This is a genomic window from Methanobacterium sp. BAmetb5, assembly GCF_003491305.1.
Taxonomy (GTDB): domain Archaea; phylum Methanobacteriota; class Methanobacteria; order Methanobacteriales; family Methanobacteriaceae; genus Methanobacterium.
The window spans coordinates 72,501-130,171 of record NZ_CP022706.1 but is presented as its reverse complement, the minus strand read 5'-3'; the positions used below and the strand labels follow the sequence as shown (position 1 = coordinate 130,171).

At 39.3% G+C, this 57,671-nt stretch carries 53 protein-coding genes (1 of these 53 only partly in view); 10 read left to right on the top strand and 43 right to left on the bottom strand.

Going from position 1 to position 57,671, the window contains the following annotated elements; translation table 11 throughout:
• Nucleotides 1-133: 133 nt before the first annotated feature.
• Complete coding sequence (locus CIT02_RS00675; protein WP_292613057.1) at nt 134-1,048, top strand: SDR family oxidoreductase; 915 nt, start codon at nt 134-136, stop codon at nt 1,046-1,048.
• A gap of 240 nt (nt 1,049-1,288) precedes the next feature.
• Here CIT02_RS00675 and CIT02_RS00670 read toward each other — a convergent pair whose 3' ends face one another.
• The 18 genes from CIT02_RS00670 to CIT02_RS00585 form a co-directional block, all read right to left on the bottom strand.
• Complete coding sequence (locus tag CIT02_RS00670; protein ID WP_292613055.1) at nt 1,289-2,635, bottom strand: nucleotide sugar dehydrogenase; 1,347 nt, start codon at nt 2,633-2,635, stop codon at nt 1,289-1,291.
• A 108-nt stretch (nt 2,636-2,743) separates the two neighbouring features.
• Nucleotides 2,744-3,730: a UDP-N-acetylglucosamine 4,6-dehydratase family protein gene (locus tag CIT02_RS00665; RefSeq protein WP_292613053.1), complete on the bottom strand. Its 987-nt coding sequence runs from the start codon at nt 3,728-3,730 to the stop codon at nt 2,744-2,746.
• On the bottom strand, nt 3,720-4,118 hold the full coding sequence (locus CIT02_RS00660; protein WP_292613051.1) for a DapH/DapD/GlmU-related protein: 399 nt from the start codon (nt 4,116-4,118) through the stop codon (nt 3,720-3,722). The genes CIT02_RS00665 and CIT02_RS00660 overlap by 11 nt, the downstream gene beginning before the upstream one ends.
• A gap of 11 nt (nt 4,119-4,129) precedes the next feature.
• Nucleotides 4,130-4,801 (bottom strand): glycosyltransferase, encoded by a 672-nt coding sequence (locus tag CIT02_RS00655; protein WP_292613049.1) that lies wholly within the window; start codon nt 4,799-4,801, stop codon nt 4,130-4,132.
• Nucleotides 4,802-4,809: 8 nt separating this feature from the next.
• Nucleotides 4,810-5,544 carry a glycosyltransferase family protein gene (locus CIT02_RS00650; RefSeq protein WP_292613047.1) on the bottom strand — a complete coding sequence of 245 codons (735 nt, stop codon included), beginning with the start codon at nt 5,542-5,544 and terminating at the stop codon, nt 4,810-4,812.
• A complete protein-coding gene (locus CIT02_RS00645; RefSeq protein WP_292613045.1) occupies nt 5,541-6,542 on the bottom strand; it encodes an N-acetylneuraminate synthase family protein in 1,002 nt (333 codons plus the stop codon). The genes CIT02_RS00650 and CIT02_RS00645 overlap by 4 nt, the downstream gene beginning before the upstream one ends.
• A gap of 3 nt (nt 6,543-6,545) precedes the next feature.
• Nucleotides 6,546-7,739 carry a UDP-4-amino-4,6-dideoxy-N-acetyl-beta-L-altrosamine transaminase gene (pseC, locus tag CIT02_RS00640; protein ID WP_292613043.1) on the bottom strand — a complete coding sequence of 398 codons (1,194 nt, stop codon included), beginning with the start codon at nt 7,737-7,739 and terminating at the stop codon, nt 6,546-6,548.
• Nucleotides 7,740-8,144: 405 nt separating this feature from the next.
• Nucleotides 8,145-9,590, bottom strand: coding sequence for an oligosaccharide flippase family protein (locus CIT02_RS00635; protein WP_292613042.1), 1,446 nt, complete (start codon nt 9,588-9,590; stop codon nt 8,145-8,147).
• A gap of 57 nt (nt 9,591-9,647) precedes the next feature.
• Nucleotides 9,648-10,229, bottom strand: a complete 582-nt coding sequence (epsC, locus tag CIT02_RS00630; protein ID WP_292613040.1) for a serine O-acetyltransferase EpsC — start codon at nt 10,227-10,229, stop codon at nt 9,648-9,650.
• 19 nt (nt 10,230-10,248) lie between these two features.
• Nucleotides 10,249-11,706: a hypothetical protein gene (locus CIT02_RS00625; RefSeq protein ID WP_292613038.1), complete on the bottom strand. Its 1,458-nt coding sequence runs from the start codon at nt 11,704-11,706 to the stop codon at nt 10,249-10,251.
• Nucleotides 11,707-11,710: 4 nt separating this feature from the next.
• Nucleotides 11,711-13,522, bottom strand: coding sequence for a DUF6541 family protein (locus CIT02_RS00620; protein ID WP_292613036.1), 1,812 nt, complete (start codon nt 13,520-13,522; stop codon nt 11,711-11,713).
• A 29-nt stretch (nt 13,523-13,551) separates the two neighbouring features.
• Nucleotides 13,552-14,667 carry a glycosyltransferase family 4 protein gene (locus CIT02_RS00615; RefSeq protein WP_292613034.1) on the bottom strand — a complete coding sequence of 372 codons (1,116 nt, stop codon included), beginning with the start codon at nt 14,665-14,667 and terminating at the stop codon, nt 13,552-13,554.
• A gap of 231 nt (nt 14,668-14,898) precedes the next feature.
• The gene (locus CIT02_RS00610; protein WP_292613032.1) at nt 14,899-16,047 is read right to left on the bottom strand and encodes a glycosyltransferase; all 1,149 of its coding nucleotides are present in this window, start codon (nt 16,045-16,047) and stop codon (nt 14,899-14,901) included.
• On the bottom strand, nt 16,044-17,042 hold the full coding sequence (locus CIT02_RS00605; RefSeq protein WP_292613030.1) for a DUF362 domain-containing protein: 999 nt from the start codon (nt 17,040-17,042) through the stop codon (nt 16,044-16,046). Before CIT02_RS00605 ends, CIT02_RS00610 begins: the two co-directional genes overlap by 4 nt.
• A 1-nt stretch (nt 17,043) precedes the next feature.
• The gene (locus CIT02_RS00600) at nt 17,044-18,216 is read right to left on the bottom strand and encodes a glycosyltransferase (protein ID WP_292613028.1); all 1,173 of its coding nucleotides are present in this window, start codon (nt 18,214-18,216) and stop codon (nt 17,044-17,046) included.
• 5 nt (nt 18,217-18,221) lie between these two features.
• Nucleotides 18,222-19,211 (bottom strand): NAD-dependent epimerase/dehydratase family protein, encoded by a 990-nt coding sequence (locus CIT02_RS00595; RefSeq protein WP_292613026.1) that lies wholly within the window; start codon nt 19,209-19,211, stop codon nt 18,222-18,224.
• A 23-nt stretch (nt 19,212-19,234) separates the two neighbouring features.
• Nucleotides 19,235-20,176, bottom strand: a complete 942-nt coding sequence (locus CIT02_RS00590) for an NAD(P)-dependent oxidoreductase (RefSeq protein ID WP_292613024.1) — start codon at nt 20,174-20,176, stop codon at nt 19,235-19,237.
• 63 nt (nt 20,177-20,239) lie between these two features.
• A complete protein-coding gene (locus tag CIT02_RS00585; protein WP_292613022.1) occupies nt 20,240-21,403 on the bottom strand; it encodes a nucleotidyltransferase family protein in 1,164 nt (387 codons plus the stop codon).
• A gap of 78 nt (nt 21,404-21,481) precedes the next feature.
• Between CIT02_RS00585 and CIT02_RS00580 the strand changes: the two genes are divergently transcribed.
• The gene (locus CIT02_RS00580) at nt 21,482-21,898 is read left to right on the top strand and encodes a hypothetical protein (RefSeq protein ID WP_292613020.1); all 417 of its coding nucleotides are present in this window, start codon (nt 21,482-21,484) and stop codon (nt 21,896-21,898) included.
• A gap of 42 nt (nt 21,899-21,940) precedes the next feature.
• Here CIT02_RS00580 and CIT02_RS00575 read toward each other — a convergent pair whose 3' ends face one another.
• Nucleotides 21,941-23,680: an ABC transporter ATP-binding protein gene (locus CIT02_RS00575; RefSeq protein WP_292613018.1), complete on the bottom strand. Its 1,740-nt coding sequence runs from the start codon at nt 23,678-23,680 to the stop codon at nt 21,941-21,943.
• A gap of 16 nt (nt 23,681-23,696) precedes the next feature.
• The gene (locus CIT02_RS00570) at nt 23,697-24,122 is read right to left on the bottom strand and encodes a lasso peptide biosynthesis B2 protein (protein ID WP_292613016.1); all 426 of its coding nucleotides are present in this window, start codon (nt 24,120-24,122) and stop codon (nt 23,697-23,699) included.
• A gap of 540 nt (nt 24,123-24,662) precedes the next feature.
• Here CIT02_RS00570 and CIT02_RS00565 point away from each other — a divergent pair.
• The 3 genes from CIT02_RS00565 (at nt 24,663) to CIT02_RS00555 (ending at nt 29,301) form a co-directional block, all read left to right on the top strand.
• Complete coding sequence (locus CIT02_RS00565) at nt 24,663-28,118, top strand: Ig-like domain-containing protein (protein ID WP_292613014.1); 3,456 nt, start codon at nt 24,663-24,665, stop codon at nt 28,116-28,118.
• Nucleotides 28,119-28,224: 106 nt separating this feature from the next.
• Nucleotides 28,225-28,347, top strand: coding sequence for a hypothetical protein (locus CIT02_RS00560; protein ID WP_292613012.1), 123 nt, complete (start codon nt 28,225-28,227; stop codon nt 28,345-28,347).
• Nucleotides 28,348-28,386: 39 nt separating this feature from the next.
• Nucleotides 28,387-29,301, top strand: coding sequence for a hypothetical protein (locus CIT02_RS00555; protein WP_292613011.1), 915 nt, complete (start codon nt 28,387-28,389; stop codon nt 29,299-29,301).
• 43 nt (nt 29,302-29,344) lie between these two features.
• On the opposite strand, the gene CIT02_RS00550 is transcribed toward CIT02_RS00555, so the two are convergent.
• The 5 genes from CIT02_RS00550 to CIT02_RS00530 form a co-directional block, all read right to left on the bottom strand.
• The gene (locus tag CIT02_RS00550) at nt 29,345-31,240 is read right to left on the bottom strand and encodes a lasso peptide isopeptide bond-forming cyclase (protein ID WP_292613009.1); all 1,896 of its coding nucleotides are present in this window, start codon (nt 31,238-31,240) and stop codon (nt 29,345-29,347) included.
• Nucleotides 31,241-31,389: 149 nt separating this feature from the next.
• Nucleotides 31,390-31,677 carry a PqqD family protein gene (locus tag CIT02_RS00545; RefSeq protein WP_292613007.1) on the bottom strand — a complete coding sequence of 96 codons (288 nt, stop codon included), beginning with the start codon at nt 31,675-31,677 and terminating at the stop codon, nt 31,390-31,392.
• A 324-nt stretch (nt 31,678-32,001) separates the two neighbouring features.
• Entirely contained in the window at nt 32,002-32,760 is a 759-nt protein-coding gene (locus CIT02_RS00540; RefSeq protein WP_292613006.1) for a hypothetical protein, read from the bottom strand.
• Nucleotides 32,761-33,106: 346 nt separating this feature from the next.
• Complete coding sequence (locus CIT02_RS00535; protein WP_292613004.1) at nt 33,107-33,469, bottom strand: hypothetical protein; 363 nt, start codon at nt 33,467-33,469, stop codon at nt 33,107-33,109.
• The gene (locus CIT02_RS00530; protein WP_292613002.1) at nt 33,466-34,017 is read right to left on the bottom strand and encodes a hypothetical protein; all 552 of its coding nucleotides are present in this window, start codon (nt 34,015-34,017) and stop codon (nt 33,466-33,468) included. The genes CIT02_RS00535 and CIT02_RS00530 overlap by 4 nt, the downstream gene beginning before the upstream one ends.
• 191 nt (nt 34,018-34,208) lie before the next feature.
• Between CIT02_RS00530 and CIT02_RS00525 the strand changes: the two genes are divergently transcribed.
• From CIT02_RS00525 to CIT02_RS00510, 4 genes are all read left to right on the top strand, one after another.
• The gene (locus CIT02_RS00525; RefSeq protein ID WP_292613000.1) at nt 34,209-36,497 is read left to right on the top strand and encodes a DUF1616 domain-containing protein; all 2,289 of its coding nucleotides are present in this window, start codon (nt 34,209-34,211) and stop codon (nt 36,495-36,497) included.
• 354 nt (nt 36,498-36,851) lie between these two features.
• Complete coding sequence (locus CIT02_RS00520; RefSeq protein WP_048073785.1) at nt 36,852-37,133, top strand: hypothetical protein; 282 nt, start codon at nt 36,852-36,854, stop codon at nt 37,131-37,133.
• A 14-nt stretch (nt 37,134-37,147) separates the two neighbouring features.
• Complete coding sequence (locus tag CIT02_RS00515; RefSeq protein ID WP_292612997.1) at nt 37,148-37,813, top strand: hypothetical protein; 666 nt, start codon at nt 37,148-37,150, stop codon at nt 37,811-37,813.
• 144 nt (nt 37,814-37,957) lie between these two features.
• On the top strand, nt 37,958-38,575 hold the full coding sequence (locus CIT02_RS00510) for a hypothetical protein (RefSeq protein WP_292612995.1): 618 nt from the start codon (nt 37,958-37,960) through the stop codon (nt 38,573-38,575).
• Between the two features lie 155 nt (nt 38,576-38,730).
• On the opposite strand, the gene CIT02_RS00505 is transcribed toward CIT02_RS00510, so the two are convergent.
• Nucleotides 38,731-39,600 (bottom strand): glycosyltransferase family 2 protein, encoded by an 870-nt coding sequence (locus tag CIT02_RS00505; protein WP_394340423.1) that lies wholly within the window; start codon nt 39,598-39,600, stop codon nt 38,731-38,733.
• A gap of 464 nt (nt 39,601-40,064) precedes the next feature.
• Between CIT02_RS00505 and CIT02_RS00500 the strand changes: the two genes are divergently transcribed.
• Nucleotides 40,065-40,889, top strand: coding sequence for a CPBP family intramembrane glutamic endopeptidase (locus tag CIT02_RS00500; RefSeq protein ID WP_292612993.1), 825 nt, complete (start codon nt 40,065-40,067; stop codon nt 40,887-40,889).
• A 164-nt stretch (nt 40,890-41,053) separates the two neighbouring features.
• Here the strand turns inward: CIT02_RS00500 and cobM are convergent, their stop codons facing one another.
• From cobM to amrB, 17 genes are all read right to left on the bottom strand, one after another.
• Complete coding sequence (gene cobM / locus CIT02_RS00495) at nt 41,054-41,821, bottom strand: precorrin-4 C(11)-methyltransferase (protein ID WP_292612991.1); 768 nt, start codon at nt 41,819-41,821, stop codon at nt 41,054-41,056.
• A gap of 267 nt (nt 41,822-42,088) precedes the next feature.
• Complete coding sequence (locus CIT02_RS00490; RefSeq protein WP_292612989.1) at nt 42,089-42,979, bottom strand: DUF166 domain-containing protein; 891 nt, start codon at nt 42,977-42,979, stop codon at nt 42,089-42,091.
• A 353-nt stretch (nt 42,980-43,332) separates the two neighbouring features.
• Nucleotides 43,333-43,512, bottom strand: a complete 180-nt coding sequence (locus CIT02_RS00485; protein ID WP_048071955.1) for a MarR family transcriptional regulator — start codon at nt 43,510-43,512, stop codon at nt 43,333-43,335.
• A 119-nt stretch (nt 43,513-43,631) separates the two neighbouring features.
• Nucleotides 43,632-43,808 (bottom strand): hypothetical protein, encoded by a 177-nt coding sequence (locus CIT02_RS00480; RefSeq protein ID WP_292612986.1) that lies wholly within the window; start codon nt 43,806-43,808, stop codon nt 43,632-43,634.
• On the bottom strand, nt 43,805-44,155 hold the full coding sequence (locus CIT02_RS00475; RefSeq protein ID WP_292612984.1) for a ribbon-helix-helix domain-containing protein: 351 nt from the start codon (nt 44,153-44,155) through the stop codon (nt 43,805-43,807). The genes CIT02_RS00480 and CIT02_RS00475 overlap by 4 nt, the downstream gene beginning before the upstream one ends.
• Before the next feature lie 60 nt (nt 44,156-44,215).
• Nucleotides 44,216-45,124 (bottom strand): DUF166 domain-containing protein, encoded by a 909-nt coding sequence (locus CIT02_RS00470; RefSeq protein ID WP_292612982.1) that lies wholly within the window; start codon nt 45,122-45,124, stop codon nt 44,216-44,218.
• A 122-nt stretch (nt 45,125-45,246) separates the two neighbouring features.
• Nucleotides 45,247-45,549, bottom strand: a complete 303-nt coding sequence (locus CIT02_RS00465) for a TIGR04076 family protein (protein WP_292612980.1) — start codon at nt 45,547-45,549, stop codon at nt 45,247-45,249.
• 250 nt (nt 45,550-45,799) lie between these two features.
• Nucleotides 45,800-46,822 (bottom strand): adenylosuccinate synthetase, encoded by a 1,023-nt coding sequence (locus CIT02_RS00460; RefSeq protein ID WP_292612978.1) that lies wholly within the window; start codon nt 46,820-46,822, stop codon nt 45,800-45,802.
• 154 nt (nt 46,823-46,976) lie between these two features.
• Complete coding sequence (locus CIT02_RS00455) at nt 46,977-48,323, bottom strand: ATP-binding protein (RefSeq protein WP_292612976.1); 1,347 nt, start codon at nt 48,321-48,323, stop codon at nt 46,977-46,979.
• A 426-nt stretch (nt 48,324-48,749) separates the two neighbouring features.
• Entirely contained in the window at nt 48,750-49,232 is a 483-nt protein-coding gene (locus tag CIT02_RS00450; protein WP_292612974.1) for a hypothetical protein, read from the bottom strand.
• Between the two features lie 405 nt (nt 49,233-49,637).
• Entirely contained in the window at nt 49,638-51,317 is a 1,680-nt protein-coding gene (locus CIT02_RS00445) for a glutamate--tRNA ligase (protein WP_292612972.1), read from the bottom strand.
• 92 nt (nt 51,318-51,409) lie between these two features.
• A complete protein-coding gene (gene idsA, locus CIT02_RS00440) occupies nt 51,410-52,399 on the bottom strand; it encodes a short chain isoprenyl diphosphate synthase IdsA (protein WP_292612971.1) in 990 nt (329 codons plus the stop codon).
• A gap of 2 nt (nt 52,400-52,401) precedes the next feature.
• Nucleotides 52,402-53,751 (bottom strand): RNase J family beta-CASP ribonuclease, encoded by a 1,350-nt coding sequence (locus CIT02_RS00435; RefSeq protein WP_292612969.1) that lies wholly within the window; start codon nt 53,749-53,751, stop codon nt 52,402-52,404.
• Entirely contained in the window at nt 53,748-54,803 is a 1,056-nt protein-coding gene (gene fni / locus CIT02_RS00430; protein ID WP_292612967.1) for a type 2 isopentenyl-diphosphate Delta-isomerase, read from the bottom strand. The genes CIT02_RS00435 and fni overlap by 4 nt, the downstream gene beginning before the upstream one ends.
• 283 nt (nt 54,804-55,086) lie before the next feature.
• The gene (locus CIT02_RS00425; protein ID WP_292612965.1) at nt 55,087-55,881 is read right to left on the bottom strand and encodes an isopentenyl phosphate kinase; all 795 of its coding nucleotides are present in this window, start codon (nt 55,879-55,881) and stop codon (nt 55,087-55,089) included.
• Between the two features lie 90 nt (nt 55,882-55,971).
• Nucleotides 55,972-56,949 (bottom strand): mevalonate kinase, encoded by a 978-nt coding sequence (gene mvk / locus CIT02_RS00420; protein ID WP_292612963.1) that lies wholly within the window; start codon nt 56,947-56,949, stop codon nt 55,972-55,974.
• Between the two features lie 175 nt (nt 56,950-57,124).
• Nucleotides 57,125-57,671, bottom strand: partial view of an AmmeMemoRadiSam system protein B gene (gene amrB / locus CIT02_RS00415; RefSeq protein WP_292612961.1) — the 3' portion only. It continues 296 nt past the right edge of the window; the window shows 547 of its 843 coding nt (coding positions 297-843); the start codon falls outside the window, past its right edge; the stop codon is at nt 57,125-57,127.

Below are 57,671 nucleotides of genomic sequence, written 5' to 3'. Positions count from 1 at the left end.
TGTGACCTTATTTTTAGATCTCAAGTAGGGGGCTGCACATACCATGCCCCAATCACGAGAGTTTAAGAAGAGTAATTAACATAGGGAATATTAAGAAAAAAATAAGGGAGTTATAATCATTAGAAATAAAAAAGTGGTAGTAACTGGAGGACTGGGATTCATCGGATCCCACATTGTAGAGGAGTTATATCCAGATAATGAGGTTTTCATTGTGGATAATAAGGCCACAGGGAAACACGAAAACATACAGGACTTCGATCTTAACCAGATAAGTCTGGTACTGGGAGATATAACCACCATTGATCTTCATGAAATCTTTGAAGATGTAGATTATGTTTTGCACCAGGCAGCATTGCCCAGTGTTCCCCGGAGTGTGAAGGATCCCTTAAGGTCCCATGAAGCAAACATAACCGGGACATTGAAGGTGCTCATTGCTGCCCGTGATTGTGATGTTGAAAAGGTGGTCTGTGCATCCTCTTCCTCGGTGTACGGGGACACACCCGTACTTCCCAAGGTGGAAACCATGCCCCTGAATCCTAAATCACCATATGCAACTACTAAGGCTACTGGCGAGTTGTACTGTCAGAATTTCACTGATATTTATGGTTTGTCCACTGTTTCTCTGCGTTACTTTAATGTGTTCGGTCCCCGGCAGGACCCTAATTCCCAGTACGCAGCGGTGATCCCTAAATTCATAACATCAATTATGAATGGGGAGTCTCCCACTATCTTTGGTGATGGTGAACAGAGCCGGGACTTTACCTTTGTGAAGAACGTGGTTCAGGCTAATATCTTGGCCTGTGAGACGGATATGCAGGGGGTTTACAATGTGGCCTGTGGCCGGAGAACCACCCTCAATGAACTGGTTGGTATGATGGGAGAACTCATGGATGTGGAGGTTAACCCTAAATACACTGAACCACGGGTTGGAGATGTTAAACACTCGCTGGCAGATATTGATAAAATAAAGGCCCATGGATATCAGCCTACCGAAGATTTTAAAAAGGATCTGGAGCAGGTTGTTGAGTTTTTCACCTGTAAATGTTAATTGAACTTATCACACGGTTAATTAATCCCATTTAATTAACTATTATAGTTTTAATTAACTACCTATTTTTTTTAAGAAGTATTTTTTTAAAGAAAAAAAGTTTGGGCTTTTAAAGAAGAGAATTTTAGGTTTTTAAAGAGAGAATTTTTAGGAACCAATTTTAAAATGAAATATCTTATAATAGAATTAGTTAGCTATAAAAATTCAATCATTGAATGTTTAAAAATAGTAAATAAGGAGTTAATAGGAATTGTTTACCGCTCCCACTCCACTGTAATGGAATCCCATTTCCCTTAATTTTTCCGGGTCGTAGATACGCCGGGCATCGATAATAATGGGGATTTTCATTAACTCTTTTACCCTTGCAAAGTCCAGTTCTCGAAACTCCCTGTGGGCGGTCATGAGGACCAGGGCATCAGCATCCTCCAGTGCAGTATACACATCACTTACCAGTGTGCCGTAAACTCCGGTTTCTTCAATATAAGGGTCAACTATGGTCACCAGGGCCTGGTTATGTTCAAGTTCACTGATTAATTCCTTTGATGGTGACTCCCGGTCATCTCCCACGTTTTCCTTGTAGGATAACCCCAGCACCACTACTTTAGAGTTTTTAACTGGCCTTTCATTGTCGTTGAGGGCATCGTTGAGGAGTTCAAAGACATGTTTAGGCATGTAATCATTGATGGTGCGGCCTGCTGCTATTACTTTAGAGTGGTATCCCAGTTCTTTAGCTTTTTTAACCAGATAGTAGGGATCTACGGGTAGGCAGTGCCCTCCTACTCCTCCCCCCGGATAGTAGGCGTTGAAGTTCCATTTGGTGCTGGCACCGTCAATTACTTCCATGACATCGATGCCTATTTTTTCGAAGATCATGGCCAGTTCATTCATGAGGGCAATGTTAAGGTCGCGCTGGGTGTTTTCAATTACCTTGGCGGCCTCGGCAGTTTTTATATTCCTGAGAACCCGGATATCCTTTTTTATGATGAACTGGTAAAGTTCCCGGGTAATCTCTGCCCATTCCGGTGTTATACCCCCCACCACACGGGCTACTTTCTCCAGGGAATGGGCATCATCTCCAGGATTGTATCGCTCTGGACAGTAGGCCAGTCCAAAATCAACACCGGCTTTGAGTCCCGACGATTCCAGGATGGGCTGGAGGGTTTCTTCAGTCACTCCAGGATAGACTGTGGACTCCAGTACCACCAGTTTACCTTTTCCCAATCCTTTAGCCACATCTTCACCAGCGCGGATAATGTAGGAGAGATCAGGATCCTTGGAGGGGGTTACCGGTGTAGGTACGATGAGTAGAATAACATCAGAATCAGAAGTAGCACCGGGAAGGTCTGATTTGGCCACCAATCTTCCATCCTCAACCACTTTCTGAAGCCGTTCATCCAGACCGAGCTCTCCCAGGGGTGAAATCCCCTGGTTTATCAGGGTAAGTTTCTTTTCCTCAACATCCACCCCAATCACATTAAATCCATTTTCAGCAAAGAATATGGCTGTCGGGAGGCCCACGTAGCCCAGCCCAACTACACAAATGGTTGATTCCCTGTCTTTTATCCGCTGAAGTAATTGTTGATACACTTTAGCACCACTATCCATTATAAGTTTAATGATAATATTGATTGGAAATAGATTTTTCCTTAAGTTTTAAATGATTGGGGTATTTCAATTTGATTTATAGAGTTAATATTAAAGCAGACAGAATTCTTTAATAATCATTTTTATTTCATTCTTAGATAATTTATTTACTGAATTTGAATTATATTTATATTTATCAAGTTTTTTACCATTTTTGGAGTTTAAGATAATTAAATCACCATTATCAACAGCAAAAGGTAATTCTTCTACTGTCATTAATTCCTCAAACATCTTCTCCCCAGATCTTTTACCAATATACCTAATTTTAATATCCTCTTTTTGGTGACCATACAATTTTGACAATTCTTCGATCATAACTTCCGCCAAATCGATAATATTCAGTGAAGGCATTTTTAGGATAAATATTTCTCCACCTTCTGCTATTTCACCAGACTTAAGAATTAAATTTACAGCCTCTGGTATGCCCATTACAAAACGTGTCATACTAGGATCAGTGATAGTGACCGGTCCTCCATCTTCAATTTGTTTCTTGAAAATAGGAACAACTGAACCTCTAGAGTCCAAAACATTGCCAAATCTTACACAAGAGAAGACAGTTTTCCTTTCACCTTTATAATGATTTGCGGAGATGGTTAGTCTTTCAGCCAAGAGCTTTGTTGCACCCATAACATTAACCGGGTTCACTGACTTATCCGTGCTTATAACTATTACTTTCTCCACATTACGATCTAATGCGGCATTCAAAACATTTTGAGTTCCTATTACATTAGTCTTTACTGCATCAAATGGATTATATTCACACAAACCAACATGTTTTAGTGCCGCAGCATGAAAAACTATGTCAACATTCTCAAAAGCTCGTTCTAATCTTTCTGTATCCCTAACGTCACCAATTAATGTTCTGATTTTATCTGACTGTAATTCCTGTTCAAGATCAAAAAGAGCAGTTTCATTGTTATCTAAAACACGGATAGATTTTGGTTTGCATTTTAGTAACATTTTGACTATTTCTTTGCCTATAGATCCAACTCCTCCAGTAACAAGAATAGTTTTTTTATTGTAAAATTCATAGATCATTTGAATCAACCTTTTTAAGATATTTAGCAGGGCTACCTACCCACACCTCATTAGGTGGTACATCTTTATTCAGAAAACTATTTGCCCCAATGATAGAATTTTCACCAATTTCCACTCCTGGCATTATTACAGATCCACTACCAATTTTGCAATTCTTGCCCAGAATAGTTTTTCCACCTTTATTATCTATGGAAGAATAACTAAGAATCGTGCATCCAAAACCAATCTTAACATCATCTCCTATTTTAACCCCCTTGAATGCATCAATAACGGTAAATGAACCAATTTCAGTATTTTCACCCAGTTCTAGGTTTTTGTGGTGTAAAACTCTCCAGTACCATTGTGTTAATCCCATGTCATTAAATTGTGGTTTAGATCTTTTTTCCATGCTAAACACCATTAATATCTTCTTAAATTAGCTATATGACCATGTTTCTCATATAGTTGATTGAAACCATTTTCAACGGCTTTTTTATTTGATGTGAGGCTATCATCACGCCGGTAATATTTAAAAAGCGGTTTGGGGATGTGTTTATAAGTTGATCCTTTTTTTATTAACTTTAACAATAAATCATACTCCGGGAAAAAAAGTTGCTCATCATACTTTCCTACTTCTTCAACCGCAGATTTTTTAAATACTATTCCTCCTGCAACAGAATTGAAAATATTATTTTTAAGGGAAACTAACTTGATTTCATCTTTTTCGGTTAGTTCTAGGTAGTCTGAATAAACAAAATCAACTTTTTCATCTTCTATAACTTTTAAAAATATTTTTAAGGTTTCGGGAATGAATGTATCATCAGAATCAAGTAAAATGAAATAATCACCTCTAGCTTTATCAAGACCTATATTAATAGCGTTAATAGGACCATTACTCTCATAAGGAAACACTTTCAATTGATCTTCATAGCTATTCAGAACTTTAAGGGTATCATCTGTTGAACCATCATCAATGACGACAATTTCAAAACTTTGTGGGTTGATTGTTTGGTTTAATACACTTTGAATTGATTTTTTAATAAAATTAGATGAATTGTATGTTCGTATGATTACACTGATTTTTGGTTTCATTTAGTACCTTAAATTTGGTTGTTAATTAGATCTTGTTGCTCAACATTTGAATTTATCTTAATTATCTCAGGATTATCTTCAAGAAACAAGAATAAATCTTTATTTTTTAAATAAATTAGGTCTTTTAATCCGTCATATATTTCTTTAATAAATGAGATATCCTGCGGGGTGTCAACAGTGAACCTATAATTAAGTGGATATTCTAGGGCATATCTAAAATTTCTAATTTTAAAATCTGTAGGGTGATTCTTAATAAAAAGAGTGACGTGTTCTTTTTCTGAATTTGTCAAATATTCTGCATTTATTATCTCCAATGCTTTGCGACTAATAACTTCACAACCGAAACCCAACGGAGCATTCTGCGAATAGGTGTAATCATTCCCAGACATTAAATGGTCATGGATCATTTGATCCATTAGATCCGGATCGGTAAGTGGATTATCGCCTGTCACTCTTACAATGATATCCCCATTAAATATCTCTGAAGCTTGCAAATATCGGCTAAAAACGTCATTTTCGCTCCCCCTAAAAACTTCAGATCCAATTTTGTTACATAATTCTATAATTGCATCATCTTCAGCATTCAATGTTGTTGCAACAATCACTTCATTTATATATTTAGATCTTTTTACACGATTAATAATTATCTCAAGAAGTGAAGTGCCACCAATCTTTTCTAAAACTTTACCGGGTAGACGTTCCGAGCCCATTCGAGCTTGTATAATAACTATTACTCTTTTCATAGGTCATCCCATTGTAATTGTTGATCCTTATCAATATCATTTTTAACAGTTTTTCCAATAATTAAATCTCCAAATTTTGGTTCAATGCCAGTTCCTGGCCTTAAATATTTTATTTTATCTTCAGTTAAAATTTCTCCCTTTTTTATATATTTTTTGGCAGTAATGCTTCTTCTGGCTAGTGAACGAAGATTTTTCTCATCTTCAGTAATGGTTTTCATCTGAGATCCTGTTGAAGTTTCAGCTAATCTAATATTTTTAACCATTGATTTGAACTCACCGGGTTCAAGAGAAAGCTGATGATCAGGACCTGGCAAATTTTGATCCAATGTAAAATGTTTTTCAACCAAATCCGCACCCATAACAACCGCTAATGCAGGAATTAAAGTTCCAATGGTGTGATCCGAGAAACCTACAGGTACTTTAAACAATTTTTTAAGAGTTTTAATAAAATTTAAATTTGTATCCTCATAATTTGTAGGGTAATTAGAAACACAATGCATTAAAGCAATATTCTGATTACCCTCATTATAAACAACATTAAGAGCCTCCTCTATCTCACATATAGAAGACATACCCGTTGATAATACAATTGGCTTTTTTTTGCGAGCTATTTGACTTAATAATTGCAAATACGTCAAATCACCAGAAGCTACTTTGTATAATGGTGATTCTATCTCATCAAATAGATCTACACTATGTGTACCAAAAACACTGGCAGTGAATAAAATTCCGTTAGAATCAGCATATTCAGCTAGATCTATCCATTCCTCATCACTTAATTCTAATGATTTAAACAGATCATAATAATCTGATTGGGGACTAGAGATTTCTTCAGCTTTAAAAATTTGGAATTTGATTGAATCCGCACCGCTACTAGCTGCACTTTTTATTAACCTTTTTGCCTGGCTTAGATCACCATCGTGGTTCAAACCTGCTTCGGCAATTATAAAAGTTGGTTCTGTATCACCAATAACAAAGTTATCTATCGTAATTTTCATTAATTACACCCGATAATAATTAATAATTTTTTTAACAGCATTAACGACTTGATGAACATCTTCATCAGTCATTTTAGGGTATATTGGTAATGATATTTCCTTTTCATATATAGATTCTGCAACAGGAAAATCACCTTTCTTAAATCCATAGTTTTCGTTATAATACGGATGAAAATGCAAAGGTATGAAATGGACACTTGTACCAATATTTTCAGCTTTTAAAGCTTCGATAAAATCATTACGATTTATATTTAATAAATCGTTATTTACCAAGATAGGGTACAAATGCCATGCATGTTTAGCATAGTCTTTAACGGCAGGGGTTATTATTTCTAGAACCTCTTTAAACGATTTATTGTAAATAGTTGCTATTTCGTTCCTTCTTTTCTGCATGGAGTCCAACTTTTTTAGTTGATGGATCCCTATACTCGCTTCGATATCGCTCATGTTATATTTATACCCAGGATATAATATCTCATAATACCATGAGCCCTCTGAAGAGTATCGCTTCCAAGCATCTTTGCTTATTCCGTGAAGACTTAGAATTCTCATTTTTTCAGCTAATTCTTCATTATTGGTGGTTATCATACCACCTTCACCTGTAGCAAGATTTTTAGTGGCATAAAAACTGAAACATGTAGCATCCCCTATGGTTCCAATGTTTCTCCCTTTATATTTTGATCCAATAGCATGAGCTGCATCTTCTATAACATATAAATCGTAATCAGAAGCAATTCTCATTATTTCATCCATATCACAGGGATGACCAGCGTAATGAACTGGAATGATAGCCTTTGTGTTCTTTGAGATTTTTTCTTCAAGTTTAGATGGATCTATGTTATAAGTGTCTCTTTCAACATCCGCAAAAACAGGTTTAGCATTTTGATGAATAATTACTTCAGAAGTAGCAGCAAACGTTAAGGGGGTTGTAATGACTTCATCACCTTTACCAATATCTAATCCTGCTAAAACAAGATGTAATGCTGCGGTGCAAGAATTAACAGCTAATGAAAATTTTGAATCTACATATGATGAAAACATTTCTTCAAACTTAAATGTCTTTGGACCTCTTGTAATCCAATCAGAATTTAAAGTGCATAAAACTTCTGTAATTTCTTCTTTTCCAATAGAATGTCTCGAAAATGGAATGAACTCCTTAAATACAGGTTTACCGCCAAGTATTGCAAGTTTTGACATGTTTTCTCCCACATTATTACATAAAAATACTTTGTCGCCCTAATTAAGGCACTAAATCAAGGAATAATTGCTTAAATCGAATTTATTATAATATAATGTAATCTCTTTCATATATCATTTATATATTATATTAAATCCTTTTAACAATAATCTTATTTACCCCAAAAGTAATAATAATCTATTCCTAAATCTATGATAATTACTTTTGAATAAGGGTTCCCCAATATCTTGTATCATGATCAATTAATTATGAAATTATATTAGTTAGTGATTGATTGAATACTTTTTCGCGTCAAATTATGTTAACAATATTGAGTATATTTTGAAATAATATCATATATAATTAATTTGAGGACTATTCGACCCAATTAAGAGATTATTTTAAATAAATAGCCTTTTTTGTTATTAATCTCTAAATAACCTTCTAATGAATAGAATTTCATTGCTTTTTAACTCACCTAGTAGTTTAAGAGATATGAAATAAACAATAATACATAACATTACAACTAAAATAACATTAAAAATCCCTTCAGGAGCTAAAAATAGGGCTATTACTGAAAATATACACGATGCAATTATGCTTTTTATTATAAAAAGGATATTAAGTTCGAATTCGATAAATTTAAATGAATAAAATAAAGTTAACGCAAAAGCAGCCATGTATGCAACTAAAGTCATGATTCCCGCACCAATAATCCCTAAATATGGTAAAAAGACTAGATTAAGAATAAAATTGATGATGGCAGCAATCATCCAGATCACAGCTAAATATTTAGTTTTCTTTGTTAAAACTAAAGTTTGATTTATAATTCCACTCAAACCAAATAAAAGAGCACTAGCTGCTATAAATGGAGTGACAATGTACCCATTTAAAGCTATTTGTTCTGTAGTAAGTATTAATAACATCGGTTTAGCAAGAACGGAAATACCGAAAGCCGCAGGAATTGAAAACATTGAATAATATTTAAAAGAATTTCCCAATATATTTTTTACATTTTTAATATTATTATTATCATAATGTTTGGCCAATATGGATGGCAAAAGTATTGAAAACGGTGTTAAGAAAAAAACTAAGATATTTCCAAGTGAATAAGCAGGAGAATATAACCCCACAAATCCAATTCCTAAAATTATCCCAATTAAATATCGATCACTGGAATCTAAAATCCATATAGATAAATTGCTAGGGACTGTAGGAATACTAAAAGATAAGTACTCCTTAATGTTACTAAATTTTGGGAATGAAAACCCAATATTTTTGATAATAATTGAAATCATTATTGCTAAAACAATTGATAGAGAAATCAGATTTCCCAATATGGCATAATATATGGAAAACCCTAAAAAAACAACACATGAAACTACTAAAACACTGAAATAAGTCAAAGTAATTGAAAATAGTGAATAGAGTCTTATTTCATTAAATGTTCTAAAATAATTTGTCATTATCCCATTTAAGCCTGCTACAATTATAGTTAGGCCTGTAAGAATAACTATATTATCATTACCGCCAAAAATCGCATTAGAGATTGGTTCCGAAAATATGTATAATATCAAAAATGCAATTATGCCCATAAAAGCTACAAAGAAAACTGTTGAATAAAATCCTTCTTTTATTTTTTCTTTATTCTCTTCGGCTGCCAAGTAGCGTATCATAGCGTAAGGCAATCCTAATTCAGCTATTCCTCTTATTAAATTGATAGTAGTACTTACTTGTATCCATATAGCATATTCCTCAATACTATATGTTTTTGTAAGAATAGGTAATAAAATAAATGAGCTTAAAGCAATTAATATATTTGAGATACCTACTAATCCCACCCTTTGAAAAAAGATTTTTAATTCGTTCAATAAATCACCAAATTAATAACTCACTTAATAGTAGCTATGTCTCAATAATACGTCATTTTAAAGAGAATAATTTTTTTTTATTAAATCAGGATAGGGTTCATTTACTTGTTTTACAACCTTGGCTGGAATACCAACAGCAACAGAGTTTTTTGGTATATCTTTGATAACAACAGCATTCGCACCAATGATAGAATTTTCGCCTACCGTTACAGGACCTAAAATTTTTGCCCCTGCGCCAATCAATACATTATTTTCAATTATGGGACTTTCTCTTCCATTTTTTTCCTTAAAAATGTTTCCCCCAATAGTAACTCCTTGAGCTATTGTAACATTTTCACCTATTATACATCTTCGGTTAATAATAATGCATTTGGGATGGGGGATAAATAACCCACCGCCAACGTTAGATGTAGATGGAATTTCAATTTCTGTTAATAACCACCCAAATGCTGTGATAATCTTCCTTAAGACTTTGTTATTAACTAAGTTCAGACTTAATAATCTATGGAAAAACATAGATCTGAATGCTGAAGAAGTAATAAAATAGCGAAGTATTAATAAGTATATGTTTGTATCTACCTTTCTAAATCTACTAATATCCTTGACTAAAAGACTTGTAAAAATTTTTTTTTTATTCATAGTTAACCTACAAAAGTTGTTATATTGAACTTAACATTTTATCAAATCCATTAGCGATTTTAGTCCAATCTTCATCAGACGGTTCCTCATAATTACTAATAAATATGGTGTTGACATGTGTTGAACAAATAAATTTAGTGATATATTCTTTAGATTTTCCTTCACCATTTAATATTTTTAACAAGATCTCACTTAATTCATTTAAATCTCGAACAATGAAACACAAATCTTCCTTACAGTAAAAATCATGCCCAAATGAAATTACTGGTGTCTCCATTATTAAAGCTTCAAATCCACTAGTGGAATTTATGGTAATAACTCCAACAGCATTTTTAATTAGATTTTGTGGAGGAACTGATGGGTGGATAATCTTAATATTTGTAAATTTAGACAACCCATAAATTTCTTTAAAATTTGTATCTGAACCAAAATAATGTGGATGAGGTTTAATATATAAATTACAATTATTGGGCAATGCACGTGATATTTTTTTACATAAATCAATTTGATCTAACATTGGCTCTTTGAAGGTGATCTGAGCATCAGCAGTATAATGAAGTGGAAAAAAAAAGAAATTATCATTCAAGTTTGGATCTTTAATCACCAACTTAATCAACGAAATTCTAATTAATCCTATCAAATATTTATATATTATATCCATTATATTCTGATTATAAAAACAGTAGAATTCCTCCGGGTATTTCTTCAACAAATTCTTTTTGAATTTATTATATCTATAAAGATATCTAATTGAATCTAATCTTCTAGGAATTGATTTAAATTTCCAGTATTTAACATTTTCAGATAATACTTTTTCTCCAGTGATAGTTTTGGAAGAATATAATTGTCTAACTGTGTCAATATTTGTAGTTTTATCATTCCAAAACAAAACCTCATTGAAATTTTCGTTAAAGGAAAAACCAGGTTTAGGAAATCTACTTGGAAATATACTCACAACCTTAATACCTAATCGTCTAGCAGTAAAAAATGACACTACAGAAAAAGTTGTGTCTTCTAATGTATTTATCATTAAATCAACATCATTCTCGATAAAAAAATTTTTATAAAAACTTATTAATCCAACAATATAATCATTTAACTTATTTTGATTTCTAGAATCCTTATATTTAGATCTGTCGTAAAACAACCGTGAGAATGAAGATATATATCTAAAAGAGATACCTAACCACTTTTCCATATCTTCCTTTTCCTTCTCCGAATATTCATGAAGAAACTGAGAATCATAAAGAAAAGTCATTTTTGCATTTCTTGAAAGGTTATCAAAGGCTGAATTTATTTTATCAAATTCTTCATCTCCAATTAAAATTTTAAGGTCGTCATTTAAATGTGATTTTGGTTTGACTCTTGATGCAACAAAAACATGATGGTTACTATCTAATTTAGATACCCATGGGGCCTTACTTAAAATATCTTTTCCATAACTACTTGTTCCGATAATTAATGCAATATTAACCATAAAATCACTCCATCAGAAATATGTTAAGATCACCGTTGCTATAAATTCTATGAACCCCATTATCACTTTCTTTTAATTTTTGGAAGTCGCTAGGATTAAATCTCCATTTATCTTTATACTCCGAATATAATGAAGGATAAAGGATTTCTCCTCTTTTAGATAATATGAAATATGTAGATTGATTTACTACTTGACTAAAGGAAGAATTTTCAGAATATCCGAAATGATCAGGGGGAGTAACACCTTCATAGCTTATCATTTTTTTCTTAACATTTTTACCATATATTGCATCATATATTCGATAGGGTGAAATTCCCATGCTTAAGATTTGGAAGTTATCATTCCGGATATCAAAAAATGTAGCCATCCCATTAAATTCTGCTTTTCCCATTTGTTCATTTGAGGTTTTAACTATTGGAGAGAAATATAAATTAAAAGTGGAAAAATATACTACGAGTAAAAGAATTAGACCAAAGGATACTAATTTAAAAATGCCATATTTAGATAATTTTCCATTAATTACCTCCAATTTTATAGTTTTTAATTTTTTATTAACACATACTGGGATGAAAATGATAGCAAAGATAAATGCCAGTGGAATAAACCTAGCAAAATCAAAAATATAAGTTCCAACGAAAGTTGTGACTGAGAGTAATAAAAAAAGAATAAACATCATGGATGGTAAAATATAAGAAAACAAATAATTTTCTTTTATTTTATTATTCCTAATAATTTTAACTAAACAAATAACGCAAAAAATTCCAATTATACCCATTATAATATATTGCCCATATTTCGAAAAAGTCAAATTAACGAGATCGATGTAGTTAGGTTGTGCATATGAAATGGTGCTCGTATATGTACCTAAAGTAGACCCCGATCCTTCACCGATTAAACCTGCATAGAATTTTTTTATATCTTTTGTAACTAAATATAGATAAGCATTCCATGAAAAAAATATTACAGATATCAGTAAAATAAGATTCATACCAGATCTAAGATTTAATTTAAATTCTTTTTTAAACAGTTTATCCTGATTATAATAAATTAGGGTCATCACTATAAAAAGCAAAACATATATTTGTGAGATGAGTGGATGTAAAAAAACTATTGAAATCAACGAAATTAGTAGTAAAATTGTAAAAACCACACTTTTATCTGATTGAGATTTAAAATAAAGGAATATGATGAAAGGTAATAACAAAATTCCCATTACATATGGAGCAAATGTGGTATAAGTTAACGTAAAAAGTAATATGGGAGAAAAAATCAGAGCTAAGTAAAAAACATCTTTCTTATAAAAAGATCTTGCTATCAAATAAAACGATAATAAAAAAAATAAACTGGAAAATTGAGGGAAAAAGTTTATAACTGTTTTAACATCTAATCCAGTTAAAATAACTAGTGATGAAGCCAACACATGAATTAAAGGATACATGTTATTTGATCCAATAAAACCAGAATTAAAAATGACTTGTAAAAAACCGAGATGAGACATTACATCTCCCGTACCAAATAGGAAGTAACCACGGATAATTGGTAAAAATATCAAAACTAAATCGTTTAGTATAATTAGTAAGTAAGAATATATTCCAAATTTGTTTTTATCTGCCAAATAACCAAAAAGTAGACTCATTTGTGCAGATACTATTGAAAATATTATGGAAAACCAGAAAAATGGTGGATAAACATCATATATTGAAATCTCATAGCCTGCTGTTGGAGGAATTATAAGTAAAATTACGATAGAGAGAAAGAGGAATGTTAAACTAATAATTATAAATATCTTTTCAAAATGTTGTTTTAACATATTCATCCTTATCCTCTTTAAAAAACTATTCTGAACTATTCTAATATTTGATCCCACTTTTCCTCTACTTTGCTATATGTAAAATTATTCTCAATTAGATTATAAGCATTTGAAATAATGTTACCAATCTTTTCATATTCTAATACTCTATTTATATCCTTAGCTATACGATGAGGTACATTTTTTTCTATTATAAATCCTGTTTCTGCATCTTTTATTATATCTGGAATGGCACCCACATTAGTGGCTAAAACTGGAGTTCCGCATGCCATTGCTTCAATTAGCACATTTGGCAGTCCTTCAGTATAAGAAGGAAGAACAAGTAATTTGAACTCATTCAAATAATGAGGCAATTCATCATGGGAAACCCATCCTTTAAGCATTACCTTTTTGTTTAAACTATTAGCGTTTATATATTCTTCCATTTCATCAAACAAAGGACCATCACCAATAAATATGAATTTTAGATCATCCCTACCCAATATTTCTATTGCTTGTATCAAATTTTTTACGCCTTTTAATTCGCTTAAAGTACCTACATAACCGATTAATTTTCTTTGATATGTTGGTTTCATCATTTTAAATGTATTTAAATCAATAAAATGTTCGCTTGTAACTCCGATTTTCTTATTATATTTTTGTAATCTTCTTTCAATAACAATTCTATTTGAATATACGATAATTTTGTCAGAAAAGAAAAAAACAACATTTGATAAATAACCAGTAATTTTGGTTAGTGGATCTTTCTTGATTTTGCCTATTTTCATTGGAAATCCTGCTAAAATTATTTTTAAATCTTTTTTCAATATTTTAACAGTTATAGAAGGCAAAATGAGACTTTCTCCCCCTATGAACAGAATTACAGAATTATAATTATTTCTATGTTGAAATAATAATCGTGAAATAGTTACTTGAAGTTTAATGTTGCTAATAATTCGCATGATGAGGTTAGAATGATTTTGATGAGTAATTTTATCAACATGAATTTTTTCGTCATTTTTAAATATATCGTATCCCTCTCCACCCGTAACTAAATAAAGTTCATCAGACAATTTATTAACAATATTTACTAAATTGGAAAAGGGTATGACTCCGCTTTTGCCCAAAGGCATAGTTACAATGCAATTACGGTGGTCCCTATTTTTCATCATTTTATCACGGCCTTCCAAATAAATAATATTTTATTAATCTTGAGGATTAAAATTATGTTAAGGCATCTATTCCAGTATATATCATAATTCTTATTTTTAATAGTTCTAAACGTGTTATGCCGGATAATATGAAGCTATATTAGCAATAAAGTCACTCAGTCAAAGTTTCATATATTCACTATTTTTGACTATTCAATAAAGAAATAATGTTTTTATTAGTATTCCTGTTTTTTATCTATTTAATATATCCATGTAAATTCTTTCAAGATTTTTAATGATATTTAACCAGTCAAATTTAGTTTCTACTATTCTTCTACCATTTTTTGCATATTTAGACCTAAGTTTTTTATTAGTTAACAAAGTTATAATTGCCTGTTTCAAGTGTTGAATGTCATGATCAGCAACTATTCCACCATTTTTATCAATAATATCTGCTATTCCGCAGTTTTTTGTCATTACCACAGGGGTCACACACACTAAAGATTCTAAAACTGTATTTGGGAATGTTTCATATCTTGAAGATAAAACATATACATCTGCATCAACATAAGCCTCTAATTTGGCTTTATTGTAAAGAGGGCCCGTGATAATAACTTTATCTGACAACTTTAGATCTATAATCATTTGTTTAATATAATTTAAAAACCCGTCGTCAGGGCCTACTATAACAAGTTTAACCATATCAAGTTCTTTTGAAATATCTGAAAATGAATTTATAAGCAGATCAATACCCTTTATTTTATTTATTCTCCCTAAAAATAAAATTACGTTTTCATCAGTTTTAATACCATATTTTTTCCTGAATTTTCCTCTTGCAGGAAGAAGCTGATACTCTGATAGATCAATTCCATTTGGAATTATTTTGATTTTGTCAGATCTAACACCCATTTGTTGATACTGCTTTAGTTCCCCATTAGTAAGAGCAATGACCATTTTTGCATCATTTAAGATTTTATATCCCCATATAAAATCATAAATTTTTTTAAAATTCTGTTTTTGAAAAAAAGGCAATACAGAACCCCTTGCTTGCAAAATATAAGGGATATTATATTTTTTTGCATATGTACGGACAACATTATTTTGGTAAGATCTGAAATTATGCATATGTATTATATCAAAATCTTTTAGATTGGTATCTAACCAGTTTTTGATCGAAGGCGAATATATTAATAGACCTAAATTATAAACAGAATGTAAACAAATTACATTTACTCCCTTCTTTATAATTGATTCAACATATTTTTCATCTTTATCAATATCTGTAGTTAATATTGTAACTTCGTGACCTGCTTTTGATAATTCTTTTGACAAGATATATGTAGAATTTACAGTTCCCCCATACTTTGGGGCAAAGAAAGGAATGACCTGAAGAATTTTCATTTGTAATATCGCTCCATTTCACTTACGACTTCTTTTTCCTTGGGATTTCTCAAGAATTTAGCACATCCATAAATTAAGGGAGTTACTGGGGAATTCATAACCAATTTGGCTATTGTTTCACTTTTAAAAAGTAATGTGGACAAACTGTCAATAACAGTCTTATTAACGCTGAATTGCATCTTGAATCTCGTCCAATCATCATTTATAGTTACGTTATTCAAATTTGTAGTTCCAAGACCCTCTTTTTCAGCAACAATCACATGTTCGGCCTTTTTAATAGGTATTCCCATCATATTTGCACCCAATGAATCTATAACAACAGGATTATTGGAGGACAAAATTAAATCTAATCTTTTAGGTTCCCCATACATGGGGCCATGACCATCCAGAGCATATATTCCATCCATCACCACCAATTTAGGGTTAAGTACTTTAGTAATCAGAGTAAGTTTCTCACTAAGATTTTTATGGTACAAACCACGCATTGTATCGGGATAACAGCCCCATAAATTTTTCATGCTAAGGGTGACTTGTGTCATTACATGGACTTTTAAAACCGGAACCGAAATAAAACAATCAACATCTTCTATTAGAAGTTTAGGAAGCTGGACCTTAACATTTTTACCATTTATATTATCCTCAACAAACTTGGATTCAATATTCGACAAGTTCACCATTTCTACCCCTGTATCCCTACAAATTTCGGGCATTTGGTGACCTTCCAGCGACTCATTCGCAGTAAACGAATGATTACCTCCATCGGATTCCCCTAAAAATACATTATCAGCTCTATCTTTCAATATTTCTAATAAATATTTTAATAATTCTGGTGAAGTGGTTATTCCTTCCTTGTAATAGGGATAAGTAAAATTTGGTTTGAGAAAAACCGTAGAATCTTTTTTAACATATTTTTTCCATTTTACGAAATCAAGACTTTTTTTAATGTCATCCTTTAAATTTTCAATTTTTGATACGTAAGCTAAATACTCATCCAACTTAAACAACTCCACCTAAAGTCTCTTCGAATTTATCAGTAATTGATGACCAATCATTATCTCGAACAAAATTACAAGCCTTTTTACCATTCTCTTGAACATCAAGCCCAATAACCTTATTTAATAAGTTTTCAGGAAAATCTACATAGGAAATACCATTATCATCACCGAATTCAGCTTTAATACCCGGTAACTGAGTAGCAATAACTGGTTTACTCATGGCCATATATTCATATAATTTAATGGGGACTATATCTTGCATTATTATCTCTTGAGGATACGCAGGTAAAATACAAACATCCGCTGCTGCTATAAATTCCGGTATCTTACGGTATGGTTGTTTACCAGTTAATATTAGTCTCCGATCAAGAATGTATTTTTCTTTAATGTCTTCTAGATCATGATAGGCATCCCCATCTCCCACTACCATCAATTTCATATTTTCATGATTTCCTTTTCCCAGTTCCTCTGCCACTTCTTTAACACCGGCAAAGTGATAAATCCAACCCATGAAAAAGAGTAATAATTCATCATCTTTAATCCCATACTCTTTTCGGATAGCAGAACCGTCAATTTTAGGATCAAACCTTTCCAAATCAATACCTGCATCAATAACAATAGTATTGTTCTCATCAGCCCCTAAGCCCACTGCGAATTCTGATAATTTTTTGTTGATGGTTATAACCTTATCAGAATTTTTGATGATACCTTTTTTAACCTGTTTTCCAATGAATTGTAGTGATTTTTCTGGTATTAAAGTATAGAGAACATCAATTAGGTAATAAACAAAAGGAATATTGTGTTTTTTGGCCGCTCTAGCAGCGATATATGTATTGATCAAACCAAAACCTACAATGACATCTGGTTTAAATTCCTTAATCTGGCGATTGATTTCTCTCCAGCTAGTCCAAGTCCAGGAGACATAATTTAAAACTGGAATCTTGAGTAGGCCGGGCCTTATCACATCAATGTTTGCTTCATCATGAATTTTATGAACACCTTTAAAAACCTGTCTTTTGGAGATTATTCCCTCATTTTTATTGGTTTTCCAGTCGATCTCATAGTCAATAACGCGTATCTTATGACCTCTTAAAGATAATCGTTCCATAAGATGGTGTTGTTGATGGGGGTTCCTCTGGATCCAGTCGGATTCTTGTACAACAAGGATATTCATAAATATCAAAATTCTGCGCTTCTCTCGATGTCATCCCAGTTTTCCACAAACCAGGAATGGGTTTTCTTTAAACCATCTTTAAAGGTTGTCTGTGGATTGTAACCCAGGATTTTTTTAGCTTTTTCAATAGAAGAAAGCAACCGAGTCTTTGCATCCCAGTCCCTGCGGGCTGCATAAGCAATTCCCTCGGTGTTACCGGTTAACTCATTCACCATGTTGGCCATATCAATAACCCTGGTTTCAGTAGCAGATCCAAGGTTAATTGCTTCTCCAATGGCTTCTTCAACTATTCCCATGGCCATGAGCCCATTAACAATATCGTCTACATAGGTCCAATCCCTTGTTTCTGAACCATCACCAGTGATGGGTAGTGCCTGGTTAGTCATGGACCAGTACATGAAGTTGGGAATTACATTACGGTATTTTCCTGGAACTTCTCCCGGTCCAAACACGTTGAAAAATCGGGCATTAACAATAGGTAACCCGTAGAGATTGTGGAAATAATTAGTGTAAAGTTCCCCTATGAGTTTGGTAACCTGGTAAGGAGTATGTAAACTAATGGAAATATCGGGTTCTTCAAAGGGCATTTTAGAGTCTAAACCATAGACTCCACATCCAGATGAAGAGTAAACAAAGCGTTCCACCCCCACAAGATGAGCATACTCTAACACTTTCAATATACCCATCCCATTAACCATGAGATCCAGTTCGGGGTTATCTACCGAGTTCTGGTTGGCAAAATGGGCTGCAAGGTGGAAAACATAGTCTGGTTTCTCCTTAAAGACACGCTTGAGCATCTCATCATCAAGGATGTCTCCCTTTACGAAGTATATATTTTCAACTTCTGGAATATTCCATTCGTAAGCTGAATCAAGATTATCTAATATTATAACTTTCTCGGCGTATTCTGATAGTTTCCGGGTGAGGTTGCTCCCTACACAACCAGCACCACCAGTCACTAAAACCGTTTTATCATTGTAATCATTATAATCCACGTTAATCTCCCCAAATAGATATTTTAATCTTCTACCCTGTAGAACCATCGCATCCATTCTACAGTTTTTTTAATCCCCTGTTCAGGATTTATTTTAGGGTCATGCTTTAAATCCTTTATTGCCTTGGAAAAATCAATGGTTTTAACCTGGGTGGTGAAGTCCTCTGCCTCTTCATAGGTAACTAAAGAATCATCACGACCGACAGCGTTTAATACTATGTCTGAATAGTCCTTAATATCTTTCTCCCATTCTGTACGTCCACCAACATTGTATACTTCACCCGGGATGAAATTATCGACAATATTAGCGAAGGTGAAAGCAGTGTCTTCCACATAATCAATGATACGTTTATGTCCTTTGTAAACTGTGTAAGGTTGATTATGTAGTGCTTTATAGATAAAAATTGGTATGAAACCTTTGAATGGAGAATATTCTTCGTGGGGCCCGTAACAGTTTACTGGGCGTACACGTACAGTTTCCGTGTCAAACATGGTGGCAGAGTTCATACACATGAGTTCCCCGGCCCATTTGGTTATGGCGTAGTCATTCATCTGGTAAGTGTCTTTAATGGGGTTATTTACCATTACATCTTCGGTCATTCTTCCAGTGTAATCCCCATAAACCTCTGCAGATGAGAAAAATATCATTTTGAAACCTAGTTTTTCCTGTAATCGGATCATGTGTTTGGTTCCGATTACATTGGTCTGCCATAGGTTTTCGTAGTATCCTTCTCCGTTCCAGCGACCGTACTCTGCCGCCAGATGGTAAACATAATCAAATTTGTTATTTTTAAAAAGTCGTTCTAACTGGCGGTAGTTGCGCACATCACAGCGCTGGTAGTTGTCCCGATTATTATGAAGCAAGTCAACAGCAAATACTTCATGGCCTCTGTTTTCTAATTCTTTAACTAAATTGGTGCCTATGAATCCTGCTCCACCGGTTACCAGTATTTTTTCAGTTTCCATTAATACTCCCCTTATTTAAAAGTTATTCTATTAAAAATAAATTCTTAATTGACTCTTATAATTTTATTGGTTTGTAATCACATTTTTCACCATCTGAAACACCCTTAATATATAGTAGAGTGGTTCTAAAGCCCTGGGTAAAGACACACTTTCAATCACTCCCGGTGTGGGTAAAAATATCATTATCAATATAGTTTTGAGTTTATCTTTCCTCTTTTCGCGTAAATTACTATGAAAAACGACTTTTTCCAGTACTCCTCTGGGTTTTGACGTGAACAACCTTTTAACGATATCCTTAGATACTTCATCAACATTCGAATTATTTATCAGTTCTAGAACATCTCCTGGAAGTTGTATTTGGAATAATTCCCTTAAAATTTTAAGGTTAATCAAAAATATCCTTTTCACTCCCCAATCATCGGCAATTTTTAGGAGATATTCCCATTTAATGTTACTACAATATCTTATCAACTCAGAAATGTCACAAAAACGATATAAGCTTGAATAGGCATGACTGGCATTGTGAATGGATAGAATCAGTATTAAGTATTCAGGAGATATGGTTTTCACCTTAAACTGATCAAGGTTAACTTCTTTAAAGAATTCATTTTCTTGAAAAACTGGTTCATTTGATGTAGGGATTAATGTGGATAAGAATTTCCACTTTATCTCCAGGTTAATACCTGTTAATTTGTTTATAAAGTGATATTCTCGTTGGAATTTGTAAAATGATTTTTCTTGAGCAGAGGTGAGTTTTTCCCATGGCTCGTAACCTTCGTTAACCAATATATCCCTTGTTCTGGGAACATCCTCTATTGGAACATAGAAATCTAAATCACCAAATATACGGAATCCAAGATTTTTGTAAATCAGTATTGCCAACACAGGACCTTTGTAGGGTATGGGAACGACACCCTGTTTTTGCAAGATGTCTACAACCTCTAAAAGTTCTTTGAACATCATCAAATTTTTCTGGACATTTTTATGGAAGTGTTCCTTTAATTCCAGTTTTAGATTACTAGGTATTGCTTCCGGAGAGCTCCTATTCAAATGCCAGTATAATAAGGGACTTAAACGATGTTTGTAGGCCAAATCTATTAAATAATTCCAATCTAAATCCTGGTTGGTGAGTTGTTTAATCCGTTTAATGTTTTCACCAGATAACAGTGTCAAAGAACAGTTAAGAAGCAATTGATCCTCTGGTTTTAGATCGTAGTTCCCCACCATTTTAAATTCCCTCAAAGTACTAGATAAAAAAACTTATTTGTTTTACCAAGGTTAATATGTATACACCTTAGTGATACCATGGAAAAGAAAATATTGACAATCCTCATCTTCGTTTTTATGATAGTTGCCGTAGTTAACTCAGGCTGTATCGAAAATACTAAAGCCAACAGTACTTGGGGTGAAAAGAAATTATCCTTAGATACACTAAAAATTTACAATAACACGGTTGGAAATAGAAGCGAAGAAAATGAATCCATATATTATGTTAGTGGTTCTATTTCAAATAAGAACTCCTTCGAAGCTCTAGATCCTAAAATACAAGTCACAACATATTATGCAAATGGCACAGTATTTGCGGTGAATGATTCTCCCTACTTGAACCCTCAAAACATACCTTCCAATGGAAAATCATATTTCTATGCTAGATTTGAAGATCCCAATAAACAAATTGCTAAATTTGAGGTTAAAATCTTATCAGCAAAAGGACAATATTAATAGCAGGCCCCTCCATTCAAGAGTAATCCCTTACCCTCTTCTTCATCCACTTCCAGACTCCTGAATCTTCCCCTGACTTATAAGATAAATCTGATCTGCATTTTTAATGGTAGAAATTCGGTGGGCAATCATGAGAATGGTTATTTTACCGTGAATATTGTCAATGGCCTTTAATATTTTCTTTTCATTTTCTGAATCAAGGTTACTAGAGGCCTCATCCATAATAAGGAGTGAAGGTTTCCTTAAGAGTGCTCTAGCCAGGGCCAAGCGCTGTCTTTCTCCACCGGATAATCTAACACCCCTATCACCAATTACAGTATCCATACCATCAGGTAATTTACTAACAAAACCGTATGCGGCGGCTATTTTTAGGGCTTCCTTAAGGTCATCTTCACTGGCATCAGGACTGGCAAGTTTTAAATTAAAACGGATGGTTTCATTGAATAGGAACGTTTCCTGGGCCACATAACCAATCCTGTTTCTCCAAGAATGAATGGTACTATTGGTTACTGGTTTCCCATCAACAGTTACTCTTCCTTGGTCCGGACTGATGAGACCCATCACCAGATCAGCCACAGTACTTTTACCCGCTCCTGATGGTCCTGCAAGGGCAATGGTCTTACCGGCTGGTATTTCCAAGTTCAAATTATCCAGAGTGAAATGTTCTTCATCTCCATATGAAAAAAAAACATTTTCCAGTTTAATAGAATCTTTAAACTCAATTGACCCATTATCTCGTTCTTCAGATTCTGAGTTACCTAAAAACTGTTCTTCGAGATTGTTTACATTACCAAATGCAGGTAACATGTTGATGAAGTACTGGTAAGCCCTTTGAACTGTTGAAAACTGAGGAATCATCCTAACAAATAGATAAATCAATAAAAAAAGACTGGCAGTGGGCAACTTTACAACTTCAATAAGGATGAACACCATGAATGCCAGAACAATTACCGTTCCCACATCGAAAAGTAATTTAACATCTGCATAACTCCTTATAGCTTGAAGGTAGTTCCCGGCCACTTGGTTTGACTGTTTTTTAAATATTTTTTTGTTTTCATCCTGCATTCCAAAGCTTTTTATGGTTTTCATTCCATCTAGGTGTTGGAGTATGGAATAATATAAATCACGAGTGGTAGTGGTTATATCCTCACCACTGGTCCTGGACCTGCTGGCTCGTCTTCTTAAAACTAATAAAATAACTATTCCCACTGCAAATATCACACCAGTAAAAATGCCAGCCAGTTCCAGGGCAAAGATGATGTAAACTACCAGAATCATGATACTGGCTATGAAAGTCAAAAATTGTCCGGTTCCCGTGCTTATCCTGTCGATTTCATTGGTGAGTGCGTGGGCCAGACTGGATGATTTCATTCTAGAAAAGAAGAGCCAGTTGGAGTTGGTGACAGCAGTGTATAGTCTTTGGCGGAGGTGGTTGGCAAACTGGTACTGAATCTGGGAGGTTTGAAGAGTCTGGTATCTGGTTAAAAGGGCACTGAAGCTGATCACAACCACATAAAGGACCAACACCAGAACCAATGTGGGCTGCACACCGAGATATGAGAAAAAACTTGAAACCAGAACATCGATCTGCCCCAGAGATCCCTGGCCCACATCTAAACCCACCAGTCCCAGCAGGGGAACTAATATAAGCAGACTAACAGCCTCGTTAAGACTCAAAATAACCATTAAAGTTAGGGCTAGTACTACTTTCCGAGGCATTAAACTGATTAAGTTCTCGGTGAACTCACCCATGAGGCTGTTTTTAAAATATTGCTTTAACATGAAACACCCTTTAAACTCAAGTCTGATCAATATCCAATATGGTTTTAAAGTCCTTCTCTGATTCTCCCAAAACCACCCGCTTACCATGCTCCAACCAGGCATGGGCTTCAAACTCTCCATTTAGAGTTGAAACTCCGATCTTAATGGAAGGTTGATAACCATATTTGGAGAACAATATGTACCCTGCTAGGGCCTGCACCAGGCAGGTGGCCCGGGGAACATACCTTGAAGCTACGGTGATCATGATTCGTAGTCTGACCATAGAAACCAAGTGTTCCGTGGTTGGATGATGTTTACTGGCCTTTTTCTGGACTTTTCTTTGAACAGAAGGAAATGGAAATATCCAGAGAGTTATTCTTATCCTAATTACCCAGAATAGGGATTCAAGGGCAACCAGTTTATCTCTGGAGGGTAATTTTATGAAGTTTGAAATAACTCCCATATTCATTGACTCTCAATTTTCAGGTTATAGTACACTCTTGTAACTTTCCTATATAATATACAAGAAACATATCTAGAACAACACCTCCCCAAAAAATACTATTGTGACGAAATTCACAAAGTGATTTTCAACTGTATAATTTTCCACCAAAAACTAATTTTTCCAATTTATATTGTGAAAATTTGCACATGACTAATAAAGTCATCTAAGTTTTTTGGTGAAAATCTTCACCAAATTTTATTTTAGCAGAAAGTTAAATTTCAAATAGAAATATTGTTGATAGGTTTTAATCTGATTTTTGTGAAACATGTCACATTTTTATAAAGGAGATTGTGACTAGATTCACAGTTAAATTAGGGTTTTTAGGAACCTTTATATATCACTGTCACCAAGTCTTTATGTAGAGAATATTAACATCAAAAGATTATATTGCTCAGCATCAACAACAGATGTTAAGTCATACAAATATGATCCTCAACAGGGTTTTAATCTTAGAATATTCATGGGGGAATAGGAATTAAAATCAAAAAGAATTTTTTAATGCTCATTCTAGCATTTGCATTTGTTTTTACTATTTTAGGCACATCTGCAGCTGCGGTGAATGGAACAGGAAACAATACAAACACTTCTATTGATCTAACCAGTGACTGTTCTACTGGTTCAGATCCAATTATAAGCGGAACAGTAACTGTGAATGAATATGGCCACATAAGGCCCTTGGAAGGCGCAACGGTAATTGCAAATTCAACCAGTGGAGTAGTCATGGGCAGCACCACCACTGACGCCAATGGACATTACACACTGAACTTCTACAGCACTGAAACGACTTTTAATATTATAGCCAGTTACATTGGATGTACCCCCATTACCAAAAGTGTGACTGTCAGCAACGGTGCTAATTATCCCACTGACCCCAACAAATATGGCACTGCAAACTTCGAGTTAACACCCAAAACAGCAACTTTAACCAGTACCGGAAACGGTCAAAGTGTTTACATCCAGGGACAGAATAAAGACGGATTTGCCGGCGTTATTAACGTTAGAGTTGACGGGACAATCTATACTGCTTATTGTATTGACCTTTTTACCCCCATCAGTACCGGTGATACCTTACTGGTTAACGGACCACTTCCCGGGACTGCGGGAGACCTGCCCAGTGAGGTAGAATGGGATAAAGTTAGTTACATATTAAATCATTACAACCCTTCATCCGATAATGAAGCAGCTGCCATACAGTGCGCAATCTGGTACTTCACTTCTGTACACTATGGAATTTACAATCCATCTGCCCCTGTAGGCACCTACTACCAGTACATGACTGCCCCAAGAGATGGTGTGATTAGGAATTGGTGGGGCGATGACACGTCAGTCAGGACTAGGGCATGGGCTATTATTAATGCAGTTAACGCCGCTACTATACCTTCTTACCCTAACAGTGTAACTGTAACTCCAGAAACAACCACCGTAGCTAATGGTCAAACTGTTACCATAACTGCAACAGTTCGTGACATTAATGGCAACCCCTTACAGGGCGTTACAGTTAATTTCCAAAAAACCAGTGGAAGTTTAAGCCGTACTTCCGGAACTACTGATGCTAATGGCCAAGTTTCCACAGTTTTAACCCTCGGGAACAATAGTAACTCTGTGGTTACCGCATATGTCAGTGGAAATTATGGTAACTTATTATACGATGACCAGTACGCCAGTGTCCGGAAACAGAACCTTGTGGCTAGAAATGTTTTACCCTTAACTATATCTGCATTTTCCATAATAAAGACCGCATCCACCGCCAACGTGGCTTTAACCCAAACTGCCAGCACCCCGGTGAATGTAGGTGATACTGTAACCTATACTGTGACCGCCACCAACAACGGACCCAACACAGCAACGGGTATATTAATTAGTGATATAATACCTGCAGGTCTAAGTGGAGTCACCGTGACCCCCTCTGTGGGAACCTACTACAATGGTGTTTGGACCATTCCCACCCTGGCCAACAGTGACAGTGCCACCCTGAAAATCACCGGAATTGCCACTGCAGCAATGGCTGGATTAACTACCACTAACACTGCTACCAGAACTTCCCAGGAACAGTACAACAACCAGCCTACAACCACTACTGCCGGAGTTTACACTAAAAAGGCAGATCTTTCCCTATCACAGACTGTTAACGGGCAATCCACGGGAACTATCAACGGGAATGTTGGTGATAGCGTAACCTTCCGCATCACTGCCACCAACAACGGCCCGGATGCAGCCACTAATATTAACATTCGAGATATTATTCCGGGAGGATTAACTGGATTAACCATCACCCCCAGTGTAGGGACTTACAACCCGAACACTGGAATATGGACCATACCCAGTCTGGCTAACGGTGCCAGTGCAACCCTGACCATAACTGGAACTATTGGTTCCAGCATGGCTGGACAAACAACCACCAACACCGGAAATGTAATCAGCCAGACTGAATACGACCCAACCACACCCAGCACTACCAGCATACCAGTTTACACTAAAATAGCCGATGTGGCAGTAACCCAGACTGTCAATAATGGTAACAGTGCCACGGTTAACGTTAACGATACTGTAACTTACATCATAACTGCAGTAAACAGGGGATTGGACGCAGCCACCAACCTGCAGATAACTGCCCTACTGCCAAGTGGACTAACTGACTTAACCTACACCATAAGTGGAACTGGAACATACAACCCATCCACTGGACTGTGGAACATTGGAATCTTAAACAGTGGTGCAACCACCATACTCACCATAACCGGAAAAGTCACTGCAGCAATGGCCGGATTAACCACCACCAACTACGCTAACAGAACCAGTCAAACTGAATATAACCCATCAGCAGCAAGTACCAGTACCACGGTTTACACTAAACTCTCCGACCCCATAATCACCCAGACGGTGAATGGTCAGAGTACCGGCTCAATGAACGTGAATGTGGGGGATGATGTGACCATTGTGGTTAACGCTTACTGTAGTGGTCCGGATGATGCTACTAACATCCAGATCCGGGACATAATCCCCGCTGGACTTACTGGTGTCACTGTAACCCCTTCAGTGGGAACATATGACCCTAACACTGGAATCTGGACCATTCCTTTCCTGGAAAAATTCACCACTACCACCCTAACCATAAATGGTAAAGCAGGAACCAGTATGGCTGGAACCAGCATAACCAACCGTGCAACTGAAATCTTCCAGACAGAATACAACCCGTACCCCGGAGACAGTATCAGTATACCTGTATATGCGACAAACACAGATATCACACTTGAAACATATGCTTATTCAAAGTACAATGCTTGGCATTACAATGTAGAAATACCTTTCATAACATCAGTAAAAAATAACGCTGCAAGCACCGCTAACAACGTGGTCGTTGAAATAAAAATACCCATAAATGAAACCCTAATCTCAGTAAACCTTAGACACGGTGATTCTTACGAGTACAATGAACTCACAAGAATCTTAACATGGATTGTAGGTTCATTACCAGGAAAACAGATAGCAACATTAGAATACACATTACTAAATAAAAACATAGGTATTATCGATATAAACTCAACAGCGAAAACAGGCGACCAAACAACAACATCCAATTGGACAATTAACACTCCAAACGCTGCAGATGTTGAAATCACCCAACAAGCCAGCAACTACAACCCAACACCCGGAGAAATAATCACAATAACCGTAACAGCAAAAAATAACGGCCCATCCAATGCATCTGGATACAAAATACAAAACACAATACCATCAGGCCTCACATTAATTTCAGCAACACCCAGCAAAGGAACCTACAGCAATGGAATCTGGAATCTTGGTACACTTTCATACATCGATGGTATCGGAGAAACAGCAACCCTAACCCTAAAAGTACAATACAACTCACCAACAGCCAACAACGCATACAGATCCTCATCATCAACATACGATTGGGTCACAACAAACAGTGGAAGCACACAATACCCCTAGGCGGAAAAATATAAGTTGGGAAATTCCCAATATTTTTCTTATTTTTGAAAGAAAGTTATAAGAACTGCCATATTATATAAAAATTATAAAAATTGGGATGGTTTTAATGGTAGATAATGAAATCAAGAAAAAATACAATAAACCTGAATTAATTACACATGATACAGTGAAAAATTTAACTGAAGCAGTAAGTGTTGGATCAGCAGATTTGAACGATGGTCTTTATTAAATTAAAATTCATTTATTATTTTTATAAAATTGGATTCATATGCGTTCAACAACCTATTACGCTCATGGATTAAACATTAAATCTGAACTTTTTTTTCCAGAGTTTCCCCTAAAACAAACATCTGAAATTGATGTTATTATTCGTTTTGGAATAACAAATTTGTTCAATGATTCCAGTAAGAATTTTCGTGAAATATATTTGAGCAAATTTATACAAATAAAAATTACATCCTGCAATTTATTGTACCTTTTTTGGAATGATATTCAAATATTTACAATTAAGAACAATGAAATTATTATAAACCCCAACACCGGTTTAGATTTAAATTATATAAAATTTCTTTTATTTGGATATGGATTTGCAATTTTACTATACTTGAAGGGTCGGTTAGTACTCCACGCAAATGCTGTGGATATGGATAATAGTGCAGTTGTTATCTCAGGAGTTAGTGGAATAGGTAAATCTACACTATCCTTTGCTTTCCATCAAAAAGGTTACAAATTGTTATGTGATGATGTTTTAAGTATTAATATAGGGAAAAAATTCCAAATAGTATACCCTAGCTTCCCCAGAATTAAACTTTGGCCAGATGTAATCAAAAATTTTGAAGAAGATCCGGAAATGGTACCAAAAATTCATGACAAGACATCAAAAAGGTTTTATAATGTCTCAGGAAATTTTTCAGATATTAAAAAACAAATTAGAGCTATTTATTTCATTAAAGTAACAGGTGATATTAAAATTAAAGAAATAAATCCACAAAAAGCAATGATGGAGTTAATAAAGAGTTCATATTGTTATAAATTGCTAAATCATCATGAAATTTCTGAAAATTTGAGTCAATGCTCTGCAATTGTAAATAAAGTACCAGTTAAAATTCTTGAGGTAAAAAAATCTTACGAAAGTTTAAATAAATTAGTTGAAATTGTTGAAAATGATATTTTAAAAAATTAAACTTGTTAATTTCAAACTTAATAATAAATTATATCAGAAAAATTCACTTATCATTGTATTTATTAAAAATTTTTTGGATCCATAGTGAAAAAGTGACTATTCCAAATAGGGGAAGTGCACTATTACTTTGATCAGAAACATACTTACTATAAATTTCATTAACAGAATCAATATTTACATAATCTTCAATTAAATGGGTTTTATTAAATAATATATCATCAATAAGTGGTTTTTCAAATAATAAAAAGTTTTTTCGAAAATTATGACCCAAATTTCCTTTGCATGGCCTCCATTGTATTCCTCGAGGTAAGATATTTTCCATTGCACGACGTAAAATAATCCGACTCCACCCATTATTTATTTTTTGTTCAAGAGGGAGAGCTAAACAGAATTCAATTAGCCGCTTGTCAAAAAAAGGATATCGTGCCTCTAAATTTGCTGCCGCAGAAGATTTATCTGTTCTTTCTAGAACAGCTTGTAATATTCCTCTTTTAAGAAGAAGATGATGATAAGATTTGGATGACCTTGCTTTTCGGAATTGATTTTCATGAATTACAACTTTTTGTTTTACTTTTGTTTCTTTAGCAAAATTTTCATTTATTAAATTAGGGGTACCCATCTCTAAAGGTATTGGAATTCTTAACATCCTAAATATATCAAATAAAATTTGAGGAATAAATGGTAAAACTAATGATGGAAATATATGTTGTTTTAAAATACTCCTTTTGCTCCGTTTACAGTGAAGATATAACTCTTTGAACCCATGGTACCATTTTAATGATTTCAAATAATCAATTTCAAATCTTTGCCCGTGAGATAGTGTAGTATCACCATCTAAACCATCTAAAAGTACTTTGACACCTGTCTTATTAGCCTTTTGGTGAATATCCCAGTATATGTAATTATTAACTGCATATAAAGGTTCATCAAAATGCCATAAAACATCTTCGATCATTGACAAGGGGCTTAATTGATCGGCTTTAATAAAATGAGGCTTTAACTTGTATTCTCCAAGAACTTGATTTATGTAATGTTGTTCGTCGCTTTCTGGAGTATTTTCAAATGTGGCAGAAAATGTATGAAAGGTTTGAACAGTTTCTTCTGATAATATAATTCTCGCAGTACAAACAATAGAAGAGGAATCCAGCCCACCACTAAGTAAAGAACCTACAGGAAACGCACTTCGTAAACGACATTTAACAGCTTCCGTAAAAATTTTCAAAAAAGCTTTGGTATATTCTTCATCAGAATCCATTTTAATTTCTTTATTAACATTCAATTCCCAATAGTTAAGTTTATTATACTCAGTATCATTAATTATTAGAGTATTTGCGGAGGGTAAACGAAATATATTTTCATAAAATGTATTTTTCTTATCCTCAAATAAAAGACTCATATATTCCGCAACTTTAATTTTATTTATTTTACATGAAACTTCTTTAGCAGAGATGATTGATTTGATTTCCGTAGCAAATAAAAAAAAATCATTTGATAAATAATAATAAAAAGGTTTAACCCCCATATGGTCCCTTGCACACAATAACTGTTCCTTATTTTTATCCCAAATTGCAAAGGCAAAATCACCCAAAAGCTCTTCAGGACACTTTTCACCCCATTTTTCGTATGCCTTAAGAATGAAGTAACTGTCGGACACATATTCTTTGTCCTCAATTCCCAATCTGGGTGCCAAATCTTTCCGGTTATCTATCCGGGCATCAGCCGTTATGACCAGTCCAGATTCTTCATCTTCAAAGGGCAGTGTTTCGTGGAGGGATTCCTGGGTTGTGTGGAGCATCTGGTGGCCGAATGCTACTGGTCCTTCACACCAGACCCGGGATCCATCTGGTCCCCTGTGGGCTATTTTGTCATTCATCTTCTTGATGTCAGCCGGATCCACATCCTGCCCATCTCGTCTGAAAATTCCAGTTATTCCACTCATAGACGTACCCACATTTGAAAACTAATTTCTATGAATTGCTATTACCTAATATGAAAATTATAGAAACCTTGGATGATCTTTAAAAATAGTTAGATTTATCATTTCTTCCTTACTTTACTAAAATCTGACTGATGAAGACTTTTAAAAAATTAATCATCACCTAAGACTTCAACCAGGCCTTTTTCCGTCATTTCATTCATTAATTCGAATAAATCTCGTTCACATTCTTCCTTTTCCACATCATATTCAGCCAGGATTGCATCCCGGACCTGGTCAATGGTTTTAGGTTCCTTTATATTTTCCCAAATGAAGGCACCCACCTGATTGAGACCATAGTATATCCCGTCTTCCATTCCCAGAAGAACCATTTCATCCTCCACATTGCAGTAAACATAGTCTTTATTCACTGTTACTTTAGTAGAACCTGATAATTCCATTATAAATATCTCCAAGTGATTTTGAACGATTATCCTGAAATAATGAAGATTGAACCTTAAATTCAGACAGATAAATGAAGTTTATCCCTAAAAAAACTTCATTATATCCAGTATATAGTATCATTTTAATCTCCTTATCAATATATAATTTGTGAAAAACAGTTCATGAAAAAAAAACCCTCTAAAAAATAATCCCCACCCTAAAAAACAACACCTGTATCAAAAAATAGTAACCCCGAACGATACAGGCGTAAATAAAACATTTTAAAAACCGTAATCATGAGAATGAAATTAAAAAGAGCATAAAATGAATGGAAACACCCTTTAAGGATGTTTCCTACCAGAAACTACAGTCCCACCCATGACCATGAACATTCCAGAGGCTAGTGAAGCTAATGGTATTCCAGGGTCATCAGAGGAAGTAGTTCCTTCGGTGCTGGTAGAGATCGTGTTTTCAGTACTGGTTAAGGCAGTTTCACCCACCAAATTGCTTCCAGTAGTTTCGGTAGTTCCATCTGCACTTGTTACGAGCATGGTTTCAGTGGTGGCCAGGGTAGTTTCTCCAAGGGTTTCAGTGACTTCAGTTGTTCCCCCTGCAGCAGCTCCCATGACTTCATTAGCCACGAAGTTACCGTTGACTAAGCAGTTGATAAGGGTTAACTGGCCATTGTTTACTATGGCCTGTCCACTACCATAGTTCCAGATGGAGAGATTTTCAAGGACCACGGCTACTCCCGGTGCTATGGTTACTGTTGCACCATCACTGGTAGCTTGAATTACAGTGTCTTCTGGATTGGCTCCCTTTCCAGTTAAGTTGAGGTTTTTGTTGATGACTATCTGTTCATCATGGTTTCCAGGTTCAAGTGCCACTTGGTATCCATCGTTGGTTTCATAGTTATCTACTGCATCCTGTATAGAATTAGGTCCAGTGAAAGAATATCCAGTTTCAACCACGTATGCACTGGTGTAACTTTGTTCTGGTAAAACCAGAGCAGCTGATGCCGCCCCACTCAGTACCACTGAAACCAGAACAGTGAATACAATGAAAGTGAATTTCATTTGCAGGTTTTGGTGTTGTTTCATCTTTTTTCACCTACATAAAATTACTTCTCTATACCATACCGTGGCTTCACAATCGGATATAATTTAAAAACATTTTAGTGACTAGAGTCACAATATTGTGTGAAAATTGTCACAAAAAAATAGATTTTCCGTGTTTAAGAAGTTAAAATCATCTAAAGCAGTGATAAATTATTTTAAAAATATTAATAAGAATTTAAAAGTATTATAAATAAAAATAAGGCAGTTTAAACAGAAATTTTTATGAATTTTTCAGGAAAAATGTTCACTTTTCGTAACAAAAAATATTTGCAAAAACCATATTGTTTAACGAAGGAAAAGGTATCTTTAAGAAAATTAGGGGATTTTTTTATATCTTAAAGTCCTCTTCCACCACCCGCACCATATCCTGAATATCGGTAAAGGAATGGACAATCTCCAACCGCTTCACCTCCACGTTATTCACCAGTTGGGCGCAGTTTATCAGGTTCTCCTTCTGGGTGGTGTGCTGGAATATGCGGTTGGCCACAGAGTGACGGATGAGGTCTATCAAGTTATCCTGGGATTTCAAAACTGATATACCAGTGCTAGCCCTCTCCTCCGGCGACATCTTTTCTATAACGTAGATCTTCTCCAATTTCACTGGTTCTGGGGAAAACTGGTGGGAGGCATCACAGAATACCTTACCCGCCAGGGTCCGGATGGGAGTTAAAATATCAGTGTGGTCTTTCACTTGGTGGTAGCTTCATCAGATAAACGTACATGGGGATAACCTGGATAGACCAAGGGCAAACCTTCATCATCAAATTTTATGGCCAAAATGTCATCGGCTATTAGGGGATATCCTTCCACATAGAGGTGGATGGCAGTGGTGGATTTACCATTGCCCCGGTGACCCAGAAAGGCCACTGCCCCAGTACCTGTGTTCACTGCACTACCGTGGAGAACTAGAAATCCCCTCTGGTGCAGTAGAAGTGCCATAACTGGCCCTAAGAGGAAGGGAATTATTTTAAGATCATCTGAACTTTTCAGATCCTTATCAGACTCCACAGTAACCAGTTCACCCTCACTGATCTTCACTTTTCCAATATCATCCCACCAGAGGTATACATCTTCTCCATTTACCAAGTAGTTATCTCCTTCTACCTCGGCCTTGTTCACCTGAAGTGGATCCACCTCACCCCGTATGATCTTCACCTCTGGTTTATCTGAACCTTCCATCATTCCTGGAAGTTCAATTTCCGATGAGATTTCCAGTCCAAATGCTTTGTAATTAAACATATGCCAGTTTCTCCATAAATATAGTCAAAAGTTACAGGTTATTTGTAATCCTATGATAGATATTTCTCAGTATTTTCTGGATAAAATATTTTCAGTTTCAATTTCATAGGGTACTTATAAAAACGGATATAATTTGATTAAAACCCAGCCATTTACTAAGTATTTTATACCTCTTCATCCAACAACTGTTTATGAAACTCTCATCACAGAAAGACCTTCTACTAGTTATCACCATCAGCGGGGCGGTTCTAATATTGAACTGGCTCGGACTGTTGAAAGGATCAGAGTTATCCACACTACTCACAATTTTTGCATTATTCCTACCAGGATACGCCATGATAACTGCAATCTGGCTTGATGATGAGAGCATGGGCTGGACAATGCGTGCAGGGGTGGGTTTTGTCCTGGGACTTATTTTTGTACTGTTTTTACCATTAATATTCAACAGTTTAAACTGGGGATATCTTGACAGTTATCTCTACTCCATACTCTTCATTCTGGCCATTCTGTTCTCTATATTGGCCATGGTTCGGCGTTCAGAGGGAGAGTACGAAGAAGAAGTGCTCCCTGAAGAGGGCCAGATCACTCTGGAGGAATCCATTGAACGGGCCGCATTACTGAGGCAACAAGCAGATGTAGAAGCTGATGAATACGAAGATTACTACTATGACGAAGAGTACCCTGAAGAAGGATACAGTGAAGAAGAGATTACTGGAGAGGAATACGATGAAGATGGACTTGCTGAAGATGAACACTTCACTGAAAAAGACTACCCCTTGGATGAAAGTGGTAAAAAAATAGAAGATTTAGAAAAAGAGAAATCCTTACAGTACGAAAGGGTGGAGGACTTCCAAAAAGGAGAAGAATATCCATCTGATGACGAACTGACTCCACCAGAAAAATCCAGGGTTGCACCCTTCAAAATAGAAGAACCCACCACAATATCCGATCTGGACTATGAGGCAGAAATGGATAAACCAGTCTGGGCAGAAGAACCTCCAGAGAAGAAATCTGGCTTTAAGAACTGGGACATGGCCATGATCCTCTTCTTAACTGGAATTTCCTTACTGTTCCTATATTTCAACCCCCTTAAAACCACATCCACTTCCATAATCTTCTTTATACTCTTACTTTTCATCATGGGTTACGCCGGGTTAACCATCGTCTTTCCGGATAAATCCCGTACCAGTACCCGGAACCTCCTCTTAGGGAGTACAAGTATAGCTATTGTTCTATTCATACTATCTTTCCTGGCCTGGAGAGTGGAAATATTACCTAATCTACCTAAATTTATTGTGAGGATACTGTTCGTGGCCTCAGTTCTACTTTCTGCCGGAGCGTTTATCCGGAAATGGCAAGTCACACATAAAGATGAGGCTCCCACTAAGGAAGCCCCGGAAGAACCAGTCCCAGAACCCGTTGAAGAAGTTCGAGAACAAAAGGAAATCCCTACTGTGGAGGAAACCCTTGACATAGATGAAGTTCCGGGAAAAAAGGCCAAAGAGGAAGTTTTGGAAAAGGAATTCAAGGAGAAAAAAGATCCACTGGCCTTCCTTAAAACTCTGGGCACATCCGAAACCACAGAGATCGCGGATAAAAAGGAAATACACCAAGAACCCCCAACTTTTAAGCCCCGCAACCATTATCTGGATATAATCATCGTGGCGGCCATCACCCTACTGACGGTGGCCTTTGTACTGATACCCCCACTCAACAAGACATTTATCCGAACCATACTGGGCGTCTTACTGGTTCTATTCATTCCAGGTTATTCCTTAATAGCTGCACTATTCCCCAAATGGGGGGATCTAGATGGTATTGAGAGGGCGGCTTTAAGTTTCGGTCTGAGCATTGCAGTTACTCCCCTTATTGGCCTGGCACTTAACTACACTCCATGGGGTATCCGACTGGACCCAATACTAGTTAGTCTTACCATTTTCACCCTGGCCATGGCCACCATTGCCTTTTTAAGACGTAGGAGATTACCAGATGAAGAAAAATTCTTCGTACCCTTTGGCCAATTTACAAGAAATATCAGAGAGTCATTTAAAGGAGAATCCAGGACAGAAAGGATACTGTCCATCATATTAATCGTCAGCATAGTGCTGGCCATTGCCACCACAGCTTACGTTATAGTAAAACCCAAAGAAGGTGAAAAATTCACGGAATTCTACATTCTGGGACCAGATGGAAAGGCCAGTAACTATCCCACTAACCTAACTACCGGTCAGAATGGGTCCCTGATTATGGGGGTGGTAAATCACGAGTACACCACCACTGATTATCTCCTGGTGATTAAGGTGAACAATAACACCCTGAAGAACCAGACCCTTACCCTATCCAGTGGGGAGAAAGTGGAAATACCCTACAACTTCACCGCAGGAACTACTGGCCAGAAGAAAATGGAGTTCTTACTCTACAAGCTACCAGATAATGCAACGGCCTATCGATCATTGCACCTGTGGTTGAATGTAAAGTAGAGATAAATCATCCCCTGAAAGGATAAATTGGGTGTTTGGTGACATCATTAATTCTTTTATTTATCTCTTCACCATCCACTCCCCTAATTCTCTAATAGCCCCATATCCCCTCATTTTTCCTGTTTATTCCTTATTTGCAGTACTTTACCAAAAGCCCTGTTTTTGTGATTTGTGTCACTAAAAAAAATAGTAAAGCTTAATTATAGGCTAAAAAAGATAATAACTTTGTCCAATTAATGACATTAAACACAGAGTATTTAATTTATGGCATTTCTCGGTGTTTATTGAGATTCAAACTTTATATTGCCATTGAAAGGAAAAAAATATATAGTAATAAAAAAAGAAGGAATATACATGATATCGACTGTTACCACAACCACCACTACTACAACCACCACTGCCGCAACATCCGCGGCCACTGCAACCACTGCAGTGACTTCTGCGGATATAATGGGCTACAGTTTGATTGCCGTGGTGGCACTTATCGCATTTCTGGCTTTAAAGGAGATTTTAAGCTCCGAAGCCACCAAAAACGCCAAGATTAACAATTTTATTAACAGCTCCAACGTGGCCATACTACCCCTACTATTTGTCTTCGGTGCAGTAGTCACCTACAAAGTTGTTACCATACTCTAAGGATGTGGTTTGAAATGAAAAATAAAGTAGGATTATTAGCCATCCTGGCAGTAGTCATAGTGGTTGTGGCTGTTTCCGGATGTAGTGACAATACTTCCAGTTCTAGTAATAATAATGCCAGTGCAATATCAGAAAAGGGAACTAAACTTGCAATTATAAACAACGGGACCACCTGGGCCCACGTGGAAATGGTGGGCAATGCCACCCATAAAAACGGGACCCAGATGACCTTCTGGGCGGACACATTTATAAAACCCAATGGAAACTTAACCATGGATTTATCTCAAGTTCTAGGCTATAACAACGAGCCATTACCTGCAGGAACAACTATACGGGTACAATCATGGAAAGGACTCTTCAACACCCAGGCAGGTGGAGAAGGAACCCTTAACATTGGATTTGAAGGTTGGTCTAACACTCGTTACCCAACTTCCAGTGCACAGGTTACCAGTGTCACCTTTAACCCATTAACTATCTTCGCACTTCCAGCTAACGTCACTGACAGCGTTGCATTTATGGCAACCACCCCTGAAGAACTGGCTAAAATACAGTCCATCGACACCACTGAACAGGAACCTCTCTATGAGGAAGAAGTAATTGTAGTGAACGCTGATGGAAGCGTAACCATCACCGTCACCAGACCTCCTGAACTGTGTCGGGCTATAGCAAGTCTTGTCTAAAAAATACAATTCCCCTCTTTTTTTATTTATTTTAACTTCTTTTGAGTTTATACTAACCAATTAGAACTATGGCTTAATTCGTAAATCCCGAATTATATTAACCGAAAGGATGATTCTTTATAAAAAAGAAGATAATTGATTACAATGAATCAAAAAATTTTAATCACTGCCCTGGTACTTGTAGTTGGTTTATCCACCCTTGCGGTACTGGAAGTTTCCAATGGATTCATAAGCGGACTGGTATTTGACCAGATACCCTACAACTACACTGCCAAAGTGTGGATCCCCCCTACTCATCCCGACGACCCAAACTCCTCATCCCTAGGAGGATTTTACAAGATCAATGGAAAGGGAAAAGATTTCCAATTCTATTTAAAACTATCTGGTGCGGAAGAGTCCGAGAGCCCCCTGGACTACACTGCGGAGGGACTTAATGGTACCGGCAGAATTGAAGAGATAAAGGTCACATCGGGGACAATTTACTCCCTGTTAACCCAGGATGTCAGGGGAACTATGTTCAACACCATCTTCCATGGTTATATGAACATGACCTGCGCCGCCTGGACCGGAGTTACCTACTTTAAGAATGATGGTAAAAATTTTGGGGGTAACTTCACCATTGACGGGACCATGACTGACTGGGAAGGTAATTACACCTTAAAATGGGAAACTTTCCGTATTGCAGCTACTGCTGATTACTTATGGTACCCCAATAACCAGAAATCCGTGGCAAAAAGAGTTCAAAGGACTTACTACCTTTAATTCCTTCTTTAGTCTTTTGGGTAGTTATAACTCCTTAAATTATTTCTTTATTTTTAGATAATTTCTAAATCTTTAAAATATGCTCTAAATCTTTAAAATTAATGCCAATCTTTAAATCTCAATTTATTTTAAAAAAATTAAAAAAAATATTCAGCTTATTTTCCCATAGCCCTGAAAATCATTCGGGAAACACTGTGCAGTATCAAACCAGTGAAAGCAATGAAGGAGCCAAAAATAGCTACTATACCAGCTAGTGCTGTTGGAAGCAAAGTACTAGAACCGCCGCTTAAATAGTCTGTGAAGAATTTCAAACTGAGTATAATCCCTATTGAAATCATTATAACCCCTGGTAGGGTAAAATAGTATAATGGGCGGTTGAATTCCATGTCCTGAAGGATTCGCACCAGGACACTTACACCATGGCTAACAGGGTTCTTTTTATGATGATTTATTTCCCCATAAGTAGCGGATATTTCCACTTCCTTAATCCTCAAACCAGCCTTAGCTGCCTCAATGAGCATTTCACTTTCAATGGTGTAATCAGGACTGCGGAAACGGAATACTGGTAAGGTGTGTCCGGCAAAGGCACGGAACCCGCTTTGACTGTCAGTAACGTCTAAATTTTTCCCACTGATGTTAGTGGCTGTGTCCAGGACGTTTTGTCCTACTCTACGGTAAGAAGGGGTTTCTTTCCCATTACCATTCAAGTAGCGACTGCCGTTCACCACGTCTGCTTCACCCTTGATTATGGGTTCTAACAGGCGGGGTATTTCACGGGGTTGGTGCTGACCGTCAGAATCTAGGGTGAGGATTATGTCGGCATCCCGGGCTGCTTGAAAACCAGTCTTAAGTGCAGCCCCCTTACCCATGTTTTGGGAGTGCATGAACACTTCCGCGCCGGCTAACTTGGCTATTTCTGCAGTTTTATCACTGCTGCCATCATCTACAACGATAACCCTTAGCACGTGCTGGCGAGTGCCCAGAACTACGCTGCCAATGGTTTTTTCTTCGTTGTAAGCAGGTATGATTGCGGTTACTTTAATTTAGGCCCCTCCTCCAAGTGATTATTCCTGTTAAAATTGTATTGTGGTATCAATATATATAATTGTTGTTAATATTGCCGTAAAAGCGAATAGGAGTAAGGCAAGAATACAATTTAATATGTAGTTATTAATATGTAAATACTACATATTATACATTATTATCAATAACGCCTTATTTAAAGTTAATCCTTTATGTTTTGAATTAATTCCAATTGAAATAGGTAAGGTCATGATTTTATTTGGTATTTTGGCTGAAAATAGTTTTATTGCGGTTTTTTCAGGATTGAATTTACAATCATGTCTTAAAATCTTTAGAATATGGAGAAAATCTTAGGAAGTAGTTAGAATTATATGTTAATAGGAATAAATCTTTTGATATCCTTTTTATTAGAATACTACTAACTTTAATGCTCTATCCCAATTAAGTAAAATGAGGAGTAATGAACTTGAAGATCACGGAAATGGTCAATGACAAACGTTTGAATATAGGATTGCCCAGTAATTACATTATAACCCTTATTGTATACCTTTTAGCCCTGATTGCGGCAGAACTTTTAACCACTTATGTTAACAAGATATGGGGCCTGTCTTTACACACCATTATCCTATTTGCACTCCTGGTGAACGCTTCAATGGTGGAATCACCTGATTTTGCCAACTTGCTGCGCAGTTTGATGCCCATACCTATTATACGTGTGGTGGGTCTTTCCATTCCCATGATGCAGATCCAGCCCCTCTACTGGTTCCCTATCGTGGCCATACCCCTATTTGCTGCCTCCATAATTCTCATGCGTAACCAGGGCCTGTCCCTGAAGGATGTAGGGATGACCTTAGGAGGTAATATAAAATTACAAGCCCTAATTGCTGCCACTGGATTTTTTTCCGGGATTATAGAGTTTTTCATCCTCAAACCAGCACCACTTATCGAACAGTTCACCCCGGCCCTTCTTATTGGGGCCTTCTTCATACTCTTAATATCCACTGGACTGGCTGAAGAATTGCTGTTTCGGGGGATCCTCCAGACCAATGTTACCAAAATGTTCGGAACAGTATTCGCTCTCCTTTACACGTCCCTGGTGTTTACCACCATGCACATAGGCTGGATATACTTTTCTGACCTGGTCTTCGTGTTCTCTGTGGCCATGTTCTATGGTTACTGCCTTATAAAAACCAAATCCCTTGTGGGAGTGACGGTGGCTCACGGAATATCCAATTCCATGTTGTTCCTGGTGATGCCCTTCGTTAATCTAGCTGCCTTTGGCATATTCTGAGTTTTAAAGTATCCATCAGAACTTATTCTGCGGGTTAAAAAAAGATGAATAGTATCTTAAATGAATGGTTTCTTAATAGAAAGAAATCTCAAAAATAGGAAAAATTTAACCCCTCCCCAAATGAAAGGGGTGCTTCTTTTAATTTATAAAAGGTACTTCAACCCTTATTCTCCTTCACCCTTCCGGTATTCATGGGTGAAGTGTGCATCGTAGAGCTTGGATGGAGTTACCTCATCTATACCAAGCACATCCCCCACCACAATAAGGGCGGTCTTGGTTATTCCGGCATCCTTTACCCGGTGGGCTATGTCCTCCAGGGTGCCCCTCACAATTTTTTGATCTTCCCAGCTGGCCTTCTGGACCACAGCCACCGGGGTTTGCCTGGTGTAGGCGGTCAAAAGTTCATCCACCACCTTCTCTATCATGTGCACTCCCAAAAATATACACATGGTAGCCTGGTGTTCGGCCAGTAAACGGATGGCTTCCTTCTCTGGTTTGGGTGTGCGCCCGGCGGGACGGGTGATGATAACTGTCTGAGAAACCTCAGGCTGGGTCAGCTCTGCTTCCAGTGCCGCAGCTGAGGCAAAGAGTGAACTCACACCAGGTATGATTTCATAAAGCACATCATGAGCCTTGAGGTACTGTATCTGCTCAGCTATGGCCCCGTAGATAGCCGGGTCTCCAGTGTGCACTCGGGCCACAAGTTTCCCTTCAGTGGCAGATTCGGCCATCATCTGGACTATTTCATCCAGGTTCATCTGGGCACTGTTGTGTATCTCTGCTCCTTCTTTGGCTCCCGATAAGACCTGGGGGTTTACCAGGGATCCAGCATATATGATGAGGTCGGCCTTTTCAATTACTTTGGCGGCTTTGATGGTGAGTAGTTCCGGGTCACCAGGACCGGCTCCAATGAAAATTACTTTGCCCTTCATTTTTTATCACTTTTTGAGTGTGCATTAAATTGTTTAGTATCTGACTTAGTTAAATTAAGTTTAAACTAGGAGTGTAATTTTGTGATGAATTCTTCCTGATGGTAAGAGTTACTTTTGGATTTGAATTCCCTGTTTAATAGTAAGAGTTACTTTGTGATTTGGAATTCCCTGTTTAATAATAGATTTACTTTGTGATTTGAATTTCTGCCGGATGATAAGAGTTACTTTGGATTAAGATTTTCAACTTTAATCAAGGTGACTGGTTCACTATAACTCGAATTTCTTTTCTTCCAGCTCTATAGACCCGTAGGGGCATTCCTGTATGCATATTTCACAGCATCCGCAGCTGGCCGGGTCAATGACTGCCTGTTCATTCTCATTCAGGGTTACGGTGTCCAGTCCAATCTGTACTTGGGGGCAGTGCTTGATGCATTCGTGCTGGCATTCATCGGCTTCACAGGTTTCATGGTCCACCACTGCGGACTTCATGGAGAAGCCCAGTGCCCGGCGCACAGCTTCCTTGACCTGGTATCCGGCCAGGTGGAGTATGGTGTCCCCCACCACGGGGTCGGTGGACATGCTGGCGTTGCAGGGGTAGTTGTGCAGTTTGGTCCCTGATTCCAGCTCGGCTTCCTCCGCCGGGAGCCCCTCAATGTTTTCGGCTATGAAGTGGGTGCTGCCACAGGGGGCAGTGCGGATTACTTTAACCTTCTTTATGAGGCCGTCGGATTCTATTTCCAGCAGGGGTCTTCCAAATTGCTGGGCGAATTCATCGATGTAGGTGTCTCCCACTGGTTCCAGGGAACAGAAAGGTTTGGGGAATACTATCTTAATTTCCGGGGCGGATTCTTCTATCTCCCGTTGCAGTCCCGGGGGTATCTGTGCCGGGTCGTGTATGGGTATGATCACTGATTGGGCACCGCTTTCCCGGGCGATGATGGGTACGATCATGTTGATATCCCCAAATAGACCCACAGCCAGGATTAAATCCGCCGGGGGTATGGATTTAGGTACGTACTGTTCAAAGTCATCTATGAACTCGGGGAGATCCTCGGGGATCTCCTCCAGACCCACCATGCTACTGGCCAGTCCCATTTCCGCCAGACTGTTGACAATTCGACTGCCATACTTCCCTGAACTTATTATGTAAAGTTTCATAGTATTCCTCTCTGCCCATTTTAGTTTTATACTCAATCTCAGTTAAAAGAACACTCTAAGTAATTAGTCCTATATTTTATAGTCCTTAATAAATTAGTTGATATTATCGCCGGTTTGACCTTTTTGAAAAATGCTCCAGTTTCAGGAATATTCCATTATCAAAAGTGTCCCATTATCAAACGTCCATTATGAGCTTCATTTAATGAAATTTGGATAACATCCATCTATCTTAAGCTGTCTAAATCATAGAAAATGGAAAAAATAGGTAAATAAGGGGGTATTGATATATTACACCTTCAGGAATTATGCCTTCAAGATTTTCTACCTTCAGGAATTATACCTTCAGGCCGAAGTTATTCCTTTAAGGCCCAGTAGCACCTTTTAGGGGAGATGATGGTTTCATCTTTTTTGAGTTCTTTCATTATTTTGTCAACTTCTTTTTTATCCACACCGGATATCTGGCTGACTTTAGTGGCATTTAATGGTTCCTCGGAGTCTTTGAATGCTTTAATTACCTTTTCTTTGTTATCCATTCATATCACCTCTTAGATTATTCCCTTTGAGTCCATATAATGTTTTTCACGAACAGTTCGATAAGTACAGAATAATATAATAAAATTAGTATTGATGAAAATATGTCAAATCCAAAAATTTATTTAATAAATCTATATTTTTTAGCTATGCGGCACATTGCATTATCACTTAAAACAATCCTTTGGGCTTTGTGTCTGCCAGTTTTAGTTATAATCACTGGATCACTAATTTTTCTGGCTTCACCAATTATTTTAGCCCCTTTGATAATCGTTCCTTCTTCAATATATGTACTCATTCAATCAATCCCAAACGTCCTTCTGACTCTAACTCCTCAAGAACTTGGCAAACGAATTCATAATCTAATTCAAGATCATCGGCAACTTCATAATCATAGGCTTCAGAATAACTCCTATAATAACCTAAAATCTCTTTTTTTGCAGTATCATAATTTATGTCACGTAAATTAATCACTTTTACCGCTTTGAGTTTATCCCTGATGGCTTCTCTTATAAAATCAGAAAAACTAAGATATATGCCTGCATCAATTAAATTTTGAATCTCTTCATTTTCACGAGAAGTAATTTTGGTACCCACTGCTTTTGGTTGTGGATTTTTTTCTTCAATTGATGATACAGAAGTCATGTTAGGTTATATATAGTTAACAATATATAAACATTCGTATGTACATTTAGATAAAACGTATTACATAAGATCATATCCTTTCAATTCAAATGGCCCATTTTTTATTTCAATGGCGTCCAGTGGGCATTCCTTCAGGCATATTTCACAGTAACCACAGGTGGCCGGGTCAATGCTGGCCTTCTTATCTTCCCGGAGGGTTATGGTGTCCAGGCCAATGAGTACCTGGGGGCAGCTTTTAATACACTCTTCCTGGCACTGGTCTGGTTTACACCTTTCCGGGTCCACCACTGCAGATTTAATGGCGTATCCCAGTCCCCTTTTTACTGCTTCCTTGATCTGGTAGCTGGCCAGGTGCATGCTGGTGTCCCCCACTGCCGGGTCAGTGCTGGTGCTGGCGTTGCAGGGGTAGTTGTGCAGTTTGTGGGCGGCCACCAGTTCGGCCTCTTCACTGGGTGTGCTCCACAGTCCCTTGGCAATGTAGTTGGTTGAACCGCAGGGTGCGCCCCGCAGGACTTTCACCTTCTTTATGTACCGGTCGGCCTTGATGACCAGTTGGGGTTTGCCGAATTTACTGGCAAACTCGTCGATAAAGGGGTCTCCCGTGGCCTGCAGTGAGCAGAATGGTTTGGGAAACACGATGTTCACGTGGGGTGCTGCTTCCTGGATCTCCTGCTGCAGTCCAGGGGGCATCTGCTGGGGGTCGTAGACCGGTATGATGGCCGAGCTTGCTCCGGTTTTACGGGCCACCTCGGGTACCACCATGTTGATGTCCCCGGAGAGTCCCACCGCTATGATCAGGTCGGCCGGGGGCAGGTTCTGGGGCACGTAACTGGCAAAGTCCTCTATAAAATCAGGCAGATCCTCGGGGAATTCTTCCATCCCCACAATATCCCCGGCCATTCCGTGCTCCGCCAGGTTGTTAACCACTCTGCTCCCGTATTTACCCGAGATTAGAAGGTAGAGTTTCATTTTTCCCTCCAATTTATATTTAAAGGTATTATTTTTTGCTCTTATTCCTTCAGTGTAATTTTCATACTTATTTACGCCATATAAATTCTGTTAAATTAATTAGGAACCTATTATATTCCAATTTAATCGGCGTCATCCAGTTTGCGGCATTTGAAGATGACAGTGCCCCCGTCGGTGTATGGTTTTCCCGGGTCAACACATTGCAGGTAGGCATGGTCTTCATCACCTTCCCTGGTGAGTCCCAGGGCCAGGGGTATCCAGTCATGTTCCAGGATAGTGGTGTAGTGTAAAATAGTAGATAATGCGTGGGTGCAGAGGGCGTCGGTTTTATCCAGGTCTATCTCCGGGTCCCGGATGGTAATGCAGTCCCCCTCCTGGTAAACCGGGCAGTGCCCCTTTATTTCATGGACAGTAATCTCCAACATAGGTGGTCCCCATTCCAAGATTAACTTGTTTAGTAAAGATTAACTTGTTTAGTATTTTTGTAAGCCCGGGTAAATAACCCTTGAGTAATGGGGTGTGGGGGTAATGATTAAAAATAAAATAGAGTATGTGGGTAATTTTTTTGGATTTGTTGGATTTTAAAAAATAATAGGAATTAAAATAGGATTTACGTATTTAAATAATAAAAAAGAGTAAATTTGGGTTTTTAACCCACTTTTACATTTATCGGCCTTACATTAATTCTTCCCGGAGGTCTATGGTGTCGGTCAGGTCTGGTCCGGTACTGATTATGGTCACCGGGACCTTGGTCTCGTTTTCTATTTCTTCCACAAACCTTTTGACTTCACCGGAAAGGGCACTGTAATCAGTCACCCGTTCACAGGATGGGTATAATCGGTCCACACAGGTCAGGGCTATCTGGGTGGCACCGTTTATCATACAGGATTCCCGGGCCATTTCCATGTCGAAGATTCCCACTCTTCGCCTTCGGCCGGTGACTGTTCCGTATTCTTCGATGTCCATCTTTTCTGCTTCTTCCTGGGTTATCTCGGAGGGGAATGGTCCTTCTCCTACCCGGGTGATGTAGGATTTGAAAACTACAATAACATCATCAATACGAGTGGGTCCTACACCAACATCAGCCGCAGCTGAGGAGGCAGTGGTGTCCTTACTGGTTACAAAGGGGTAGGTTCCGTAGTAGAGTGACAGTCCAAAGCCCTGTGACCCTTCAATGAACACGTCGCGTCCTTCATCCAGGGCAGTGTTCACCTCTAACGGCACGTCTGCCACGTAGCCATCCATGGCGTCCACGTCTATGGCCTGTTTAATGGTTCTAAGTGCCCGGTCACGGTTGGCTGGTCCGCAGCCAGTACCGGTACTTCCAATCTTCTTGAATAGGTGATCGGATCCCTTGTCCTGTTCCTTGTGTTCTTCTTCAATTATGGCGCAGCGATAATCAGCGAAGGTCCTGGTTTTTACCTGGTACTTGTTCAGGTAGTCCAGTTCATGGTGGAATACTGCTGGGTCCACCAGTACACCGGCACCTATAAGGAGTCGTGCTCCAGTGTGGACGAAACCTGATGGGATCATCCGCAGCCCATATTTTTCTCCGTTGAATTCTACTGAATGGCCTGCGTTGGGACCTACTCCAGCCCGGGCAATGATCTCCGGTTTGTCCTGGTTACAGAGGTAGGTGATGCATTTTCCTTTACCTTCATCTCCCCAGGCTCCGCCTACTAATATATTGCATGTCATGTGATCAATCCTCTCGATGATTTTAACCTCTTTTATATTGTCAACTGGCGCTTAAAAAGATTTTCCCCAAGGTAACATAAGAGAAAAATGGCTGTTAAAAGCACCACTCCATGTTTTTAGGTCTTTAATTTAGTTATGCCATGAGTATTACCTTTTACTGGTGGGGTTTGTTTCCCTGGGTTATGATCCTTTCAAATAGTTCCGGGGTGTACTTGCGCTGCATGGACACCAGTATATGCTGGTCCAGGGCTTCCTCCAGTATTTCCACCGTCAGCTTATCCTCACCCCGCCGGATGCGTATGGCCTGGGCTATCTGGGCTATGTCCCGGGCGTGGGCGAAGGTGGGTTTCAGGTTTTCTCCCCCATCCATGTAGGGGATGTACACGTTCCGGAATCTTTCCAGTACATCCGGGTCGTAGTCCTCCTTCAACTTGTCCAGGTTACGTTTGAAAACCTCCACAATCTCCTCGGGGCTGGGCACCTCCAGAAAGACGTGCAGTGGTGCCCGGCGGAGGTGGGCTTCGTCAATGATGGTAATCTCCAGGTTGGTGGACAGGGCCGGTATGAAGTGGGTGTGCACAATCACCGGTGCCCCCTTAACGTAGATGACGTCCCTCTTGTTTTCCAGGGGCACGATCATCCGGTTCAGGAGGACGTTGGGGTCCTCGTTCTGTCTTCCCAGGTCGTCCAGGAGGAGTACTCCTCCGTTGGCCTTGATTATGGGTGAGGTCTCGTACACTCCCTTGTTGGGGTTGTAGAGTGTTTCCATTTTCTCGGTGCTGAGCTCGGAACCGGTGAACACGAAGGGTGCGTAGATCTTGGCCCAGCGGGGGTCTCCGGGTTGTTCTGGTCGGAGTTTGTGGAAGTCCGGGTCCAGTAACTGTATTATATTACCACTGAACTCGATGTAGCGGGGTATGATAATGGGGGGCAGTATCTCCGACATTTTACTGGTGAGGAAGGTTTTACCGGTTCCTGGTGGTCCGTAGATGAAGAATCCTTTACCTCCAATGGCAGCTTCAGTTAGTACCTTCTTGGGGTAGGCCATTCCCACCACCTCGCGGAAGGCCTTCTCCACCACCTCGTGGGGTATGTCTATGGGGTAGCGTCCCTGGAGCTGGACTTCCATGATCTTGAAGTACTCATCGTAGGTTACCGGGGCCATTCCCATGTAGGGGTTTTCATCCATGAGCTTGGCTGCCTTGAGGTGACCCTGTTTCTTGATGGTGTACTCCACACTGGCAAAGAGGAATCCTCCTGCGGTCTGGGCCACCAGGTCCTCCTTTTCCATGGCTTTAAGGCACTGCTCCAGTATGTCCACGTGTAGTCCGGTGATTTCGTGGATCTGCTGCACCTTGATGTTACCGTAGGTGTTTATGATCTTCAGAATGAGGTTCTGTATGAAACCCTTTTCCAGGTCGATTTCATCCAGTGCTTTGGGTTCTTCCAGTACTTGGAAGAGTTTCTGCATTTTAACATCATGATAATAATCTGTTTCCATTTAAATACCGTCCAATAATATAGGGAATTTAGGTTTAATCTCGTAGTATTGTTACAACCCTTATTTTCGTGTCAGATTATCTTCATACGCCGAGTATTAATTTGTATTTCTTTGCAGTTAAAACTTCACATCACAGACACTAATGATTTGCCCCCTTTTTAGTGACATATTTCACATTATTTTAAGAATAAAACGATATCTTAAAAATAACATTAAGGTTATAACCATAATCAAAAATAGAAAGATAACCATCCATTTTAAAAATGAAATAACTCATTAAAAATTGAATATTCCTACAATAAACTATTATTGATAAAAGAAAAAAATGGGGGAAAAGAGGTTTTAGGGGTTCCCTCTATGATTAGCCATTAATCCGCCCAGTAGGCAACGGCTAGAGATCTGATGCTCATCCCCCTAAGCATTATTTTACGTTATTGCAGAGACAGTTAACTTTCCTTTAACATTTACTCCGGCAATAAAGACTCCTTTAATTCCGGTTTGATTGAACTCTATTGTACCATCAGATTCGCCACTGCCAACATTTACAGATTTACTAGAAACTACGTTGCTGGAAAAATCAGCATAGCCTTGACCTTCAGTTGGCACCACGTTTAAAGCGAAAACACCGAGAGTTGCCATGCTGCTTACATCTGTACCCCCAATACTAGTGGTAGCTGCTTGTAAACCTTGGTATTTGATTTTAACAGATTTTGCTCCTTCGGGTATTGTTACATTGTAATCTGAAGAAGAAGAAACACTGCTGTTGTCCTTGGGAAGATTAAGTTCAGCAACAACTTTTTCTCCAGAGCCGGTATTATTCCCAGTTTGTGTGCTGGTACACCCTGATGCCATTACCACCAAAATCAATATTGCTAAGATACCTGAAACTAGTATTCCATCTTTTTTCATTGAAAAACCTCCCTAAAATCTTATAATCTAATATGAACTTTAAATTATATATAAATTTATATAATTTAAAAAAGAATAGACATAATTTCAGATAAATTATAGAAGTTATGGTCATTTGTTATAATATTCAGGATAATTAATAAACATGCATCAATGTTTTAACTGATCTGAATTTTAAATAAAAAAAGGGGGAAAGAGGTTTTAAGGGTTTTCCTCTTATTGTTTTTTCCGGGTAGTGATAAATCCTCCGAATAGCTAGAACTATTCCAAAAAGAAGAAAATAATACCTTAAAAAAGCTTCTCTATATAAATGAATTCTAATCATGTAAAGAAAAAATATTTGGCTGTTAAAAAAGGGTGTGAAGGGGTAGTTAGTAGGTAGATGTTCTATTTATGAACCGTAGTTCATTTATGAGCATAGTAGAACCTTAACTGGCCATCCTCTTTCCCGTCCAGTCTGGCGAATCCTATTCTCTCCATCTGCACCACGTCATCCACTTCCACCGGAGAGATGGATTCCTCGGCGTAGCCGGAAACAATGGTGGCGTCGGGCATTACCATTTCTGTTTCCACGGCATTGGTGGCTGGTACCCACTGCACTATGTGGGCCTTAGCTTCCCGGGCCTCGTCTAGGCCTTCACTGTGGTATTGGGCCTGTCCATCCTGGAAGGTGATGTTCACGGCATCCATCAATCGGAGGACTTCACCGGGCTGGGTGGGTATATCTTCACTGTCCAGGTAGACTCTTCCGTTGAAGTTCAGGGCACGCATTCCCCGGTCCAGGTGGTCAGGGTGGAGTGGTCTTTCCACGGTTCCCATTAGTGATTCTGGTACACCCTCTATCTCCACCAGCTGGGGGTGGGCCACCATGAAGTAGCGGTTGGCCTTCTCTTCCAGGAAGGTGCGGTTGAGTCCGTAGATCTTCTTCCAGCTCACAGCAGTGTCGGCCATTTTGACTCCGATCTCGGTCATGAGCTGGCGTATGGCCTCGGCCTGTATTCCCCGGCGGGCTATGGCCCGGATGGTTCCCAGGCGGGGGTCGTCCCAGCCACTGTAGATGCCGTCTTCTATTCCCTGCCGTGCCTGGGAGGTGGATAGTGGTATGTCCTCCATTTTAAGGCGTCCGTAGTGTATGAACTCCGGCACGTCCCAGTCCAGGTGGTGGTAGAGGTATTCCTGTTTTTCACTGTTGGCCAGGTGGTCCTTACCACGAAGAACGTGAGTAACACCCAGGAGGTGGTCGTCCACGGCCACCGAGAAGTTCATCATGGGGTAGACCCGGTACTTATCTCCTACACGAGGGTGGGTTTCCTCCACCACCCGCATGGCCACCCAGTCACGGATGGCCGGGTTTTTGTGTTTTATATCGGTTTTGACCCGGAGAACCATTTCTCCTTCACTGCTCTGGGGCATTTTCTCCCACAGGGCCAGGTTTTCTTCCACCGTGGCGTCCCGGTGGGGGCAGGGTTGGGAGGAATCCTTGAGTTCCTTGAACACGTCCCCGGGGCAGGTGCACATGTAGGCCCCTCCCTGTTTTATGAGTTCCTCGGCCAGCTGGTAGTAGATCTCCATGCGGTCGGACTGGATGATCTCTTCCTCCCAGGTGACTCCCATCCACTTCAGGTCTTCGGGTATCATTTGGTAGGCGTCAGGGTCCACCCTTCGAGGGTCTGTGTCTTCAACCCTCAGGATTAGCTTACCTTCGTACCGTTTACGGTATTCATCGTTGGAAAGTGCAGCCCGGGCATGTCCTATATGGAGGGGGCCTGATGGATTTGGGGCAAAACGTAGCACCACCCCGTCCTCAGTATGGGGTAAATCCGCCAGCCCCTTGACCTTTTCCTGTTTTTTCTTTTCCTGGTATCCTCCCCGGTCTTCCAGTTCGTGGTCCTGGTCCTGGGCTGACATCTGATTTACAGTTTGCACTATCTGGGCAGCGGTTTTGGAAACTTCCCCGGCGTTTTGACGGTACTCGGGGTGTTTGCTCATTATCATCCCGATAACTGCCCCGGGCTGGGCCTGGCCTCCGTGTTGGGTGGCGTTGATAAGAGCGTACTTGCGAATGATTTCTTCCAGTTTATCCATGTCATCACTTCTTCTGGTAGGTTAAAAAAATAAATTAAATAGTGTAATTTTGAATTAGAAATTTAGGAAATTAAAAAAATTAAAGGGGGAATTTAGTTACTGCGCTGGAGTACAAAGTCCGCAATGAGTAGGAGTGCTTCCCGGGCCGGGCTGTCATCTAATACATCCCGTAGTAACTGTTTGGCCTGGTTAACATCTTCTTGGGCCACCTGCCAGGCATACTCTATGGAGCCGTATTTTTCCATGATCTCCATGGCCTCGGACACATGTTCATCACCTTCTTCTTTGAGGATGGTTAGTAGTCGGTTATGGTCCTCTTCACTGGCTCTGGCCAGGGCGTTTACCACCAGGAGGGTCATTTTACCCTCTACTATGTCACTGCCCACTGGTTTTCCCAGGTCCTCTTCACTGCTGGCCACGTCCAGGTAATCGTCCTGTATCTGGAAAGCCATACCAATGAGGCGGCCATACTCGGAGAGGGCTTCGATCTGTTCATGTGTTCCTCCCCCTACTATGGCTCCGGCCTTGGTGGCCGCGGCAATAAGGGCTGCGGTTTTCTTGAAGATCATGTTGAGGTATTCTTCCTCGGTGACATCGTTGCGTTCGGCAAATCCCATGTCCAGGGCCTGGCCTTCGCAGATCTTCACACAGCTGTCCACCACGGCGTTGAGTGCGGGTAGGATGGTGGGTGCTGGTACTCCGTCTTCTTCACTCCTCATCACGGTTTCAAAGGCCTTGGAGAAGAGGGTGTCCCCGGCGAGTATGGCGGTGGGTTCTCCCCAGAGTACGTGTACCGAGGGTTTTCCCCTTCGTTTTTCATCCTGGTCCATGATGTCGTCGTGGATGAGGCTGAAAGTGTGGATGAGTTCCACTGCTGCCCCGGTTTTCAGGGCGGATTTCACCTGACCACCCACTGCTTCGGCGCTTAGTACCACCAGTGAGGGCCGTAGTTTCTTCCCGCCGGCTTTGACCAGGTGTTCTGATGCCTGGCGCAGTGTTTCCGGGTCTACTTCTTCCAGGGCTGCAGTTATCTCCTGGTCTATGTCTGCAGAGTATTTTTTAAGGATATCGGTTACTTCCATAATTAAATACCTCCGTTGAAAACCTGTGCCTGTCCATTTCTCAGTACGTGTATGTCGTTTCCCATCTTGTATCCTTCTTCTTCGGCCATTTCAGTGTAGGCTGCCAGCATCTCCAGGTCTCCGTGGGAGGGGATGATGTGTTCTGGTTGCAGCATGCGTATGAAATCACGGTGGTCTTCTCGACCGGCGTGACCGGATACGTGGGCGTTGGTGTAGATTCTTGCCCCGTTACCCTTTAAACGTCGTTCCATAAGGTTACGGTTGGCGGCGTTGGTGGGGTTGGGTATGATTGGTGCGCTGATAACCACGTTGTCACCGGGGTGGACGTTGAAGTGGGTTTTTCCACTGGCTATCCTGGGCAGGAGAGCATCTGGTTCTCCCTGGTGTCCAGTGGTGACCAGAATGTAGTCGGAACGTTTTTCCTCGGCACGGGCCAGGGCCCGGTTAACTGATTTGGGGCTGCCGAAGATACTGGCACTTTTTGGTAGTTCCAGTAATCCCATTCTCTCGGCGATACTGCCGAAACGTTCCATGGATCTTCCCAGTAGCAGGATCTTCCGGTTGCTTTTCTGGGCGATGTTACAGATGGCCTGTATACGTTCAATGTGGCTGGAGAAGGTGGTGACCAGTAGCCCTTCCTTGGAGGTGAGCATGTCCTTCATTATGTCTTCCAAAACAATACGGGCCACCTTTTCCGAGTAGGTTTTCTCCTGCTTGGTCTCGGTCATCCGGGTGGTTTCCACAATGAGGGCCAGCACTCCCTTTCTTCCCAGCTGTCTTAACCGGTCGTAATCTGGTGGTGGGCTGAGCATCATGTGGTTGTCAAATTTGAAGTCATTGGCATAGACAATGATACCTTCGGGGGTGTGCAGTACAGGGTGGACTGCCTGGGGTATACTGTGGGTGGTGTGCACGAACTCCAGGGTGATGTCCGGGGAGAGTTGCATTTTCTCTCCGGCGTTTAAGACCTGAAGGGGGTTGGAGACTTCGAATTTCCTCTCCTGTTTTATACTGTTTTCCGCCAAGGCCAGGGTGTATGGTGTTCCAATGAGGGGTGCGTCGTAGCGGTGGGCTAGTTTGGCCACTGCTCCAATGTGGTCCAGGTGTCCGTGGCTGAATACTATGGCCCGTACCTTTCCATCCACATCCTTCATCAGGGTGTCGTCAGGGATTACTCCCCTTTCAATCAGGTCCAGACTGTGCATCCGTGCTATATCTGTGTCTTCGTGGATGTGAATCCGGTCCAGGTTGATTCCCATATCAAATATGACTACATCATCCCCCACCTTTACTGCGGACATGTTTTTGCCCACTTCTTCATAGCCCCCTACGGCGATTACTTCTACACTCATAAGGATGACCTCCTTGCATAAATTTTAGTATCGTAGCCCCTTTCCTGGAGCCATTCTCTGGTTTTTCCCTGGATTACCAGGTCTGTGTTCTGTAGTTCTTCTAGGTTGGATGCTCCCACCAGGAACATGGCCACCTTCATCTGGTTGATGAAGTTGTGGAAGAAGTCCTGGAGGATTTTCTCTCCCTGGTAGGATGCCTTGAGTACGGGCAGAGCCATTCCCACGGCATCGGCTCCCAGAGCCAGTGCTTTTACTGCTTCCAATCCGTTCCTTATTCCCCCAGAGGATATAACTGGTATTCCCACGCTTTGTGAGACTTCCACTGTGCTGGCTGCGGTGGTTATTCCCCAGTCCCAGTAGAGTTCTCCCATGGATTTATCCTGGGAACGGTGGGTTTCCACTGCTGCCCAGCTGGTTCCTCCAGCTCCGGCCACATCTATGGCCTTGATTCCTGCATTTTCCAGTAATTGAGCGTCGTTTCCACTGATGCCTGCCCCGGTTTCCTTGGCAATCACCGGGATGCTGGTGTTTTTCACAGTTTCCTGGATGTTTTCCAGGTATCCTCTACTGTCCACATCTCCTTCGGGCTGGATTGCCTCCTGGAGTGGGTTGAGGTGGATGGCCAGTGCATCCAGGTCCATCATTTCCGCAGCCTTCTGGGATAATTCCATTTGAGGAGCTCCTATGTTCCCGATTATGAGGGCTTCGGGGGCTTCCTGGCGGGCTACGGTGTAGGTGGATTCCAGTTCCGGGTTTTCCACTGCGGCACGTTGGCTTCCCAGTCCCAGGCCTATGTTGAGTTTTCCTGCAACCCGGGCCAGTTTCTGGTTCACAACTTCTGAGGCCGGGTGTCCGCCGGTTATGGCAGTTATTATAAGGGGTGCATCCAATTTTTTCCCTAGTAGTGATGTGGATAGGTCTATTTCTTCCTGGTTTACTTCCGGAAGGGCTTTGTGGACCAGTTCCACATCTTTAAATCCTGTTTTTTTATGGTATTCCACATCGCTGTGGGTACATAATAGCAAATGCTCTAATTTTCTATCTGAAATCATAATCTCTTCCTATGGTCTAATTTCATTTTTCACCATTTCTAGTTTTTTATTTCATTCAATTCTTTTTTAATGTATTTTTTTATGATTTAATGCTCTTAATTTTAGTTATTTTACTTATTTTATGATATTTAATTGATTTTTATGATTTAATATTCTTAAATTTCTTTTTTTAATTATTTAATGTTCTTTAATTAATATTTTAATGATTTATGCTCGTGAATCTATGATTATATGAATTTGTGAGTTTTAGTTGGTTTAATTCAAGGCAATGCTTTGGGAATTATTATTTCCGTATAATGGTCCCCCGAACTTTTTCACCCTTCAGGGCGTTTTCCAGGAGTCCTTCACATCCTACATTTATTAGCTCTGATTCGATTCCTTTCTCGGCTAGTTCCAGGAGTTCTGCCAGTTTACCGGCCATTCCACCAGTTACATCTACGGTCTGGGCTCCTTCCAGGAATTGGAGGTCCTCCAGTGATTGCACCATTTCCAGTAACTGAGCCTGGGGGTGTTTTTTAGGGTCGCGGTCGAATATTCCATCCACATCGGAGCCCAGGATGATCCTCTCGGGTTTTAGTTTCGCGGAGAGGTAACTTACCAGCTGGTCACCGGATATCACTGCCATCTTCAGGTCTTCCTCGGCATCCAGGACCACATCTCCGTAGAGTACGGGTACCATTCCCATTTCCAGGTATTTTTCCACCATTTCCAGATTGGCGGATTCTATCCTTTTTCCCCGACTGGTTATGAATGATGAGGGGGGTACAGCCACTGCTGGTATTTGGTGGTTCAGGAGGTAGTGGCATACGAAGTGGTTGAGGTTTTTAACCGAGTTCTGGGTTAGGGTGAAGCCCATTCTTTTCTCCCGGAGCTGGTCCGGGGTGGTGATGGGGCTGCCAATGGAGTATTTCCTGGCGTGCAGGTGGCCGAAGCTACCGGCCCCGTGTATTATGATGAGTTTTTCCACCTTGGCCTGGGCAATTTCACCGGCTATGCGGTCCAGGTTCACCGGGTCCAGGGTGGGTTTGGTGGCATCCTTGCGGGTGATAACACTCCCGCCGAGTTTGAGGATAATCATTTATGAAGGTTCTCCTGTGAATTTATGAAGGCTCTCCTGTGATAATCAATGTAGGTGGACACATTTTCAGTTTAATAGGGGTGAGGTTAATCACCAGGTCACTCCCTGGGAGGATATCCCTACCTGGAATGCGTTTTCTATTGATTCCAGTTCTACCAGTACTTCACGGGTTTTCCCGGGGCAATAGGCAATTATGCTGCCCCCTCCACCGGCTCCGGTTAGTTTGGAACCCAGGGCTCCGGCGTGGCGGGCCCGGTATACCAGGCGGGATAGTTTGTCGGTGTTGACTCCCAGTGCATCCAGCAGTCCCTGGTTGATGTTCATGAGTTCCCCCACCTCTTTTTCTTCGCCCTGGATTATGGACTCCCGGGCCTGGTTGGCCAGATCTTCCATGACCTCCAGTATGGGGTTTACTATGGTGGGGTGTGCTTCCCGTAGCTGGCGCACGCCTTCCACCAGGGCTCCGGTGTTGCCGGGCTGGCTGGTGTATCCCACCACCAGGGGCATTTCCAGGGCCGGTTTTATCTTCAGTGCTCCCTTTTCACGGGTGAAATAGACAAAACCTCCCTTGGTGGATACGGTAGTGTCAAGGGGGCTGGCTGCTCCCTGGACCTGGAGTTCCACCTGGTGGGCGGTGTGGGCCAGTGTTTCCAGGGTCATTTCTTCCTGAGTGTAACGGGCAGCGGCTGCCAGAGTGGCCACGGTTATGGCTGCAGAAGACCCCAGTCCTGCCCCTATGGGTATTTCCAGGTCTACTTCCACTTTTAATCCGTCCATTGGTGTTCCCATCTGGGATAGTGCCACCTGGATGTATTCCATAATCCCGGCGTCAAATTTACCGGGTTCCATTTGGGAACCATTCACCCGGGTCACCCGTCCGGTTTCATGATTTATAACTGCGTCGATGTCCAGTTTGGGTATTTTAACTTCTGTGTTGTCGTTGGTTCCTTCTTTAAGGGTTACTCTGGCTCTTTTATCTACGGCCACGGCAATGGCTGGTTTACCATAGACCACTGCGTGTTCACCAAAAAGGATGGCCTTGCCTGGTGCAGATGCCCTGACTTTCATTGGATTGAACTCCGTTCACCTAAATATGTTCGACTGCTACTTCTATACGTATAAACCTTCCTTTCAATTTGTTTTTTCCCTTTTAGATTACTTGTGAGATTGATTAACACTTTTTATTATAATTACTTCTATGGGATCGTCGGGTAATAAACTCACCACATTCTGGAGGTGTGATTTACTTGAACAGGGCTGCCGCGTATCCTACCACGGAGTTTCGGTCTCCGCCGGTGTCACCACTGGTGGCGTACTGGAGGATTTTAGCTTCCCGGGCACCCATGCCCTGGACTGCTTCCATGGTGGCGGTGACTGGTCCGTAACCGCACATGGTCACGTTGTATTCCTCTATACGTTTTACCATTTCCACTTCATCCATACGTGCTATGGCTTCCAGGACTTTTTCATCCTGGGCCTGGGCCACTTCCTGTGGCGGGTAATGGGTGAAGTCGGTGCTGGCAATGACCACTGTGTCCCGTTCCAGTTTACTGATGGTGTGGGCAATGGCTTCTCCCAGTTCCCGGGCTGTTTCCAGATCCTGCATCATCATGCACACCGGAACCATCTGGAAGTTGGGGCCTATGTCCTGCAGGAAGGGTAACTGTACCTCACAGCTGTGCTCGTTAATATGGGCTGTGGGGTCGTCATCCAGGAGGGGATAGTAGTTTAATAGTTCGGTAGCGAACTGGCTATCGATTTCCACTTCTCCCAGGGGAGTTTCCCATGAT

Bases quoted from the DNA above. Each gene is read 5' to 3' on its own strand.
- CIT02_RS00665 (WP_292613053.1), bottom strand. From the start codon at position 3,730: ATGATCTATGAATTTTACAATAAAAAAACTATTCTTGTTACTGGAGGA.
- CIT02_RS00660 (WP_292613051.1), bottom strand. From the start codon at position 4,118: ATGGAAAAAAGATCTAAACCACAATTTAATGACATGGGATTAACACAA.
- CIT02_RS00655 (WP_292613049.1), bottom strand. From the start codon at position 4,801: ATGAAACCAAAAATCAGTGTAATCATACGAACATACAATTCATCTAAT.
- CIT02_RS00650 (WP_292613047.1), bottom strand. From the start codon at position 5,544: ATGAAAAGAGTAATAGTTATTATACAAGCTCGAATGGGCTCGGAACGT.
- CIT02_RS00645 (WP_292613045.1), bottom strand. From the start codon at position 6,542: ATGAAAATTACGATAGATAACTTTGTTATTGGTGATACAGAACCAACT.
- pseC (WP_292613043.1), bottom strand. From the start codon at position 7,739: ATGTCAAAACTTGCAATACTTGGCGGTAAACCTGTATTTAAGGAGTTC.
- epsC (WP_292613040.1), bottom strand. From the start codon at position 10,229: ATGAATAAAAAAAAAATTTTTACAAGTCTTTTAGTCAAGGATATTAGT.
- CIT02_RS00625 (WP_292613038.1), bottom strand. From the start codon at position 11,706: ATGGTTAATATTGCATTAATTATCGGAACAAGTAGTTATGGAAAAGAT.
- CIT02_RS00620 (WP_292613036.1), bottom strand. From the start codon at position 13,522: ATGAATATGTTAAAACAACATTTTGAAAAGATATTTATAATTATTAGT.
- CIT02_RS00615 (WP_292613034.1), bottom strand. From the start codon at position 14,667: ATGATGAAAAATAGGGACCACCGTAATTGCATTGTAACTATGCCTTTG.
- CIT02_RS00610 (WP_292613032.1), bottom strand. From the start codon at position 16,047: ATGAAAATTCTTCAGGTCATTCCTTTCTTTGCCCCAAAGTATGGGGGA.
- CIT02_RS00600 (WP_292613028.1), bottom strand. From the start codon at position 18,216: ATGAATATCCTTGTTGTACAAGAATCCGACTGGATCCAGAGGAACCCC.
- CIT02_RS00590 (WP_292613024.1), bottom strand. From the start codon at position 20,176: ATGGAAACTGAAAAAATACTGGTAACCGGTGGAGCAGGATTCATAGGC.
- CIT02_RS00585 (WP_292613022.1), bottom strand. From the start codon at position 21,403: ATGGTGGGGAACTACGATCTAAAACCAGAGGATCAATTGCTTCTTAAC.
- CIT02_RS00580 (WP_292613020.1), top strand. From the start codon at position 21,482: ATGGAAAAGAAAATATTGACAATCCTCATCTTCGTTTTTATGATAGTT.
- CIT02_RS00575 (WP_292613018.1), bottom strand. From the start codon at position 23,680: ATGTTAAAGCAATATTTTAAAAACAGCCTCATGGGTGAGTTCACCGAG.
- CIT02_RS00570 (WP_292613016.1), bottom strand. From the start codon at position 24,122: ATGGGAGTTATTTCAAACTTCATAAAATTACCCTCCAGAGATAAACTG.
- CIT02_RS00565 (WP_292613014.1), top strand. From the start codon at position 24,663: ATGCTCATTCTAGCATTTGCATTTGTTTTTACTATTTTAGGCACATCT.
- CIT02_RS00560 (WP_292613012.1), top strand. From the start codon at position 28,225: ATGGTAGATAATGAAATCAAGAAAAAATACAATAAACCTGAATTAATT.
- CIT02_RS00555 (WP_292613011.1), top strand. From the start codon at position 28,387: ATGCGTTCAACAACCTATTACGCTCATGGATTAAACATTAAATCTGAA.
- CIT02_RS00550 (WP_292613009.1), bottom strand. From the start codon at position 31,240: ATGAGTGGAATAACTGGAATTTTCAGACGAGATGGGCAGGATGTGGAT.
- CIT02_RS00545 (WP_292613007.1), bottom strand. From the start codon at position 31,677: ATGGAATTATCAGGTTCTACTAAAGTAACAGTGAATAAAGACTATGTT.
- CIT02_RS00540 (WP_292613006.1), bottom strand. From the start codon at position 32,760: ATGAAACAACACCAAAACCTGCAAATGAAATTCACTTTCATTGTATTC.
- CIT02_RS00530 (WP_292613002.1), bottom strand. From the start codon at position 34,017: ATGTTTAATTACAAAGCATTTGGACTGGAAATCTCATCGGAAATTGAA.
- CIT02_RS00525 (WP_292613000.1), top strand. From the start codon at position 34,209: ATGAAACTCTCATCACAGAAAGACCTTCTACTAGTTATCACCATCAGC.
- CIT02_RS00520 (WP_048073785.1), top strand. From the start codon at position 36,852: ATGATATCGACTGTTACCACAACCACCACTACTACAACCACCACTGCC.
- CIT02_RS00515 (WP_292612997.1), top strand. From the start codon at position 37,148: ATGAAAAATAAAGTAGGATTATTAGCCATCCTGGCAGTAGTCATAGTG.
- CIT02_RS00510 (WP_292612995.1), top strand. From the start codon at position 37,958: ATGAATCAAAAAATTTTAATCACTGCCCTGGTACTTGTAGTTGGTTTA.
- cobM (WP_292612991.1), bottom strand. From the start codon at position 41,821: ATGAAGGGCAAAGTAATTTTCATTGGAGCCGGTCCTGGTGACCCGGAA.
- CIT02_RS00490 (WP_292612989.1), bottom strand. From the start codon at position 42,979: ATGAAACTTTACATAATAAGTTCAGGGAAGTATGGCAGTCGAATTGTC.
- CIT02_RS00485 (WP_048071955.1), bottom strand. From the start codon at position 43,512: ATGGATAACAAAGAAAAGGTAATTAAAGCATTCAAAGACTCCGAGGAA.
- CIT02_RS00480 (WP_292612986.1), bottom strand. From the start codon at position 43,808: ATGAGTACATATATTGAAGAAGGAACGATTATCAAAGGGGCTAAAATA.
- CIT02_RS00475 (WP_292612984.1), bottom strand. From the start codon at position 44,155: ATGACTTCTGTATCATCAATTGAAGAAAAAAATCCACAACCAAAAGCA.
- CIT02_RS00470 (WP_292612982.1), bottom strand. From the start codon at position 45,124: ATGAAACTCTACCTTCTAATCTCGGGTAAATACGGGAGCAGAGTGGTT.
- CIT02_RS00465 (WP_292612980.1), bottom strand. From the start codon at position 45,549: ATGTTGGAGATTACTGTCCATGAAATAAAGGGGCACTGCCCGGTTTAC.
- CIT02_RS00460 (WP_292612978.1), bottom strand. From the start codon at position 46,822: ATGACATGCAATATATTAGTAGGCGGAGCCTGGGGAGATGAAGGTAAA.
- CIT02_RS00455 (WP_292612976.1), bottom strand. From the start codon at position 48,323: ATGGAAACAGATTATTATCATGATGTTAAAATGCAGAAACTCTTCCAA.
- CIT02_RS00450 (WP_292612974.1), bottom strand. From the start codon at position 49,232: ATGAAAAAAGATGGAATACTAGTTTCAGGTATCTTAGCAATATTGATT.
- CIT02_RS00445 (WP_292612972.1), bottom strand. From the start codon at position 51,317: ATGGATAAACTGGAAGAAATCATTCGCAAGTACGCTCTTATCAACGCC.
- idsA (WP_292612971.1), bottom strand. From the start codon at position 52,399: ATGGAAGTAACCGATATCCTTAAAAAATACTCTGCAGACATAGACCAG.
- CIT02_RS00435 (WP_292612969.1), bottom strand. From the start codon at position 53,751: ATGAGTGTAGAAGTAATCGCCGTAGGGGGCTATGAAGAAGTGGGCAAA.
- fni (WP_292612967.1), bottom strand. From the start codon at position 54,803: ATGATTTCAGATAGAAAATTAGAGCATTTGCTATTATGTACCCACAGC.
- CIT02_RS00425 (WP_292612965.1), bottom strand. From the start codon at position 55,881: ATGATTATCCTCAAACTCGGCGGGAGTGTTATCACCCGCAAGGATGCC.
- mvk (WP_292612963.1), bottom strand. From the start codon at position 56,949: ATGAAAGTCAGGGCATCTGCACCAGGCAAGGCCATCCTTTTTGGTGAA.